The 56,090-nt window shown below is 70.9% G+C and carries 51 protein-coding genes and 1 pseudogene (2 of these 52 only partly in view); 37 read left to right on the forward strand and 15 right to left on the reverse strand.

The window, feature by feature from the left end:
* Positions 1–1,164: the 5' portion of a NupC/NupG family nucleoside CNT transporter gene (locus KB893_RS02715; RefSeq protein WP_211927697.1), read on the reverse strand. 165 nt of this gene lie to the left of the window's left edge; the window shows 1,164 of its 1,329 coding nt (coding positions 1–1,164); the start codon lies at positions 1,162–1,164; its stop codon lies beyond the left edge, outside the window.
* A 292-nt stretch (positions 1,165–1,456) separates the two neighbouring features.
* On the opposite strand from KB893_RS02715, the gene hemP reads away from it, so the two are divergent.
* The 11 genes from hemP to KB893_RS18670 all read left to right on the forward strand — a co-directional run bounded on the left by hemP (position 1,457) and on the right by KB893_RS18670 (position 9,197).
* A complete protein-coding gene (gene hemP, locus KB893_RS02720) occupies positions 1,457–1,654 on the forward strand; it encodes a hemin uptake protein HemP (RefSeq protein WP_211927698.1) in 198 nt (65 codons plus the stop codon).
* Positions 1,655–2,030: 376 nt separating this feature from the next.
* On the forward strand, positions 2,031–2,462 hold the full coding sequence (locus tag KB893_RS02725) for a DUF3617 domain-containing protein (RefSeq protein WP_211927699.1): 432 nt from the start codon (positions 2,031–2,033) through the stop codon (positions 2,460–2,462).
* A 183-nt stretch (positions 2,463–2,645) separates the two neighbouring features.
* On the forward strand, positions 2,646–3,629 hold the full coding sequence (locus KB893_RS02730) for an SPFH domain-containing protein (protein WP_211927700.1): 984 nt from the start codon (positions 2,646–2,648) through the stop codon (positions 3,627–3,629).
* Between the two features lie 3 nt (positions 3,630–3,632).
* The gene (locus KB893_RS02735; protein WP_377730896.1) at positions 3,633–4,067 is read left to right on the forward strand and encodes an NfeD family protein; all 435 of its coding nucleotides are present in this window, start codon (positions 3,633–3,635) and stop codon (positions 4,065–4,067) included.
* Positions 4,068–4,251: 184 nt separating this feature from the next.
* Positions 4,252–5,355 (forward strand): glycine cleavage system aminomethyltransferase GcvT, encoded by a 1,104-nt coding sequence (gcvT, locus tag KB893_RS02740; protein WP_211927701.1) that lies wholly within the window; start codon positions 4,252–4,254, stop codon positions 5,353–5,355.
* Entirely contained in the window at positions 5,352–5,981 is a 630-nt protein-coding gene (locus tag KB893_RS02745) for a 2-hydroxychromene-2-carboxylate isomerase (protein ID WP_213173410.1), read from the forward strand. Before gcvT ends, KB893_RS02745 begins: the two co-directional genes overlap by 4 nt.
* An 86-nt stretch (positions 5,982–6,067) precedes the next feature.
* On the forward strand, positions 6,068–6,463 hold the full coding sequence (gcvH, locus tag KB893_RS02750; RefSeq protein ID WP_213173411.1) for a glycine cleavage system protein GcvH: 396 nt from the start codon (positions 6,068–6,070) through the stop codon (positions 6,461–6,463).
* Between the two features lie 82 nt (positions 6,464–6,545).
* Entirely contained in the window at positions 6,546–7,898 is a 1,353-nt protein-coding gene (gene gcvPA / locus KB893_RS02755; protein WP_213173412.1) for an aminomethyl-transferring glycine dehydrogenase subunit GcvPA, read from the forward strand.
* 114 nt (positions 7,899–8,012) lie between these two features.
* The gene (locus KB893_RS02760; RefSeq protein ID WP_213173413.1) at positions 8,013–8,291 is read left to right on the forward strand and encodes a hypothetical protein; all 279 of its coding nucleotides are present in this window, start codon (positions 8,013–8,015) and stop codon (positions 8,289–8,291) included.
* 50 nt (positions 8,292–8,341) lie between these two features.
* On the forward strand, positions 8,342–8,671 hold the full coding sequence (locus tag KB893_RS02765) for a hypothetical protein (RefSeq protein ID WP_213173414.1): 330 nt from the start codon (positions 8,342–8,344) through the stop codon (positions 8,669–8,671).
* Positions 8,672–8,684: 13 nt separating this feature from the next.
* Positions 8,685–9,197 carry a hypothetical protein gene (locus KB893_RS18670; RefSeq protein ID WP_211927511.1) on the forward strand — a complete coding sequence of 171 codons (513 nt, stop codon included), beginning with the start codon at positions 8,685–8,687 and terminating at the stop codon, positions 9,195–9,197.
* 155 nt (positions 9,198–9,352) lie between these two features.
* On the opposite strand, the gene KB893_RS02775 is transcribed toward KB893_RS18670, so the two are convergent.
* Positions 9,353–10,585 (reverse strand): serine hydrolase domain-containing protein, encoded by a 1,233-nt coding sequence (locus KB893_RS02775; protein ID WP_211927510.1) that lies wholly within the window; start codon positions 10,583–10,585, stop codon positions 9,353–9,355.
* Between the two features lie 75 nt (positions 10,586–10,660).
* Between KB893_RS02775 and KB893_RS02780 the strand changes: the two genes are divergently transcribed.
* The 3 genes from KB893_RS02780 (at position 10,661) to KB893_RS02790 (ending at position 14,590) form a co-directional block, all read left to right on the forward strand.
* The gene (locus KB893_RS02780; protein WP_377730888.1) at positions 10,661–11,257 is read left to right on the forward strand and encodes a LemA family protein; all 597 of its coding nucleotides are present in this window, start codon (positions 10,661–10,663) and stop codon (positions 11,255–11,257) included.
* A 25-nt stretch (positions 11,258–11,282) separates the two neighbouring features.
* Positions 11,283–13,178: a M48 family metallopeptidase gene (locus tag KB893_RS02785; protein WP_211927509.1), complete on the forward strand. Its 1,896-nt coding sequence runs from the start codon at positions 11,283–11,285 to the stop codon at positions 13,176–13,178.
* 71 nt (positions 13,179–13,249) lie between these two features.
* Complete coding sequence (locus KB893_RS02790) at positions 13,250–14,590, forward strand: NTP/NDP exchange transporter (RefSeq protein WP_211927508.1); 1,341 nt, start codon at positions 13,250–13,252, stop codon at positions 14,588–14,590.
* Positions 14,591–14,776: 186 nt separating this feature from the next.
* On the opposite strand, the gene KB893_RS02795 is transcribed toward KB893_RS02790, so the two are convergent.
* Entirely contained in the window at positions 14,777–17,251 is a 2,475-nt protein-coding gene (locus tag KB893_RS02795; RefSeq protein WP_213173415.1) for an acyl-CoA dehydrogenase, read from the reverse strand.
* Complete coding sequence (locus KB893_RS02800; RefSeq protein ID WP_213173416.1) at positions 17,248–18,141, reverse strand: alpha/beta fold hydrolase; 894 nt, start codon at positions 18,139–18,141, stop codon at positions 17,248–17,250. Before KB893_RS02800 ends, KB893_RS02795 begins: the two co-directional genes overlap by 4 nt.
* Before the next feature lie 144 nt (positions 18,142–18,285).
* Here KB893_RS02800 and KB893_RS02805 point away from each other — a divergent pair, with 144 nt between their 5' ends.
* The 4 genes from KB893_RS02805 (at position 18,286) to KB893_RS02820 (ending at position 22,417) form a co-directional block, all read left to right on the forward strand.
* Entirely contained in the window at positions 18,286–18,894 is a 609-nt protein-coding gene (locus KB893_RS02805) for a TetR/AcrR family transcriptional regulator (RefSeq protein ID WP_211928018.1), read from the forward strand.
* Between the two features lie 97 nt (positions 18,895–18,991).
* Positions 18,992–20,128: a hypothetical protein gene (locus KB893_RS02810; RefSeq protein ID WP_211928017.1), complete on the forward strand. Its 1,137-nt coding sequence runs from the start codon at positions 18,992–18,994 to the stop codon at positions 20,126–20,128.
* Between the two features lie 127 nt (positions 20,129–20,255).
* On the forward strand, positions 20,256–20,816 hold the full coding sequence (locus KB893_RS02815; protein WP_211928016.1) for a 2OG-Fe(II) oxygenase: 561 nt from the start codon (positions 20,256–20,258) through the stop codon (positions 20,814–20,816).
* 41 nt (positions 20,817–20,857) lie between these two features.
* Complete coding sequence (locus KB893_RS02820) at positions 20,858–22,417, forward strand: tetratricopeptide repeat-containing sulfotransferase family protein (protein ID WP_213173417.1); 1,560 nt, start codon at positions 20,858–20,860, stop codon at positions 22,415–22,417.
* 16 nt (positions 22,418–22,433) lie between these two features.
* Here KB893_RS02820 and KB893_RS02825 read toward each other — a convergent pair whose 3' ends face one another.
* The 4 genes from KB893_RS02825 to hslO all read right to left on the reverse strand — a co-directional run bounded on the left by KB893_RS02825 (position 22,434) and on the right by hslO (position 28,263).
* Positions 22,434–23,093: a putative 2OG-Fe(II) oxygenase gene (locus KB893_RS02825; protein WP_211928257.1), complete on the reverse strand. Its 660-nt coding sequence runs from the start codon at positions 23,091–23,093 to the stop codon at positions 22,434–22,436.
* Positions 23,094–23,177: 84 nt separating this feature from the next.
* A complete protein-coding gene (locus tag KB893_RS02830; protein WP_213173418.1) occupies positions 23,178–26,087 on the reverse strand; it encodes a TonB-dependent receptor domain-containing protein in 2,910 nt (969 codons plus the stop codon).
* Positions 26,088–26,298: 211 nt separating this feature from the next.
* Positions 26,299–27,273, reverse strand: a complete 975-nt coding sequence (locus tag KB893_RS02835; RefSeq protein ID WP_211928280.1) for an XOO1806 family protein — start codon at positions 27,271–27,273, stop codon at positions 26,299–26,301.
* A gap of 87 nt (positions 27,274–27,360) precedes the next feature.
* Complete coding sequence (gene hslO / locus KB893_RS02840) at positions 27,361–28,263, reverse strand: Hsp33 family molecular chaperone HslO (RefSeq protein WP_213173419.1); 903 nt, start codon at positions 28,261–28,263, stop codon at positions 27,361–27,363.
* A 60-nt stretch (positions 28,264–28,323) separates the two neighbouring features.
* Between hslO and mtgA the strand changes: the two genes are divergently transcribed.
* The 3 genes from mtgA to KB893_RS02855 are packed head-to-tail and all read left to right on the forward strand — an operon-like array spanning position 28,324 to position 30,507.
* Positions 28,324–29,025, forward strand: coding sequence for a monofunctional biosynthetic peptidoglycan transglycosylase (gene mtgA, locus KB893_RS02845; RefSeq protein ID WP_211926749.1), 702 nt, complete (start codon positions 28,324–28,326; stop codon positions 29,023–29,025).
* A gap of 25 nt (positions 29,026–29,050) precedes the next feature.
* Positions 29,051–30,046, forward strand: coding sequence for a glycosyltransferase family 2 protein (locus KB893_RS02850; RefSeq protein WP_213173420.1), 996 nt, complete (start codon positions 29,051–29,053; stop codon positions 30,044–30,046).
* A 32-nt stretch (positions 30,047–30,078) separates the two neighbouring features.
* Positions 30,079–30,507, forward strand: coding sequence for a CBS domain-containing protein (locus KB893_RS02855; RefSeq protein ID WP_211926747.1), 429 nt, complete (start codon positions 30,079–30,081; stop codon positions 30,505–30,507).
* 7 nt (positions 30,508–30,514) lie between these two features.
* Here the strand turns inward: KB893_RS02855 and proC are convergent, their stop codons facing one another.
* Together proC and KB893_RS02865 are read right to left on the reverse strand one after the other, a co-directional pair.
* Entirely contained in the window at positions 30,515–31,354 is an 840-nt protein-coding gene (gene proC / locus KB893_RS02860) for a pyrroline-5-carboxylate reductase (protein WP_211926746.1), read from the reverse strand.
* Positions 31,351–32,076, reverse strand: a complete 726-nt coding sequence (locus KB893_RS02865; RefSeq protein ID WP_211926745.1) for a YggS family pyridoxal phosphate-dependent enzyme — start codon at positions 32,074–32,076, stop codon at positions 31,351–31,353. Before KB893_RS02865 ends, proC begins: the two co-directional genes overlap by 4 nt.
* A gap of 173 nt (positions 32,077–32,249) precedes the next feature.
* Between KB893_RS02865 and KB893_RS02870 the strand changes: the two genes are divergently transcribed.
* From KB893_RS02870 to KB893_RS02880, 3 genes are all read left to right on the forward strand, one after another.
* Positions 32,250–33,287 (forward strand): type IV pilus twitching motility protein PilT, encoded by a 1,038-nt coding sequence (locus KB893_RS02870; protein ID WP_213173421.1) that lies wholly within the window; start codon positions 32,250–32,252, stop codon positions 33,285–33,287.
* A gap of 110 nt (positions 33,288–33,397) precedes the next feature.
* Positions 33,398–34,528: a PilT/PilU family type 4a pilus ATPase gene (locus KB893_RS02875; protein ID WP_211926743.1), complete on the forward strand. Its 1,131-nt coding sequence runs from the start codon at positions 33,398–33,400 to the stop codon at positions 34,526–34,528.
* A 181-nt stretch (positions 34,529–34,709) separates the two neighbouring features.
* Complete coding sequence (locus tag KB893_RS02880) at positions 34,710–35,192, forward strand: FKBP-type peptidyl-prolyl cis-trans isomerase (protein WP_211926742.1); 483 nt, start codon at positions 34,710–34,712, stop codon at positions 35,190–35,192.
* Between the two features lie 52 nt (positions 35,193–35,244).
* On the opposite strand, the gene KB893_RS02885 is transcribed toward KB893_RS02880, so the two are convergent.
* Positions 35,245–35,802, reverse strand: a complete 558-nt coding sequence (locus KB893_RS02885; protein WP_211926741.1) for a DNA-3-methyladenine glycosylase I — start codon at positions 35,800–35,802, stop codon at positions 35,245–35,247.
* A gap of 58 nt (positions 35,803–35,860) precedes the next feature.
* Here KB893_RS02885 and KB893_RS02890 point away from each other — a divergent pair, with 58 nt between their 5' ends.
* The 3 genes from KB893_RS02890 to KB893_RS02900 all read left to right on the forward strand — a co-directional run bounded on the left by KB893_RS02890 (position 35,861) and on the right by KB893_RS02900 (position 37,943).
* Entirely contained in the window at positions 35,861–36,424 is a 564-nt protein-coding gene (locus KB893_RS02890) for a YqgE/AlgH family protein (protein ID WP_211926740.1), read from the forward strand.
* Complete coding sequence (ruvX, locus tag KB893_RS02895; RefSeq protein WP_338026837.1) at positions 36,417–36,884, forward strand: Holliday junction resolvase RuvX; 468 nt, start codon at positions 36,417–36,419, stop codon at positions 36,882–36,884. Before KB893_RS02890 ends, ruvX begins: the two co-directional genes overlap by 8 nt.
* 69 nt (positions 36,885–36,953) lie before the next feature.
* A complete protein-coding gene (locus tag KB893_RS02900) occupies positions 36,954–37,943 on the forward strand; it encodes an aspartate carbamoyltransferase catalytic subunit (RefSeq protein WP_211926738.1) in 990 nt (329 codons plus the stop codon).
* Positions 37,944–37,950: 7 nt separating this feature from the next.
* Here the strand turns inward: KB893_RS02900 and KB893_RS02905 are convergent, their stop codons facing one another.
* Together KB893_RS02905 and gshB are read right to left on the reverse strand one after the other, a co-directional pair.
* Positions 37,951–38,820: an energy transducer TonB gene (locus KB893_RS02905; protein ID WP_211926737.1), complete on the reverse strand. Its 870-nt coding sequence runs from the start codon at positions 38,818–38,820 to the stop codon at positions 37,951–37,953.
* Positions 38,817–39,767, reverse strand: coding sequence for a glutathione synthase (gene gshB, locus KB893_RS02910; protein WP_213173423.1), 951 nt, complete (start codon positions 39,765–39,767; stop codon positions 38,817–38,819). Before gshB ends, KB893_RS02905 begins: the two co-directional genes overlap by 4 nt.
* 188 nt (positions 39,768–39,955) lie before the next feature.
* On the opposite strand from gshB, the gene pilG reads away from it, so the two are divergent.
* The 8 genes and pseudogenes from pilG to KB893_RS02955 all read left to right on the forward strand — a co-directional run bounded on the left by pilG (position 39,956) and on the right by KB893_RS02955 (position 52,809).
* Positions 39,956–40,357, forward strand: a complete 402-nt coding sequence (gene pilG / locus KB893_RS02915) for a response regulator (RefSeq protein WP_211926735.1) — start codon at positions 39,956–39,958, stop codon at positions 40,355–40,357.
* Between the two features lie 31 nt (positions 40,358–40,388).
* Positions 40,389–40,757, forward strand: a complete 369-nt coding sequence (locus KB893_RS02920) for a response regulator transcription factor (RefSeq protein WP_211926734.1) — start codon at positions 40,389–40,391, stop codon at positions 40,755–40,757.
* A 4-nt stretch (positions 40,758–40,761) separates the two neighbouring features.
* On the forward strand, positions 40,762–41,298 hold the full coding sequence (locus KB893_RS02925) for a chemotaxis protein CheW (protein ID WP_211926733.1): 537 nt from the start codon (positions 40,762–40,764) through the stop codon (positions 41,296–41,298).
* 141 nt (positions 41,299–41,439) lie between these two features.
* Complete coding sequence (locus tag KB893_RS02930) at positions 41,440–43,455, forward strand: methyl-accepting chemotaxis protein (protein WP_213173424.1); 2,016 nt, start codon at positions 41,440–41,442, stop codon at positions 43,453–43,455.
* 76 nt (positions 43,456–43,531) lie between these two features.
* Positions 43,532–45,838, forward strand: a pseudogene (locus KB893_RS18775) (FimL-related protein); the annotation flags it as partial.
* 1,065 nt (positions 45,839–46,903) lie between these two features.
* Positions 46,904–50,551, forward strand: a complete 3,648-nt coding sequence (locus KB893_RS18780) for a response regulator (protein ID WP_425491111.1) — start codon at positions 46,904–46,906, stop codon at positions 50,549–50,551.
* Entirely contained in the window at positions 50,544–52,310 is a 1,767-nt protein-coding gene (locus KB893_RS02950) for a chemotaxis protein CheB (RefSeq protein ID WP_211927189.1), read from the forward strand. Before KB893_RS18780 ends, KB893_RS02950 begins: the two co-directional genes overlap by 8 nt.
* Before the next feature lie 28 nt (positions 52,311–52,338).
* Entirely contained in the window at positions 52,339–52,809 is a 471-nt protein-coding gene (locus tag KB893_RS02955) for a chemotaxis protein CheW (RefSeq protein ID WP_211927188.1), read from the forward strand.
* An 18-nt stretch (positions 52,810–52,827) separates the two neighbouring features.
* Here KB893_RS02955 and KB893_RS02960 read toward each other — a convergent pair whose 3' ends face one another.
* Both KB893_RS02960 and bioA read right to left on the reverse strand, forming a co-directional pair.
* Positions 52,828–53,559 carry a 16S rRNA (uracil(1498)-N(3))-methyltransferase gene (locus KB893_RS02960; RefSeq protein WP_211927187.1) on the reverse strand — a complete coding sequence of 244 codons (732 nt, stop codon included), beginning with the start codon at positions 53,557–53,559 and terminating at the stop codon, positions 52,828–52,830.
* Positions 53,550–54,938 carry an adenosylmethionine--8-amino-7-oxononanoate transaminase gene (gene bioA, locus KB893_RS02965; RefSeq protein ID WP_213173425.1) on the reverse strand — a complete coding sequence of 463 codons (1,389 nt, stop codon included), beginning with the start codon at positions 54,936–54,938 and terminating at the stop codon, positions 53,550–53,552. The genes KB893_RS02960 and bioA overlap by 10 nt, the downstream gene beginning before the upstream one ends.
* 107 nt (positions 54,939–55,045) lie before the next feature.
* On the opposite strand from bioA, the gene nudE reads away from it, so the two are divergent.
* Both nudE and cysQ read left to right on the forward strand, forming a co-directional pair.
* The gene (gene nudE / locus KB893_RS02970; protein ID WP_338026838.1) at positions 55,046–55,627 is read left to right on the forward strand and encodes an ADP compounds hydrolase NudE; all 582 of its coding nucleotides are present in this window, start codon (positions 55,046–55,048) and stop codon (positions 55,625–55,627) included.
* Positions 55,624–56,090 carry the 5' portion of a 3'(2'),5'-bisphosphate nucleotidase CysQ gene (gene cysQ, locus KB893_RS02975; protein ID WP_211926591.1) on the forward strand. The gene runs 322 nt beyond the window's last position, so only the first 467 of its 789 coding nucleotides appear in the window; it begins with the start codon at positions 55,624–55,626; its stop codon lies off the right edge, out of view. The genes nudE and cysQ overlap by 4 nt, the downstream gene beginning before the upstream one ends.

Here is a 56,090-nt window from a genome sequence, read left to right on the forward strand (position 1 = left end):
GAAGCCGCACAGCGCGTAGGTCGAGATCAGCGTGGCCTGCGGCGACAGCGTCGCCTGGATGCGCTGCAGGTCGGCGTAGGCGACGAATTCGTTCAGCACCACCTTGGTGCCGATCAGGCCGCCGACCGCGACCGAGTCGTCCAGCGGCACGCCGATCACCCATGCGATCGGCGCGAGCACGTAGCCCAGGATCACCGACAGGCTGAGCTCGCGGCCGATCAGGGTGTCGAGCTGGGTGACCTGGCCGAGCCAGCCGATCGGCGCGTCGACCAGGGCGATCAGGGCGACGAAGGCCAGTAGCATGGCGCCGACGTTGAGCGCCAGCCTGAGGCCGTCGGCCGCGCCGCCGGCGGCGGCGTCGATGACGTTGGTGGCGGTGCGCTCGATCGGCACGCGCACGTGGCCCTCGGTGAGCGGGCGCTCGGTCTCCGGCATCAGGATCTTGGCCACCACCAGCGTCGCCGGCGCGGCCATGATGCTGGCGGTGATGAGGTGGCGGGCGAAGAAGGCCTGCCGCTCCGGATCGCCGCCGCCGAGCATGGCCACGTAGGCGCCGAGCACGCCGCCGGCGATGGTCGCCATGCCGCCGACCATCAGCGTCAGCAGCTCGGAGCGGGTCATCGTCGCCACGAACGGGCGGATCACCAGCGGCGACTCGGTCTGGCCGATGAAGCAGTTGGCGCAGGTCGCCAGGGTCTCGGCGCCGGACACCCGCATCACCTTGCGGATCACCCAGGCCATGGCCTCGACGATCTTCTGCATCACGCCCACGTGGTAGAGCACGCTCATCAGCGAGGCGAAGAAGATGATCGTCGGCAGCACCTGGAAGGCGAAGATGAAGCCGTAGGCCTGCCAGGCGCCGGGCGCGGTCTCGCCCTGGCCGCTGGCGATCGCGGTGCCGACCAGCTCCGGCTGGGCGAACGGCCCGAAGATGAAGTTCGCGCCCTGCTGGGTAAAGCCGAGCAGGGCGATGAAGCCCTGCGAGAGCGCACCGAAGGCCTTCGCGCCGAACGGCGTCAGCAGCACCAGGCAGGCGAAGACGAGCTGCAGCACCACGCCGATGCCGACCAGCTTCCAGTCGACCGCGCGGCGGTTGGCGGAGAACGCCCAGGCGATGCCGAGCAGCACCGCGAGGCCGAACAGGCCGAAGAGGATCTGGAACATGCGCGCGTGGAACTCCCGAGTCGGAGACAGCACCGGGCAGCTCGGCGCCGGCAGCGAAAGACGTGCGCCGGTGAGCGCGACGCGGCAGGTTAAGACAGCCCCGGCGGCCGGGCAAGGCGTGGCGACGCGGTCTTCACGACGCCCGTGGTGCCCACCGCCCGGGCGGCACGCGGCACGGGTTCCACGTCCGCGTTCGTGCCGTTCGTCGCGTCGGCACGGGGCGGCGTTGACAGGCAAATGCGAATCGTTAGCATTCAATGTCCCTATCGCCGATGCAGCCGAGGATCCGTCCATGCCCCTCCACACCCTGCCGCCGCTCCCGCATCGTGATCTCTCCTCCCGTGCCGCACCGGTCGACCTCGACGCCATCGACCGCGAGCTGGACAGCGGGCTGCTGCTCAAGGGCAGCCGCGAAGTGCTGATCCGGCACGCCGGCCAGGTCTACCGCCTGCGCCACACGCGCAACGACAAGCTGATCCTGACCAAGTAGCCGGCAGCGCCGGGACGGACGGGGCACGGGAGCGCGCTCCGCGTCGTCCGCCCGCCGCATTCGCGACGCGCGCTTCTTCGACGCGCGTCGTCCGGACCCTGTCGGCGCATGCGCGATGCCCTGCCGGTGCCGCGCTCGAGCCGGTCCGGCATGGGCGCCCACCGCGCAGCATGAGGACTGGAGTCGACGCCCGCTGGCCCGCGCCACCTTCGCGCGGCGCCGCCGGTCTGGTCGGCTGCGGAGGATCCCGCGCCAGGCAGCCGGCGCCGCGCCTGTCCGCCCGTCGGCGCCGATGGTGTCGCCCCGCCCCCGCTGCTACGTTGCGCCTCCAGGCGGATCTGCCGGAGCGGTCATGCGCGTACCTGTCCTTTCCGTGATGCTCGTGCTGCTCTCCGGCGGTGGCTCCGAGGCGGCGGGGCAGCCGTCCGCCGGTGCAGCGCCCGATGCGATCCAGCCGGGTCGCTGGAAGGTCGAGAGCACGCTCGAGGATGGGCAGCGGCAGACCGCTTACATGTGCGTCCTCCCGGAACAGGCGGCCTCCGGCAGTTTCCTGCGTGGCGAGATCGCCGAGGGCTGCACGATCGAGCGGGACGAGGTCGCCGGAGGTCGCATCGACCTGGCACTGCGCTGCGCCAGCGAAGGGGGCGGGGCGATGACCAGTCGCATGACCGGCAGCTACACCGCGACCAGCTACCGGACCGAGAACGCCGTGGACCTGGGCGCCGGTGCCCCGATGAAAGCGAACGTGGCGGGCACCTATGCATCGGCGACCTGCCAGGACGACGACTTCCGGCTCACCGCCGACTGATCGCCCGTCCGGGCCGCCGCTGCGCCGCTGCTGCAGTCTGCGCACCGGACGACACCGCCGGGCGGCGTGGGCGAGGCGACTTCCGGTCCGGGCGGGCACCCGGGTTCTGCCGCGGCTCCGGTCGTTCCGCCGCGGCCTATACTCGGCGAGCTGACGGCAGGGGTGCCGGGGGAGATCGAGGGGATGGAGATGATGACCGTACTGGTCGGGGTGCTCGTGGTGTTCGCGGTGATCACCGCGTTCAAGGGCATCCGCATGGTGCCGCAGGGCTACGAATACACGGTCGAGAAGTTCGGCCGCTATACGCACACGATGAACCCGGGCCTGCACTTCCTGGTCCCGTACGTGCAGGCCGTGGGCCGCAAGATGAACATGATGGAGCAGGTGCTCGACGTCCCCAGCCAGGAGGTCATCACCAAGGACAACGCGGCGGTGAAGGTCGACGGGGTGGTGTTCTTCCAGGTGCTGGATGCGGCCAAGGCCGCCTACGAGGTGGCCAACCTCGAGATCGCGATGATCGCGCTGACCCAGACCAACATCCGCACCGTGATCGGCTCGATGGACCTGGACGAGTCGCTGTCCAACCGCGAGGTCATCAACGCGCAGCTGCTGAACGTGGTCGACCAGGCGACCAACCCCTGGGGGCTCAAGGTCAACCGCATCGAGATCCGCGACATCCAGCCGCCGCGCGACCTCATCGATTCGATGGCGCGGCAGATGAAGGCCGAGCGCGAGCGCCGCGCGGTGATCCTGGAGGCCGAGGGCCACCGGCAGTCGGAGATCCTGCGCGCCGAGGGCGAGAAGCAGGCGGCGATCCTCGAGGCGGAGGGCAAGAAGGACGCGGCCTTCCGCGAGGCCGAGGCGCGCGAGCGCCTGGCCGAGGCCGAGGCCAAGGCGACCGCCATGGTCTCCGACGCCATCGCCGCGGGCAGCGTCAACGCCATCAACTATTTCGTCGCGCAGAAGTACATCGAGGCCTTCAAGGCGCTGGCCGAAGCGCCGAACCAGAAGTTCGTGCTGATGCCGATGGAGGCCTCGGGCGTGGTCGGCTCGCTCGGCGGCATCGCCGAACTCGCGCGCACCGCGTTGGGCGAGGCCGGCGCCACGGCCAAGCCGGGCGACGTGCCTCCTGCCTCGGCGCGCGCGCGGTTCATGCCGGAGGGCTGAGGCGTGCGCGGGGAAAGCCTGTTCTGGATCATCCTGGCGATGGCGCTGTTCGGCGCCGAGGCGCTCGCGCCCGGCGCCTTCCTGCTGTGGTTCGGGATCGCCGCGGCGGCGATGTTCGCGATCACCCTGGTCGTGCCGGACATCTACTGGGTCTGGCAGGCGATCGTGTTCGTGGGCCTGGCCACCGCCTCGACCTGGGTCTATCGCACCTGGTTCATGCGCAACGAGCGGCCGAGCGACCGGCCGCTGCTCAACCGCCGCGCCGAGCAGCTCGTCGGCCGGGTGGTGCCGCTGGAGACCGCCATCGTCGACGGCCGCGGCCGCGTGCAGATCGGTGACGCGTTCTGGACCGTCGTCGGCGAGGACCTGCCCGCCGCGACGCGGGTGCGGGTGGTGGGCGTCGAAGACGGCGCGCTGCGGGTGGAGCCTGCCTCCTAGCGTTGCCCGGGGCCGGGGCCGAGGATCGGCCGCAGGACCCGGAACGCCGCGCGCCGGCCCCGAAGGCCGGCCCCGGGTCCGGAACCCCGCGGGGCGGCGGCCCGTACTCCGATCCACGGCCGGCTCCCGCTCGGCCCGGGCGAACCCGCATACTTGCCTGCTCCCCACGCCGCCGGAGCGCCCCATGCCCAAGCAGACCGTCCTCAACGCCACCCACCGCGCGCAGGGCGCGAAGATGGTGGACTTCGGCGGCTGGGACATGCCCATCCACTACGGCTCCCAGCTCGACGAACATCATGCGGTGCGGCGCGCAGCCGGCATGTTCGACGTCAGCCACATGACCGTGGTCGACCTGACGGGCGATCAGGTGCGACCGTTCCTGCGCCGCCTGGTCGCCAACTCGGTCGACAAGCTCAAGGTCGCCGGCAAGGCGCTCTACACCTGCATGCTCGACGAGCAGGGCGGGGTCATCGACGACCTGATCGTCTACTACCGCGACGAGCGCAGCTTCCGCCTCGTGGTCAATGCCGCCACCCGCGACAAGGACCTGGCCTGGATCCAGGCGCAGGCTGCGCCGTTCGGCATCGAGGTCCGCGAGCGGCCGGAGCTGGCGATGATCGCGGTGCAGGGCCCGAAGGCGCGTGCGGCCGTGATCGGCCTGCTGCCCGGGGACGCAGGCGCTGCGGTCGAGGCGCTGGGCAAGTTCGCCGCGGCCGAGGTCGGCAGCGACTTCGGTCCGTTGTTCGTCGCCCGCACCGGCTACACCGGCGAGGACGGGTTCGAGGTGGTGGTCGAGGAGGGCCATGCGGTGGCGCTGTGGAATGCGCTGCGCGAAGCCGGTGTCGCGCCCGCCGGCCTTGGCGCGCGCGACACGCTGCGCCTGGAGGCGGGCATGAACCTCTACGGCCAGGACATGGACGAGAGCGTGTCGCCGTGGGAGGCCGCGCTCGGCTGGACCGTCGCGCTCGACGGCGACCGCGACTTCAACGGCCGCGCCGCGCTCGAGGCGCAGAAGGCGGCCGGCGGCGCCCGTCGCATGGTGGGCCTGGTGATGGACGAGAAGGGCGTGCTGCGCCATGGCCAGCGCGTGCTCACCGACGCCGGCGAGGGCGAGATCCTGTCCGGCACCTTCTCGCCGACGCTGGGCAAGGCCATCGCCTTCGCCCGCGTGCCGTCCGGAGAACTCGGCGCGGTGCGTGTCGACATCCGCGGACGCGAGGTGCCGGTGCGGGTGGCGAAGTTCCCGTTCGTGCGCGACGGTCAGGCGCAGCCGGGCGTGCTGTCATGAACGCCCGGCCCGCGCTCGACTACTTCCTGACCTGCATGTCGCCGTACGCCTATCTCGGGCATCGCGCCTTCCTGGCGCTGGCCCAGCGGCAGGGCGTGGCCGTGCGCTACCGGCCGGTGCGGCTGCTGCGCCAGTTCGAGGAGACCGGCGGCCTGCCGCTGGGCAAGCGCGCGCCCGCGCGGCAGCGCTATCGCCTGCTGGAGCTGCAGCGCTGGCGCGCGTTCCGCGAGCTGCCGCTGAACCTGGCGCCGAAGTTCTATCCGGTCGACGCCGAGCACGCCGACCGCTGCATCCTCGCCCTCCTCGACGCCGGCCACGATCCGGGCGAGTTCGTCTTCGCGGTGCTGCGCGCACTGTGGGCGGACGAGCTCGACATCGCCGACCGCACCGTGCTCGAGGGCCTGCTCGCCCAGGCCGGCATCGCCGAGGTGGAATCGATCCTCGATGCCGCGCAGGACCCCCGACACGGCGCCGCGCTGGACGCCAACACCCGCGACGCGATCGCGCTGGACCTGCCGGGCGTGCCCGGCTACGTCCGCGATGGCGAAGCCTTCTGGGGCCAGGACCGGCTCGACCTCCTCGAGCACGCGATCGCCAGCGGACGCGCGCCGTACCGGCCCGGCTGACGGTCGCGTACGGATCGGCTCTCCGAATACAATCCGCGGCGCACGGCCCCGTGCCGCCCCACGACCCCTTTCCAGGAGCACCGCGCATGAGCGAGATCCCCGGCGACCTCAGGTTCCTCAAATCCCACGAATGGGCGCGCGTCGAGGACAGCGGCCACGTCACCGTCGGCATCTCCGACCACGCGCAGTCCCTGCTGGGCGATCTGGTCTACGTCGAGCTGCCGAACGTGGGCGACCGCGTCGAGGCCGGCAACGCCTGTGCCGTGGTCGAGTCGGTCAAGGCCGCCTCCGACGTCTACGCGCCGATCAGCGGCACCGTCACCGCGGTCAACAGCGCGCTGACCGACAAGCCCGAGACCATCAACGAGGACGCCTACGGCGAGGGCTGGATCTTCGTCGTCGAGACCGACGAGGCCGATGCCGTCAACGAGCTGCTGTCGCCCGACGATTACGCCGAGCTCCTGGAAGACGACGACCACTGACCTTCGGCGTCATCCCGCACTTTCCCGACGACGGCCGCCTGGCGGCCGTCGTCGTTTCCGCGACCAACGAGATTCCTGACCCATGCCCTTCATTCCCCATTCCGACGACGACGTCCGCCAGATGCTCGCGACGATCGGCGCGGACGACATCGAGGCGCTGTTCGACGAGATCCCCGCCTCGCTCAAGGTCCGCTCCCTGGAGAAGGTTCCGGAGGGCCTGTCGGAGATGGACGTGTCGCGGCTGATGCGCGAGCGTGCGCGCGCCGACGAGGTCGAGCTCAACTTCGCCGGCGCGGGTGCCTACGAGCACCACATCCCGGCGGCGGTGTGGCAGATCGTCGGTCGCGGCGAGTTCTATTCGGCCTACACGCCATACCAGGCCGAAGCGAGCCAGGGCACGCTGCAGCTGATCTACGAATACCAGACGATGCTGACGCGGCTGACCGCGACCGACGTCTCCAACGCCTCGATGTACGACGGCGCCACCGCGCTGGCCGAGGCGCTGCTGATGGCCGAGCGTAGCCAGCGCCGGGGCGGCGCGCGCCGCGTGCTGGTGCCCGAGTCGGTGCACCCGGCCTACCGGCAGACGGTGCGCGCGATCCTGGACCTGCAGCAGATCGAGGTGGTCGAGCTGCCGTGCCCGGGTGGCTGCCTGGATGCGGCGACGCTGGCCGCGGTCGAGGGCGACTACACCGCGCTGGTCGTGCCGCAGCCGAACTTCTTCGGCGTGCTGGAGGAGGCCGATGCGCTCGCCGACGCCGCGCACGCCGCCGGCGCGCTGGTGGTGGCGGTGGTCAACCCGATGTCGCTGGCGCTGCTGAAGCCGCCGGGCGAGTGGGGCGGGCGCGGTGCCGACATCGTCTGCGGCGACGGCCAGCCGCTGGGCGTGCCGCTGTCCTCGGGCGGGCCCTACTTCGGCTTCCTCGCGTGCAAGAAGGAGCTGGTGCGCAACATGCCGGGCCGCATCGTCGGCCGCACCGTCGACGTCGACGGCCGCGACGGCTACGCACTGACCCTGCAGGCGCGCGAGCAGCACATCCGCCGCGCCAAGGCGACCTCCAACATCTGCACCAACCAGGGTCTGCTGGTCACCGCGGCGACCATCTACCTCTCGCTGCTGGGACCGCAGGGCCTGGCGGCGGTCGCGCAGCGGTCGCTGGCCAACCTCGCGGCGCTGCGCGAGCGGCTCGTCGCGATCCCGGGCGTCGAGCCGCTGTTCGCCGGGCGCGAGCACTTCCACGAGACGGCCTTCCGCCTGCCGAAGCCCGCCGCCGAGGTCGTCGAACGGCTCGCCGCTCAGCGCGTGGTGGCAGGCGTCGCGCTCGGCGACTTCTACGCAGGGCGCGACGACGTGCTGCTGGTCTGCACCACCGAGACCAAGCGCGCCGAGGACCTCGACCGCTTCGCCACGCTGCTGGCCGACGCGTTGCGCTGAGCGCATCGCGGCATCGCCCATCGACGCCCGCGTCGCTCGCTGCGACGCGGGCGTTTCGTTTGCGCAGTCCGCGCATTCGTATCGTTCCGCGTGCGCATCGGGCGTGCGAAACGCGTGTTCGCGCTGCCGAGCAGCGATCGACGATGCGAGGTGCAGGCGAACGCGACGGATGCGTGCAAAGCATGCATCGCACCTTCGCGCGATGGCGGTGCGGCGTGCGGCGCATTGGCTGAAAGCCTTGTGCAGCAAGGCTTTCAGACCATCATGCGGATGCGCGGGACGATGCGCCGGGAGCGAGGCATCGCCCGCGCTGCTCTGCAGGCGCATCGGCATCGGCCCGCAAAGCCCGCAGTGGCGCGGCTTTGCGCGCTGAAACTTGTTGACAGTGTCTGACCCCCTGATTAGGTTTCGCCGCAACAACGCGATCGCGCAGACGAGTGAGCTTGAGCAAGACGTCGACGAGGGCATTCGAGTACGGGTCCATCCGGTATGCATCTTCGGTGGATCGCAGAGCAGCTTTCCCTCGCAAAAACGCATCGCACGCATCGATCGACCGACGCCCTCGCCAGTTCGGCGTGGGCGTTTTCGTGTCGGCCAGTCGGGGGGGCGTTCGCGACCATGGTCGCGGGCGGTGGTCGACGATCGATGCATCGATCCGGATCGCGGCGTTCGACGCCGCGGGCGGTGACCGCGACGTCGTCGCGGTGTCCAGCCGGCTCCTCCGCGCCGGTTGTTTCGCTTTACCAGTACTGGGCAATCCGAAAGCCAACTGACGAGGAGTTGACCATGGCTACCAAGAAAGCCGCGAAGAAGTCCGCCAAGAAAGCGGCGGCCAAGAAAGTGACGAAGAAGGTCGTCGCCAAGAAGGCCGTCAAGACCACCAAGAAGGTCGCAGCCAAGAAGCCGGCCGCCAAGAAGGTCGCGAAGAAGGTCGCGAAGAAGTCCGCAGCCAAGAAGCCGGCTGCCAAGAAGGTCGCCAAGAAGTCGGTGGCGAAGAAGGCCGCGGCCAAGAAGAGCGCCGCCAAGAAGCCGGCGGCGAAGAAGGTCGCCAAGAAGTCGGTGGCGAAGAAGGGCTCTGCCAAGAGCGCCGCCAAGAAGCCGGTCGCGAAGAAGGCGTCCGCCAAGACCGCCGCCCGGAAGCCGGTCGCGAAGAAGGCGTCCGCCAAGACCGCCGCCAAGAAGCCGGCCGCCAAGACGGCCGCCAAGACGGCCGCCAAGAAGCCGGCTGCCCGCAAGGCCACGAAGAAGGCCGCTCCCGCTCCGATGCTCCCGCCGACCCCGGTCGCGCCGGTGCTCTGAAGCGGACCCCGACTGCCGTAGTCCGACTCTCTCCCCGCAGCCCAGGCGGGGAGGGAGCTTTTCCGGTCATTCCCGCGCGCCGGCCCGCTGTCCCATGCAGTCCGCGAAGCCGCGTCCGCCTCCGCGCCGCCTGACCGTAGTCTCCCGACCCCGCTTCAGCGATTGCGCCGGCGCACGCGGTCGACCTGGACCCAGTCGCGCCCGGGCAGACCCAGCACGCTGTCGATGAAGGTCGGCATCAGCCCGGTCGGCACCGCGCTCTCGCTGTTCCACAGCACCACGATGCCGACGTCGCGGTCCGGCAGCAGCGCGATGAGCGTGCGGTAGCCCTGTACGGCCCCGCCGTGGAACACCAGCTTGTGGCCGGCGTAGTCGTAGATCCGCCAGCCGAGCCCGTAGTGCGCGTCGCGCAGGCGCTCGTGCCGCCACGGCGTGTGCCTGATCTCGCTGGGCGTCGACACCTGAGCGCGCTGCGTTTCCTCGAGCACGGCAGGCGGCAGCACCTCCGGTCGATGGCCGAGCTGCGCGATCGCCCACTGCGCCATGTCGCGCGGGCTGGCGTTGACGCCGGCCGCCGGCGGCACCCGGTAGTAGGACTCCTTCGGTCGCACCGGCACCCAGCCGCCGCGCCCACGCACGTGCGGGCGCGCCCAGCTCGGCGTGTTCTCCAGCGCCTGGCGGCCGTAGGTCGCGGTGTACATGCCCAGCGGGTGGAAGATCCGCTTCTCGACCTGGTGCGAGTAGAAGTCGCCGGTGGCGGCGAACACCAGGTCGCCGATCAGGCTGAAGGCGATGTTCTGGTAGGCGTAGCAGTCGCCGGGCTTGCACGCCAGCGGCGCCGTCGCCAGACGGTTGGCCAGCACCTGGTAGGGCTCGTCGGCCTCGAGGTCGCGGTCGTAGGTGTTGTGCGGGAGTCCCACGCGATGGCTGAGGATGTCGCGCGCGGTCAGCGCCTGCGCGCCCTCGAGGTCCTTGAGCTTGAACGCGGGCAGCTGGTCGACCAGGCGCGTGTCCCAGCTCAGCGCGCCTTCCTGCACCAGCTGGCCGGTGACGGCACCGGCGAAGGCCTTGGACAGCGAGGCGAGGCGGTAGGCGGTGTCGGGGCCGGCCGGCTGGCGGCTGACGGTGTCGGTCACGCCATACGCGTCCTGCACCAGCACCCGGTCGCCCTGGACCACGGCGATGCCGATGCTGGGAATGCGCGCGGCCTCGACCACGCGCTCGGCCAGCCGTGCGATGTCGCGGGCCTGGCTGCCGTAGTCGCGCTCGGCGGTCGCGGTGACCGAGCCGGAGGCGCCGCTGGCGGCGGCCGGCGCGCTGGCGAGGGCGAGGAGGGCGGCCCCGAGGAGGCCGGTGAGTGCGGATGCGGCTGTTTTCTTGGCTGACATCGCCTGCGTATGCTTGGGTTCGGACGGCGTCATCGTGCGCACGGTGCGCGCGACCCGTCCAGGGGGAGGATGAGGATGACGATCGTACTGGTCGTACTGCTGATGATCTTGGCCGGTGTCGCGTTCTGGGGCATCGGTATCTACAACGGGCTGGTGACCTCCCGCAACGGTTACCGCAACGCCTTCGCCCAGATCGACGTGCAGCTGACCCGGCGCCACGATCTCATCCCGAACCTGGTGGAGACGGCGAAGGGCTATCTCGCCCACGAACGCGAGACGCTCGAGGCGGTGATCGCCGCCCGCAACCGGGCGGTCGGCGGGCTCGACGCCGCCAAGTCCAGCCCCGGCGATCCGGCCGCGATGCAGCAGCTGGCCGGCGCGGAGAATGCCCTCACCCAGTCGCTGGGCCGGCTGTTCGCGCTGTCGGAGGCCTATCCCGACCTCAAGGCGAGCCAGACGATGATGCAGCTCAACGAGGAGCTGACCTCGACCGAGAACCGGGTCGCCTTCGCACGTCAGGCCTACAACGATTCGGTGATGGCCTACAACAACAAGCGCGAGGTGTTCCCCTCGAGCGTCGTGGCCAACGCCTTCAACTTCGCGCCGGCGGCGCCGCTGGAGATCGGCGCGGACGAGGCGCACAAGCGCGAGGCGCCGCAGGTCCGCTTCTGAGGGCGGCGCGCGGCACGGGCCCGGCATGAACTTCTTCGAGCGTCAGGACGTCGCGCGCCGCCAGTCGCGGCGGCTGGTGTGGATGTTCGCGCTGGCGGTGGTCGGCATCGTGGTCGCGGTCGAGGCGGCCGTCTTCCTGGTGCTGCACCGCCCCGGCGAATCGGCGGCCGCGCTCGCCGGGCCGCTGCTGATGGCGGCCGTGCTGACCCTGGCGGTGATCGGGCTGGCGTCGCTCTACCGGGTGGCGAGCCTGCGTCAGGGCGGCGCGCACGTGGCCCGGCAGCTCGGCGGCGTGGAGATCGGCGGGGACGGTGGCGATCCCGACTACCGCCGGCTGCGCAACGTGGTCGAGGAGATCGCGATCGCCTCGGGCGTGCCGGTGCCGGCGATCTTCGTGCTGGAGCACGAGCCCGGCATCAACGCCTTCGCCGCCGGCTACGCGCCCAGCGATGCCGCGGTGGCGGTGACCCGCGGCGCGCTCGACGCGCTCAACCGCGACGAGCTGCAGGGCGTCATCGCCCACGAGTTCAGCCACATCCTCAACGGCGACATGCGGCTCAACATCCGCATGATGGGTGTGCTGTTCGGCATCTTCGTCATCGCGCTGATCGGGCGGAAGGTGCTGATCTACGGCCGTGGCGGCCGCGATGCGCGCAGCGCTGCGGCCCTGCTGGTGGCCGCCCTGGTGGCGATGGTGGTGGGCTATCTCGGGCTGGTCCTCGGCCGCCTGATCAAGGCGGCGGTGAGCCGCCAGCGCGAGTTCCTGGCGGATGCCTCGGCGGTACAGTTCACGCGGCAGACCCGCGGCATCGCCGGGGCGCTGAAGAAGATCGGCGGTCTGCCGTCCGGTTCGCGGCTGGCCGACCGCGCCGACGGCGAGGAGGTGAGCCACATGCTGTTCGGCGAGGGGCTCGGCTTCTCGGGCCTGTTCGCCACGCACCCGCCGCTGGTCGAGCGCATCCGCGCGCTGGAGCCGGATTTCCGCGAGGAGGACCTGCAGGCGCTGGCGGCGCGATGGCGTGCCGCGCCGCCGCGGGGCTTGGACGAGGACGTGGCGCTGGGTCTCGCGCCGGCGGCAGGATCCGCTGCGTCGACGCGTGCCGACGCGCGAGAGCTTTCCGAGCGCGTGGCCGCGCCCGGCGAGCGCGACTACGAGCGCGCCGGCGCGCTCGGCGCGTCCGTCCCTGGGTTCCTGCACGCTGCGGCGCACGATTACGGCGGCGCGATGACCCTGGTGCTGGCCCTGCTGCTGGCGCGGGACGACGCCGCACGCCGACGCCAGCTCACGGTCGTCGAGGCGCGCTACGGCCGGGCCGCGGTCGCCGAGATCGGCCGGTTCCGCGCGGACGTCGAGCGGCTCGATCCGGCGCTGCGCCTGCCGCTGGCGGCGATGGCCTTCCCGCGCCTGCGGCGGCGGCCACGCCCGCAGCTCGAGCTGTTCGTCGAGACGGTGCGGACGCTGTCCGACGCCGACGGCCTGATCGACCTCTTCGAGTACTGCCTGGCGCAGATGCTGCGCGTGCAGGTCGTGGAAGCGCTGGATCCGGGCCGCCACTGGCGGCCGGGACGGCGCCGGCTGGACCAGGTGCGCGAGCCCGCGCTGTGCCTGCTCGCCGTGCTCGCGCATGCCGGCCATGCGGACGAGGCCGCTGCGCGGCGCGCGTTCAACGCGGGCGTCGCGGCGCTGTTCGCCGACGGCACCGCCGTCGCCTACGAGCCGCCCTGCGGTGGTCCGCAGGTGCTCGATGCGGCATGGCCGGCACTGGACGCGCTCGATCCGCTGGCGAAGGCGCGCCTGGTCGAGGCGCTGGCGCAGGCGGTCGGCCACGATGGACGGGTCGGCGTGGCCGAGGCCGAGCTGCTGCGTGCGACCTGCGCCGTGCTGCATTGCCCGCTGCCGGCGATCCTGGGCGACGACTGAGCCGCCTGCGATGGCGGGGCGTGCCCGCGCTGGGCTAAGGTGCGCCGCGACCGAGAGGAGTGTGTGCGCCGATGACCGAACGCCTGCAGCGAACGCGCGCCGCGCGCGGGCGTTGGCCATCGCGACGGCCGCTGGCCGATCTGCCGGGCGGCACCGCGATCCCGCTGGTGTGGTCGTTCCTGTACTTCTTCTTCCTGCTCACCGGTTACTACGTGCTGCGGCCGGTGCGCGACGCGATGGGCGCCTCCGCCGACGTGGCCGCGGTGTTCCCCGCATCGATGATCGACTGGTTCCAGGCGCGCGGGATCAGCCTCGGCGACTTCACCCTGCAGGTCCTGTTCACCGGCACCTTCGTTGCGATGCTGCTGCTGCAGCCGGTCTATGGCGCATTGGTGAGCCGTTTTCCGCGCCGGGTGTTCCTGCCGGTGGTGTACCTGGTGTTCATCGCCATCCTCGTCGGCTTCTACTTCGCCTTCGACAGTGGCACGAGCGGGCGCGGCGCGGCGTTCTTCATCTTCGTCGCCGTGTTCAACCTCTTCGCGGTGGCGGTGTTCTGGAGCTACATGGCGGACGTCTTCGCCAACGAGGACGCCAAGCGCGTGTACGGCTACATCGGCGCCGGCGGGACCCTCGGCGGGTTGCTCGGGCCGGAACTCACGACGTGGCTGGTCGAGCCGCTGGGGGTGGCCAACATGCTGCTGATCTCGGCCGCCTTCCTCGGGCTGTGCCTGCTGTGCATCGTGATGCTGATGCCGCACGCACGGCGGCGCGAGGGCGGGCAGCGGCGCGGCGAGATCGGCGGCGACATCCTGGCCGGCTTGCGCCTGGTCGCCCGCGAGCCGCTGCTGCGGGCGATCGCGCTGCTGATCTTCTTCGGCGTCGGCGTCGGCACCCTGCTGTACAACGAGCAGGCCGCGATCGTGCGCAGCCTCGCGGCGGACGACGCGCGGGTGGCGGTCGCTTTCTACTCGCGGCTCGACCGCTGGATCAACTGGCTGGTGCTGATCGTGCAGGTGCTGCTGACCCGGCGCCTGCTGGTCCACCTCGGCGTGGCCAAGGTGCTCATGATCCCGGCGCTGGCGATCCTCGCCGGCTACATGCTGCTCGCCGCGTCGCCGTTGCCGCTGCTCATCGCCATCGTCCAGGTCGGCACCCGCGCCGGCGAGTTCGCGATCGGCAAGCCCGCGCGCGAGACGATCTACACCCGCGTCGCGGCGGAGTGGCGCTACAAGGCCAAGGCGGCCATCGACACGGTCGTCTACCGCGGCGGCGACCTCACCTTCGTCTGGGTGCACAAGCTGTTGGCGGCCGGCGGCTCGCACGTGGTGTTCGGCGCCGGCATCCTCGTCGCCGCCGCGATGACCCTCGGTGCCTGGCGTGTCGGCCGCGAACAGGCGCGCTTGCCGGAGTAGACGCCGGCCGGGACGCTGCCAACGGCCCGCGGCTGCGCGCTCGTGATCCGCAAGCGGCGCCCGACTGCGCGCAGCGGGTGGGGCTCAGGAGGCGCGACGGGGCCGCATGGCCGGCGGGCGAAACGGGTGCCGGGGATCGCGCCGGACGCGTGGCCGGGCGGGATCTTCCCGCCCGGCGCGACGGGCTCAGGCGGCCTCGGCCGCGTCCGCGAGGCGCACGATCTGCCGTGCGCCGGCCGCCTCGAGCTCGGCGTGGTCGAAGTCGTCGACGGTGATGGCGTCGAGCGTCATTGCCCGCAGCTCCTCGAGCTGGGTCTTCTCGACGGCGCTGATCCAGCCGCGCTCGACGCCGGCGGCCAGCTGCGCGTCGTACGGCGCCGTCTCCATGTCGCTGCCCTTGAGCGCCTTCAGGAACTTGCGCTCCACCGGCTCGGCCAGGACCACCTTCGGCAGGTAGGAATTGATGCGCCCGGCCGGGTTGTTGTCGCAGGGCGTGACGAAGGTGCCGTGGGCGAGGCGGTCGCGGGCGTCGCCCGGCGTCATCAGCAAGGCGGCAGCGCGGCGGCCGAGGCGGTCGCTCGGCGCCTGCGCGCGGCGTCCCAGCGGGAACACCAGCATCCACAGCAGCCAGCCGATCGGCCGCACCGGGAAGTTGCGCAGGGCGCCCGACAGCGCCAGCTCCATCTTGTGCACGGCGTCGTGGAAGGCCCAGGCCAGGAGCGGCTGGTCGGACGTCGGCCGGCCGTTGTCTTCGTACCGCTTGAGCATCGCGCTGGCGATGTAGAGCTGGCTCAGCACGTCGCCGAGCCGGCCGGAGAGCTTCTCCTTGAACTTGAGCTTGCCGCCGAGGGTGAGCATGGAGGTGTCGGCGCACAGCGCCAGCGCCGCCGAGTAGCGGTTGAGCTTGCGGTAGAAGCGGCGGGTGTAGGCGTCGCCGGGCGCGCGGCCGAAGCGGGACGCGGTGAGGCCCATCCACAGCGCACGGACGGCGTTGGAGACGGCGAAGCCGATGTGCGCGAACAGCACCCTGTCGAACTCGCGCAGGCGCGTCTTGCGCTCCGGGATCATCGCCGCCTGCATCTCCTTCAGCACCCACGGATGGCAGCGGATCGCGCCCTGGCCGAAGATCATCAGGCTGCGGGTCATGATGTTGGCGCCCTCGACGGTGATGCCGATGGGCGTGCCCTGCCAGGCGCGGCCGAGGTAGTTGCGCGGCCCGAGGATGATGCCCTTGCCGCCGTGGATGTCCATGGCGTCGCGCACGACCTCGCGGCCCATCTCGGTGCAGTGGTACTTGGCGATGGTCGACGGCACGGCGGGGTTCTCGCCGCGGGTGACGGCCGCGGCGGTCGCCTCCGACAGCGCGCTGACCGCGTAGGCGTTGCCGGCCATGCGCGCCAGCACTTCCTCCACGCCCTCGAAGCGTCCGACCGACAGCCCGAACTGCTTGCGGATGCGCGCGTAGGCGCCAGTGGCCACGGTGAACAGCTTGGAGCTGCCGCTGGCGGTCGAGGGCAGCGTGATCGAGCGGCCGATCGACAGGCACTCCACCAGCATCGCCCAGCCCTTGCCGGCGTACTCCTCGCCGCCGATCAGCGCCGACAGCGGGACGAACACGTCCTTGCCGCGGATCGGGCCGTTGTGGAAGGGCACGTTGAGCGGGAAATGACGGCGGCCGATTTCCATGCCCGGCGTCTCGCGCGGGATCAGCGCCAGCGAGATGCCGAGGTCGGCCTTCTCGCCGAGCAGCTTGTCCGGATCGTAGAGGCGGAAGGCCAGGCCGATGATGGTCGCCACCGGCGCCAGGGTGATGTAGCGCTTCTCGAAGTTGAGGCGGATGCCCACGACCTCCGCTCCGTTCCACTGCCCGGTGCAGACCACGCCGGTGTCGGGGATCGAGGTCGCATCCGAGCCCGCGAACGGGCCGGTCAGGCCGAAGCAGGGAATCTCGCGGCCGTCGGCCAGGCGCGGCAGGTAGTGGTCCTTCTGCTCCTGGGTGCCGTAATGCATCAGCAGTTCGCCCGGGCCGAGCGAGTTCGGCACGCCGACGGTCGAGCTCAGCAGGCTCGACACCGACGCCAGCTTCTGGATCACCTTGTGGTGGGCCAGTGCGGAGAAGCCGAGGCCGCCGAACTCCTTCGGAATGATCATGCCGAAGAACTTGTGCGTCTTGCAGAACGCCCAGACCTCGGGCGACAGGTCGGCGCGCACGTGGGTCGCCTCCCAGTCGTTCATCATCCGGCACAGCTCCTCGCAGGGGCCGTCGAGGAAGGCCTGCTCCTCCGCGGTGAGCGTGGCCGCGGGCTGCGACAGCAGCTTGTCCCAGGCGGGGCGGCCGGAGAACAGCTCGCCCTCGAAGCCGACCGTGCCGGACTCGAGCATCTGCCGCTCGGTCGACGACAGTGGCGGCAGGATCTTCGTGTAGAACTCCAGCAGCGGCGCGGTGATGCGCTTGCGCCGGAAGTCCGGCAGCAGCAGCGGTACGGCGACGGCGGCAAGCAGCAGCGCGCACACGGCGACGGCGATGCCGTTGCCGCCGAGGGCCCAGGACACCAGAAGCAGGACCGCGCTCAGGCCGGCCCAGACCGGCAGCGACAGCCTGTGATAAGCGGCGATGCCGCCCGCCAGCAGCAGGGCGAGGATCGGAAGGAAGATGCTCATGACACGGCTCCGGATGCGCGACGCGATGAAGGAGAAGCGGAAGGGGGTGCGAGGCCGCCGAGGAACGGCAGGACCGCCTCGACGAAGGCCTGGTTGTCGTCGCCGGCGACCATGTGGGTCGCGGCGGGAAGCTGGACGTGGCGCGCGTGCGGCGCCAGCGCGAGAAACTCCTCGACCGTCGCGCGCGAGACCAGGTCGCTGCGGCCGCCGCTGACCAGCAGGGTCGGCACGCGCAACGCGCGGGCGGCCTCGGCTACCAGCGGCTGGAAACGGGCGGTGTCGTGGGCGAACTCGGTCAGCAGCCGTGGATCCCAGTGCCAGTGCCAGCGGCCGTCGCGCTCGCGCAGGATCTCGCGCAGCTGTGTCGCCGTCTTGCGTGCGCGGTGGGGCAGGTAGGCGGCGATCGCATCGGCGGCGGCCTCCAGGCTTGCGAAGCCCTCGGGATGGGCGCGCATGAAGCCGAGGATGCGTTCGACGCCGGCCTCTTCCCAGCGCGGCGTGATGTCGACCAGGACCAGGGCGCGGAATGATGCGGCGTGGTGCTGGGCGAGCAGGCCGAGCAGGCCGCCCATCGATGCGCCGACCAGGACCGGCGCCGGCGCCTGATCGGCCATGGCGATCAGGTCCGCGACGAACGTCTCGCCGGCATAGGGAACGTCGACGGGGTTCCGCCCGGAGTCGCCGTGGCCGCGGGCGTCAAAGCGGATCGAGGAGTGCCCCGCCGCAGCCAGGATCCGGGCGCTGCCGTCCCAGGCGCGTCGGGTCTGGCCGAAGCCGTGGGCGAACAGCACCGGCGCGCCGCTGCCCCCGCGGGTGCGGTCGAAGGCGAGGCGGGTGCCGTCCGACGTGGCCAGGACTTCGGCGGATGCGGTGGCTGGCGAGATGACCATACGCAATAGTATGGATCTCGCTTCGGGAGCGCGTCAACGCTGCTCCCGGGCCATCCACGTGCCTGATGTCCAACGGTTTATCCAGCGCCCGCGAGTGCTGCGCGCGCTAGGCGCCCCAGCGACGGGCCGGTACACTCGATCGTTATGCCTGCACAGAACGACGCTTCCGCAAGCTCCCGGCCGAAGGCCGACCGCCCCGGCCGCCTGAGCGCCGACGACTGGTCCCAGGCCGCGCTCGACCAGATCGCCGAGCAGGGCGTGGCCAGCGTGGCGGTCGAACCGCTCGCGCGCCGGCTCGGGGTCACCAAGGGCAGCTTCTACTGGCACTTCGCATCGCGCGACGCGCTGCTGGTCGCCGCGCTCGAGCGCTGGGAGGCGATCGAGCAGGAGACCGTGTTCGGACGGCTCGAGCAGATCCCGCAGCCACGCGAGCGCCTGCGCGCGCTGTTTCGGGTCGTTGCCCAGGAAGTGACGCCCCACGCGATCTACTCGGAACTGCTCAAGGCGATCGACCATCCCGCGGTGCAGCCGGTGATCGAGCGCGTCTCCGGGCGGCGTCTCGCCTACCTGACCCAGGCGTTCCAGCAGGTCGGCCTCTCCGGCGACGCCGCCCAGCACCGCGCGCGCCTGACCTATGCCGCCTACGTCGGCTTCCTGCAGCTCAACCGCCAGCTCCACCAGCCGCGCCTGCATCACGACGAGTTCGAGGCCTACGTGGCGCACATGATGGCGACGTTGATTCCCGAGGGCTGATCCCTGTCTGCCTGCGCCGCATCGCGCCGCGACGCGTAGCACATCCCTCGACAGGTGTCGCCCGGCGATCGGCACGGTCGCCGCACGGACGGCGACGGTGGGTTCAGTCGCCTGCTTCCACCATGCCGGCTCATATCACAGCCGAAGCTGGCTGGACGATTCCCGTCTTCCCGGCTCGGCGTCGTCGGTGGTCGACATGCAGTTCGCAAGCGCCTCTCATTTTCCGGTCGACCTGCACGTGCCGGGGCGTCGCTTCGGATTCCTGCGGATCAACGAGACGGTGCTGGAGCGATCGACGTTCCTCGACAACCGGATCGAGGCGCCTCTGCATCAGGCGGAGTGGCGCTCGCTGGAAGAGGTCGCTGCGTCCGTCCCGCAACCGGCAGCGCCGCCGATGTGGCTGCTGCATACCTCGTTCTGCTGCTCGACGCTGCTCGCCCGCGCCTTGCACCTGCCTCCTTCATCCGTCGCGCTGAAGGAACCGCTGATCCTGCGGCGGCTGGCGGATGCGCAACGTGCGGGATGGGCGATCGATCCGTTTCTTCCGCCCACTGTGGCCCTGCTCGCGCGCCCCTGGCATGCGGGAGGGCGGGTCGTGGTCAAGCCCACCCACGTGGCCCTCAATGTTGCCGCGGCCCTGGTCGAGGCGGCGCCCGGCTCGCGGGCGCTCGCCATCTCGACGGGTATCGAGGCATTCCTCATCTCGAACCTGAAAAAGCCGCCAGCGACGCAGCAGAAGATTCCGGAACTCGCGCAACGGGCGCTGGAGGCGAGCGGGCTTGCCGCCCGGCTGCCGCCGGCTGCTTTGGCCCCGCCCGACATGTGGGCGGTGGCGGCGCTGCAGTGGTGCGCGCAGCGCGAGACGCTGGCATCGATCCGCACACGGATCGGCGATCAGCGCTTCCGGATGATCGATGCCGATGTGCTGCTGGAGGATCTTCCGGGGCATGTCGCGGCCGTCGCCGACTGGTTCCAGCTGCAGCCGAGCGCGACCCGGCTGCGGTCGCGCGTCCAGGCCGTCTCGACGGTTCATGCCAAGAGCCCGGGCGAGATCTACGACTGGACTGACCGCGCGCGGGAGACGCGCTACCTGCTGCAGCAGTATGGGGACGATCTGCGGCGGACGTTGGCCTGGGCGGAACGGTGGGTCTACCCTGCGATGTCATCCGATGCCTTGGCGCTCGAGCGTACCGCGCCTCAGTACCTGGCTGGAGCAGCCGGCGCTTCGGCGTGAAAGGGCAGTCGCTCGACAGCGACGCGCTTCTCCGGTGACTGCCGGTGCGCAACAATGTGGCGCAGCTATCGTCGGTCAGCCCTGCTGATCGGCAGCCCACCAGCCACCAGCACAGGAGCCCGTCGCGATGAAGCTTGAATCCGCACGCAGCGCCATTGTCGACGGTCGGCCCGTGCAGGTGTTCGACGGTCTGCTGCCGGATCCCGGCAACTATGCCCAGGCGCTTGCGACGGCGCCGTTCCGGAGGTCCGAGCAGGCTCGTGCCGACACGCCGGAGTATCGACACTGGGCAAGCGAGACGCCGGTCGACGTTCTGGCGCGGCAGCCGATCGGGACGATCACCGCGCAGGCGGTGATGGCGGCGACCGGTGGAGCCCGGTACCGCCCCTTCCGGGCGTACACGAACAGCAACGCCTATGGCGACATGCTCTTCAGCCATGTCGACTGCGCGCCGGACGTCGGCGACGTCACCGCCCTCTGGTACCTCTGCGATCGCTGGGACTTCGAGTGGGGCGGCGAGACCGTGTTCTTCGACGCACGCCAGGAGATCGCGTTTTCGGTCCTGCCGAGGCCCGGCAGGCTCGTGGTCTTCGACGGCGCCATCCTGCATTGCGGGCGACCGCCAGCCAGGATCTGCTACGGTCCCCGCTTTACCTTTGCCATCAAGTACGAACGTGTTGCTGGTTGACCTTCGCGTCCTCTGGCGATAACTGCCGCGCGCATACATCAATGAGTCTTCGCATCGAGCGGCTGCGTACGCGTAGTCAGCACTACCTGACCCTGAAGCAGTGGGACGCCGCAGCCGCGAGCTATGAGTCGCTGCTGGCTGTTGAGCCCGACGATGTCGACGCGCTCCTCGGATATGCGAAGGCGCAGAGCAGCCGCGGCAGGGTGCGCGCTGCACATGCCGCCGCCTTGCGTGCGCATGCACTGGCACCGCGGGAGCCGCGACAGGTGCTGGAGCTGGCAGGGCGCCTGCGTCTGCTGAACGAGTCGGGTCTGTTGGTCGATCTGCTGCGGCAATCGGGCATCGAACGGCACGATGATCCGGATGCGCTCCTGGAGCAGGCGCTGAGCGCGAGCACCATCAATGCCCATGAGGAGTCCCTGGTGCTGGTGGACCGGGTGCTCGAGCTGGCGCCGGACCTTCCCGAAGCCCGCTATCTCCGCGGCAACGTCATGATGTTCTTCGGGCGCATGGACGAGGCGGAAGTCGAACTCGAACGTGCGATCACCCTCAAGCCGGGCTATGCACAGGCGCACTGGGTCTTGTCGCGGCTGCGGCGGCAGACGCTCGAGCGCAATCACGCACAGCGCATCCGGGCCCGGCTCGCCGAGGTTCGCCCGGGCGGCCACGGCGAGACCTACCTGTCCTTCGCTCTGCACAACGAGCTCCACGATCTCGGACAGTACGCGGATGCATGGCGTGCGCTGGAACGGGGATGCGCCGCAAAACGCGGTCTCGCTCCCCACGACCGAGCGGTGACCGCGCGTCTCTTCGATCGACTCAAGCAGCTGTGCACAGCAAACTTCGTGAACCCCGGCCCTGCACCTGAGGGATCATTCGTGCCGATTTTCGTCATCGGCATGCACCGCTCCGGAACGACCCTGCTCGAGCGCATCCTTGGCGGTCATTCGCAGGTGGCCGACGGTGGTGAAACGTATCTCTTCACGGGTCAGATGAAGATCGCGGCGGATACGCACGTCTCCGGCGTGCTCGATCAGCGCCTGCTGGACAGGGTTTCGGACGTCGACTATCAGGCGGTGGGTGCCGGTTTCCTGCGGGCATCCGCCTGGCGCGCGCGAGGCCACGCCTACCTCACCGAAAAGCTGCCCTCCAATTTCCTGCACGCCGGGTTCATTGCGAAGGCGCTGCCGCAGGCGCGCTTCCTGCACATGCGTCGCGATCCCCGCGAGACCTGCTTCTCGAACCTGCGCACGCTGTTCTCGGACATCGCGAGTTACTCGTACGACCAGCTCGACATGGCCGACTACTACCGCCGCTACCTCGACTTGATGGGTCACTGGCACGACGTGATGCCGGGCAGGATCCTCGACATCTCCTACGACGCGCTGGTCGAGGATGCCGAGGCGGTGGCCAGGGACGTATTCGCGTTCTGCGGGTTGTCCTTCGAACCCGGCACGCTCGACCTCAACCGAAACGGGGCGGTCTCCACCGCCAGCAGCGCACAGGTCCGCGGCTCCATCAGCAAGCGGAAGGTTCCCGATTGGCAGCACTACCGGCGGCACCTGCAGCCGATGCTGGAGGCGCTGGACGACCTGGTCTAGCTAAACGTTCGGATGCTCAGGCGCCGCGCATCTGGAACCAGCAGTTGAACGCCACGGTGATGCGTTCGTCGTTGCCGAAGAATGGCAACACTTCATGCTGTACCCATGACGGAAACAGCACGAGCTGCCCGCCCTTGAAGCGCAGGTTCCAGGTGCCGTGCTGGTAGGGCATGGCCAGCCGCGCATTCCCGGCATCAAGGAACATGTTGCTGTAGCCGTGCGGGTTGTGGAAGCGGAGCACCCCGGACTCAGGCTGATCCGGGACCTCCTCACCCGGCGAGACGCAATACACGCCGGACCACGACGCCATAGGGTGCGTGTGCGTGATGGTGAATCCGCCCCGTCTCGTCACGTGATACCAGGTGTGCGAGAAGATCTGCAGCCGTCGCATCTGACCATCGTCATAGCCGTTGAGATGTTGCACCGTCCGGCCGAGGACGCTCCAGCAGAACTCGCGCAGGCGCTGGATGGCCGGTTCCTGCCAGGCGAACAGCGTGAAATCGCTTTCGAACACGCCTCGCTGCTGGGGCAGCGAAGGGTTCGGGTTGCCGAACCCACCCTCGCTCTCCCGCTGGAGCAGAAGAGCCTTCAGCTGCGCGTTGAGAGCCGTGGCTTCTGGATGCATGGCATCGGCGAAGGGAACGGCAAAGGGTGGATAGATGTTGGGCTCAATCATCTGATGAGGTTCGCTATGAGGCTACGAGCATAAAAAATGCGGCCCCTTCCGGGGCCGCATTCGTGTCGCACATACCGACGTCGATCAGAAGCGCTGGGTGTAGCGGGCGTAGTAGAAGCGGCCCGGCACGTCATACTCAGGATCGAAGCTGTTGGCGAAGGTGGCCACCGAGCGCGGCGGCTCCTTCTCCAGGACGTTGTTCACGCCCAGGGTGATGCGACCGTTCCACGGCGTCTTCCAGTAGCCACTGACATCGTGGTAGGTGGTCGCGCCGATGTGGTTCTCGGCCGCAGCGATCGGCGTACCGTCTTCATCATCGACGATGCGATCCGGATCGGAGCAGAGGAACGAGTAGCCATAGTCGACGTAGGACTGGCAGTCTTCATCGAGTCCCGAGTAGAAGCGGACGTTCCAGGTCGCGCCGAAGTCGGCGTACTCCCAACGGGTCGCCAGCGTGGAGCGCAGGCGCCAGATGGGTCCGTACTCGCCCACCTGATTGCCGCCTTCGCTGACCTCACCACGAACGCCGTCGCCGTCCAGATCCTCTTCATACTTGGAGATATACGCGCTGTCGAGGGTGAACGAGAACGTGCCGTAGGCCGTTTCCGGGAGACGGTAGTTCAGGGTCAGATCGTAGCCTTCAACCTCGGTGCTGCCGATGTTGTTCTGGACCGAAAGCAGGTCTTCGATGCTGCCGTCGGGCTTACGCGTGATCAGCGAGCAGAAGTTTGTCAGGCCGTCGACGAAGCACGAGTTCAGGATGGCGTTGCCGGAGAACGTGGTGATGGTGTTCTCGAGCTCGATGTTCCACCAATCCAGCGAGATGTCGAAGCCCTGGATGTAGCTCGGGCTGTAGACGAAGCCCAGCGTCTTGCTGGTGGACAGCTCGGGCTGCACATTGGGGTTGCCGCCGACGGTGATGCGCTGCTGCTGGTTCGGAGCCACATAGCCGCCCTGCGGAACGCCGGATGCCACGCAACGGGCTTGGCCTTCCGCAGACAGGCTGCCGAACGAGGCGGTGCTGCACGGATCGTTGATGGTCGGGAACGAGTCCGACTGGCCCTGGAACAGCTCGGAGATGGAAGGCGCGCGGAAACCTTCCGTGTAGTTACCGCGGACCATCAGGTCGTTGATCGGCTTCCAGCGGAAGCCCGCCTTGCTGTTTTGCGTGTCGCCGAAGGTGCTGTAGTCGGAGTAGCGGGTCGCGATATTGAGGTCGAGCAGCTGTGCGCCCGGCAGGTCCGCGAGCAGCGGGATCTGCAGCTCGAGGTAGGCTTCGTCGACGTCGTAGCCGCCGTCGGTCGCGGTACGAGCATTACCGGTGGTGTCGCCGGCGTTGATCAGCGCGTCCGGATGATCGTAGCCAGACTCCTTGCGACGCTCCGCGCCCAGCGAGAACTGCAGCGGACCTGCTGGCAGCTCGAACACGTCGCCGGACAGCGAGGCGTACCAGTACTTGTTCTGGTAACCGTAGTTGTCATGCGCTTCGAAGCCGACGTAGTCCAGCATCTCCTGGGTCAGGGAGCCGTAGCCATAGAGGTCGAGCGGCACGCAGCCGCCACCCACTGGATTCGCCGCGGTGCCGCACTGCAGGTTGCCATCGGCGTCGACGAACGTCGGGCCGAGCGCGTTACCCAACGCGGTGAAGGTGAACAGGCCGTCGGTGGTGTCGCTCTGCTCGTTCTCGCCCCAGAAGTAGCCGGCATCCCATGCGAAGTAGCGATCACCGACTTCGAAGTCGCCCTCAAACCCCAGCGTGATCGCGGTGGTGTTCACATCCTGCATGAAGCGACGGCCGCCGCTTTCAGTGAAACGACGCTGGATGCGGGTGACGTCTTCGCCAAACGGATTGTAGGCGTTGTCCGCGGACCAGACGACGCCGGCGCCGTTCCCCGAACCGACCGTGCCGAGGGTGACGGGCATGGCGGCCAGCAGCTGCTCGGATTCGCGCTCGTTGTAGATGGCCGTGGCTTTGAAGCGCACATTGTCGGTGACATCCAGCGACGCGTTGCCGAAGATCGAGCGACGCTCCTGCGGAGTGAGCAGGTAATTCTCGGGAGCGAAGTTGTAGATGTCGGCGCCGCCGAAGGGACGCGCCGGGCTGCCGGGGCCGTCGGTGGTCAGCGTACCGGGGACGCAGCTTGCGCCGTCCGTTGCACCCGGGAACTGGTTGCCGGCAGCAACGTTGATCGGATTGCCGTCATCGTCAAAACGGCCGGTGAAACAGGCGCTGTCGCCGAAGCCGAAGCGGCCATCCGGAGTGGTCGAGCTGCCGAACGCGTTGCCGGTGCCGAAGGTTGGCTCGGCGGAGATCTCGCGATCGCCGGCCATGACCGGGTTTTCCTTGACGTAGCCGACGCCGAAGGTGGCAGTCCAGCGGTCGCCGACGCTGCCGATGGTGAAGTCGTAGGCTTCGCGGTTGCCGTCGCCCTTGTCGAACTGGCCGAAGTAGGCATTCGCCTCGGCGCCGTCGAAGTCGGTGCGAAGCACGATGTTGATCACGCCGGCGATGGCGTCGGAACCGTAGATGACCGAGGCGCCGTCCTTCAGGACGTCGATGCGCTCGACCGCGGCGGTCGGGATCGTGTTGAGGTCGACCGCGCCGCCGAGGCCGGTGCCGCCGATCCAGCGACGGCCGTTGACCAGCACCAGGGTGCGGTCGGAGCCGAGGTTGCGCAGCGAGACCCGGGTCTCGCCGTTGCCGCCGTTGTTGAACGTGCTGTTCAGCGCCGAGCCGCCGGTGCTCAGGTTCTGGATCACGTCGCCGATCGAGGTGAGGCCCTGCGACTGGACGTCCTCGCGGCTCAGCGAGAACACCGGCTGCGAGGTCTCGACGTCGACGCGCTGGATGCGCGAGCCGGTGACCTGGATGCGGTCGAGGGTGGTTGCTTCGGAGGACTGCGCGAGCACGGCCGGGGCCGTCATCGCCAGCCCCGTGCCCGCGAACATCGCGACCTTGATCGCATTGCTCAGCGGCTTGGTCTTAAACGTCATGACTCTCTCTCCAGAAAGGGCTTTCAAGTGCATCTGTAACCACCCCTGAACCGACGAGGAACCGGGGGTGCCTCCGGATCATAGCGGCTCTTCCAAGAGAATTAAAGTAGCGTTAACACACGCCGTCTTGACATCGATCTGGATGCAAAAAACCCCGGCGGGGCCGGGGCTTGCGGGTCGTTCCTGCTGCTTTTTCTATGTGATCGGCGCGTCAAAGATCCTGCTGGTAACGGACGTACGGCACCCGTCCGGCGTCTTCCGTCTCCTCGCCGGTCGTGCTGCTCCACGGGTTCTTGCCGCGGGTGACGATGTTGTCCGCGCCCACGCTCAGACGGCCCTGCCAGGGCGTGCGCCAGCTCAGGCCGAGGCCCAGGCTGCCGAAGCTGTCGTCCTGGCCCGGAAGTTCGGTGACGCGGCCGATGACCGAGCCGCTGAAGGCGCCGTAGCCGGCGCCGACGCCGACCGACGTGGTATCCCACTGGTCCGGCAGGAGCGCGGCCGCGGCATCGTTGGCCGGAACCAGGCGCGCGCGCGCGACGGTGCCGCCGATCTCGAGCCAGCCGTCGCTGCCGAGCTGCAGCACGCCACGCGCGCCGAGGTCGTCCTGCCTGACCTGCGCATCGACGGGAAGGGCCGACAGCGGATTGATCGACAGCCACTGGGGCAGCGACGAACCCGCCGTCGCCGCGCCTGCGAGCGGTGCGCCCTGGAGACGCGAGCGGGTGACGCCGGCTTCGATCGAGACGCTGGCGTCGCCCCGCTCCAACTGTGCCTCGAAGCCGAGGCGGCCCCCGCTCGCCGACTGATCGTCCATGCGTGCCAGCAGGCAATGCTCGGCGAGCCCGCCCAGCGTTGCCGCGAGGCCGCTCCTGCCGTTGCACAGCAGCGCCAGGTTGCCCATCGGCTCGGCCTCGAGCGAAGAACGCAGGCGGACGCCGTCACCCACCGTGCGGCTCGCCCCGAGACCGAGACCCGGGCGCGGCGCGAGCGGCGGCAGTGGCGCGTCGAACAGGCGCGACTCCTCTTCCGCCGGCTCGAGCAGAAGCAGCGCCTCCACCTTGCCGCTGTCGTGGTTCCAGACCGGCAGCACCGCGGTGTCCGTCGCCGTCGTCTGCGCAAGCGCCGGCGCTGTCGACCCGGCGAGGGCGAGGGCGGCGGCGAGCAGGCTGGTAGGCAGCGTCGTCATGGCGTGATGGACAGCGGAGGGCAGGGATGGTTCAGGGTCGATCGCGTCCTCAGCCTAGGCGATTTACGTGTTGTTAACAAGTGAACTTCACTGCAGCCCGGGCGGCGCCGGATGGGTGGCCGCCGGGCCGAACAGCGCCTCGATATCCCCACGGTCGAACCGGTAGGCCGTTCCGCAGAACTCGCAGCGGATCTCGGCCTCGCCGCTGGCCGCGGCGGCCAGCGCTTCCTCCTCCCCGATCCCTCGCAGGACTGCCTCGACGCGCTCGCGGGAGCAGGAGCAGCCGAAAGAGAGCGGGGTATAAGCCAGCAGCCGCGCGTCCTCCTCGTGGAACAGCCGCCACAGCAATTGCTCCGCCGGAAGCGCGCGTAGTTCGTCGTCGCGGAGCGTTTCCAGCAGCGCGCCTACGCGGGTCCAGCCGTCGCTGTCGCCGTGGTCTCCCGGCAGCCTCTGCAGCATCAGGCCGGCCGCGGTATCGCCCTCGGCCGTCAGTCTGAGCAGGGTCGGCAGCTGTTCGGAGTTCGCGAAATAGCCTTCGAAGGCGTCGCCGAGGGTGTCCGCATCCAGGTCGACCAACCCCTGGTAGCGCTGGGGCTCGGGGGCGCCGGCCGGCTGGTTCTCGATCGTGATCGCAAGCACCGCGCCCTCGCCCAGATCGCGCGGCGACAGGCACGCCGGTACCGCATCCTCGGCGTGGGCGAGGCCGCGCAGCGTGCCCTGGGCCGTGCATTCGGCGAACAGGGTCCGCAGCGGTCCGGTGCCCTTCATCTGCACGCTCAGGCGGCCCTCGACCTTGGCGTGGCCGGTGAACAGGGCCGCGGCGGCGGTGGCCTCGCCCAGCAGCCGCGCCACCGGCCCGGCGTAGTCCGAGGTGCTGCGGATGGTCTGCCAGGTGGCATCGAGCCGCACCAGCACGCCGCGTACGCCCGCACGTTCGAGGAGGAAGCGGTGCAGCGCGTCGGGAGTGGCAGTGGAGTCGTGATCGGTCATGCTTGTCCTGCCGGCGCATCGCGCCGGCGTCCTGTCGGTGGCTGGAGTCGAACGTCGGGTATGGGTGCGCGCAGCGGTCGGATCAAGCGGTTGCGGCCGTTGCGGTGGCTGGTCGGAATCGGCCTGGCTGCCGTTCTCGCCAGCGCGTGCCAGGTGCTGGCCCTGCGCTGGGTGGACCCGCCGCGGAGCATGGTGATGCTCGCGCACCGGCTGGACGGCGGTGCGGTGGACGTCCGCTGGCGAGACCTCGACGCGATCGCGCCGGTGCTTGCGATGTCGGTGATCGCCGCCGAGGACCAGCGCTTCGCCAGCCACTCCGGATTCGACTTCGCCGCGATCCGCTCCGCCGTGGCGGAGGCGGACGGTCGTCCCCGGGGTGCCAGCACGCTGAGCCAGCAGGTCGCCAAGAACGTGTTCCTCTGGAATGGGCGCAGCTGGCTGCGCAAGGGGCTGGAGGCCTGGTACACGGTGCTGGTCGAGCTGATCTGGCCGAAGCGGCGGATCCTCGAGGTCTACCTCAACGTCGCCGAGTTCGGCGAGGACATCTATGGTGCGGAAGCGGCGGCGCAGCGGCTGTTCGGCAAGCCCGCGTCCGCACTCACCGCGGCCGAGGCGGCGCGGCTCGCCGCGGTGCTGCCAAGTCCACGCCGATGGTCGGCGCGCAGTCCAGGACCCTACGTGCAGCGGCGGAGCGCCTGGATCCAGCGACAGGTGCGCCAGCTGGGCGGCGAGGCGTACCTGCGCGACTGCTGCGGGCGCTGACGCCGGCCCCGGCTACCATGCGCTGATGCCGAACCGCCAGCGCCTCGCCGTCGTCGTCGCCGCCTACAACGAACAGGCGGCGCTGCCCGTGCTGCACCGGCGGCTGATGGATGTGCTCGATCGCCTGGATCTGGACACGCAGCTGATCTACGTCGACGACGGCAGCCGCGACGACACCTGGGACACCCTGCTCGGCCTCGCGGCCGCGGACGCGCGCGTCGCTCTGCTGCGGCTGTCGCGGAACTTCGGCAAGGAGCTGGCGATGACCGCCGGGCTCGACCGGGTCGACGCGGACGCGGCGATTATCATCGACGCAGACGGCCAGGACCCGCCGGAGCTGATCCCGCAGTTCGTCGCGCGCTGGCGCGAGGGCTACGACGTGGTCTACGGCACCCGCACCGAGCGCGAGGGCGAGGGCTGGCTCAAGCGTGGTAGCGCACACCTCTTTTATAGGGTCATCGGCCGGCTCTCGCACACGCCGATTCCGCGCGACACCGGCGACTTCCGGCTGATGTCGCGCCGGGCGCTGGACGCGCTCGGGCAACTGCGCGAGCGCCAGCGCTTCATGAAGGGGTTGTTCAATTGGGTCGGCTACCGGCAGTGCGCCATCGCCTACGAGCGTGCGCCGCGGCTGGCGGGCGCGAGCAAGTTCAACTACTGGCGCCTGTGGAACTTCGCGCTCGACGGAATCACCAGCTTCTCGACCGCGCCGCTGCGGGCGGCGACCTACCTCGGTGTGGCGACGGCGATGCTGGCCTTCGTCTATGCCTGCTTCGTGGTGGTGAAGGCGCTGTTTCTCGGCGATCCCGTCCAGGGCTGGCCGACGATGATGGCGGTGATCCTGTTCCTGGGCGGGGTGCAGCTGATCGCGCTGGGCGTGATCGGCGAGTACCTGGGGCGGCTGTACGACGAGAGCAAGCAGCGCCCGTTGTACCTCGTCGATGCGTGGCAGCCCGGGGCGGCGACTCCCGCCCCGCCGCCTGCTGCGCCGCAGCGCGTGGCGGGCGGACCCTGGGAGTAGCATCCGCAGCACATCCGCGCACGGAGCTGGCGATGCATACGGTTCGGCAGATCCTCGACGACAAGGGAGGCGACATCGTCCATGTCGCACCGGATGCGCCGGTCCTGGATGCGATCCGGTGCATGGCGGAGCGCAGCGTCGGTGCGGTGCTGGTGATGCAGGGCGGCGAGCTGGTCGGCATCGCCTCGGAGCGCGACTACGCGCGCAAGGTGATCCTGCAGGGACGCGCCTCGCACGACACGCCCGTCAGCGACATCATGTCGGCGCCGGTGGTCACCGCCTTGCCCGACGACACGGTGGCCAGTTGCATGCGCACCATGACCGACCGCCGCCTGCGCCACCTGCCGGTGGTCGAGGGCGGGCGCGTCGTCGGGGTGATCTCGATCGGCGACCTGGTCAAGGCCGTCATCGAGGACCAGCAGCTGCAGATCGACGCGCTGCAGCGCTACATCGGCAGCTGAGGCGGCGTCAGTCGTCGTTCTCGGCGGCGAGGCTGCGCCCGCGGGCGGCGGCGGCGGCGACCGCGCGGCGGACGACGTCGCGAAGACCGCCGGATTCCAGCGCCTCGACCGCCGCCTGCGTGGTTCCGCCGGGCGAGGTCACGCGTCGACGCAGGGTGGCTGCGTCCTCGTCGGACTCGGCGAGCATGCGGCCGGCGCCGAAGGCGGTCTGCGCGGCGAGCAGGCGCGCGGTGTCGCGATCGAGCCCGGCCTCCTCGCCGGCCTCGGCCATGGCTTCGGCCAGCAGGAAGAAGTAGGCCGGGCCGCTGCCGCTGACCGCAGTGACCGCATCGACCTGCGCTTCGTCCCGCACCCAGGCGGTCCGCCCGACCGTTGCCAGCAACGTTTCGGCGGCCGCCCGGCCGGCCGTGTCCACCCGTGCGTTCGCGTACAGCCCGGTGGCCCCGGCGCCGAGCAGCGAGGGCGTGTTCGGCATCGCGCGGACGATGGCCTGGCCGCCACCCAGCCAGCGATCGATCTGGCTTGCGGTGACGCCGGCGGCGATCGAGATCACCAGGGGCGTGCGCTCCTGTGCCAGTGCGGTCAGCTCGCCGCAGACCGTGCGCAGCACCTGCGGCTTGACCGCCAGCACCCAGACCCCGGCGCCGTCGGCGGCGTCCAGGTTCGATGCATGGGCGGCGATGGCGGGATGGCGCGAAGCGAGGCGGGCGCGGTTCTCCTCCGCCGGGTCGGCGACGGCGATCGCCGGCGGTGCGCTGCCCGCGCAGAGGCCGCCGATCAGGCTGGCGGCCATGTTGCCGCCCCCGATGAAGGCGATGCGGGATGCGGGTAGGGCGGTGCTGGTCATGCGGACTCCGTGGTGGTGGCGGCCTGCTTCGGCTTCGGCGGACGCGGGCCGAACAGCGCCGTGCCGATGCGGACCAGGGTGGCACCCTCGGCGAGGGCGAGCTCGAAGTCGTCGCTCATGCCCATCGAGAGCGTATCGAGCCCCGGATGGGTGGCGGCGAGTCGGGTCTGCAGCGCCGCGAGACTGCGGAAGGCCGCGCGGCGGGTGGAGGGATCCGGCACCGGCGCCGGGATCGCCATGAGCCCGCGCAGGGCGAGCCGCGGCAGCGCGGCGACGTGGGTCGCGAGCGCGGGAACCTCGTGCGGTTCGCAGCCGCCCTTGCCGGGCTCGCCGTCGACGTTCACCTGGATCAGCACGTTGAGCGCCGGACGGGCCGGATCACGATGACGCGACAGCGCGTCGGCCAGCTTCGCACGGTCCACCGTCTGCACCCAGTCGAAGGCATGCGCGGCTTCGCGGGCCTTGTTCGACTGCAGGCGGCCGATCAGGTGCCACTCCAGTCCTGGAAGGCCCGGATCCGCGGCGCAGGCGGCGATCTTCGGCAGCGCCTCCTGCACGTAGTTCTCGCCGAACGCCAGTTGCCCGAGCGCGGCGAGCGCGGCGATCTCCTCGATGCCGCGGGTCTTGGACACCGCGAGCAGTCGCGACCGGCCGGCGGCCGGTGCGGTCGCGCCGGAGATCCGGCACTGCAGCTGATGGAGGCGGCTTGCGAGCTCGGGCATCGGGAGTGCTGGATGGGCGGACGCGCCGGCGTCCGACGGATCGGACCAGCGCGGGCGGCGCGGCGGCCGTCGGCAGGACGGTCGCGGACGGCCACGTGCGGTGCATGGGAATGGCTATACTGCCGCGGGGGAGGTCGGCTCGACCACCGAAAAGCGCACGGGGAGCGCGCACAATGGATATCGCTGAACTGCTGGCCTTTTCCGTCAAGAACAAGGCGTCCGACCTGCATCTGTCCGCGGGCCTGCCGCCGCTGATCCGCGTCGACGGCGACGTGCGCCGCATCAACATCGCGCCGCTCGACCACAAGCAGGTGCACGCGCTGGTCTACGACATCATGTCGGACAAGCAGCGCCGCGACTACGAGGAGTTCCTCGAGGTCGACTTCTCGTTCGAGATTCCCGGCATGGCGCGCTTCCGCGTCAACGCCTTCAACCAGAACCGCGGCGCCGGCGCGGTGTTCCGTACGATTCCGTCCGAGGTGCTGACGCTCGAGGATCTCGGCACGCCGCCGATCTTCCGCGAGCTCATCGACCAGCCGCAGGGCCTGATCCTGGTGACCGGGCCGACCGGCTCCGGCAAGTCGACCACCCTGGCGGCGATGATCGACTACATCAACAAGACCCAGTACGGGCACATCCTCACCGTCGAGGACCCGATCGAGTTCGTCCATACCTCGCAGAAGTGCCTGATCAACCAGCGCGAGATCCACCGCGACACGCACGGCTTCAACGAGGCCCTGCGCTCGGCGCTGCGCGAGGACCCGGACTACGTGCTGGTCGGCGAAATGCGCGACCTGGAGACCATCCGCCTGGCGCTGACCGCGGCAGAGACCGGCCACCTGGTGTTCGGCACCCTGCACACGAGCTCGGCGGCGAAGACGATCGACCGCATCATCGACGTGTTCCCCGCCGGCGAGAAGCCGATGGTGCGCTCGATGCTGTCGGAGTCCCTGCGCGCGGTGATCTCGCAGGCCCTGCTGAAGAAGGTCGGCGGCGGGCGCACCGCGGCGTGGGAGATCATGGTCGGCACCCCGGCGATCCGTAACCTGATCCGCGAGGACAAGGTCGCGCAGATGTACTCTGCGATCCAGACCGGCCAGCAGGCCGGCATGATGACGCTCGACCAGCACCTGCAGGACCTGGTCAAGCGCGGCCAGGTCACCCGCCAGCAGGCCAAGGAATACGCCAAGGACAAGCGCCTCTTCGAATGAGGCGGGACGTCACAGCACCCCGGCGGCGGCCTGCGCTATCGTCGCGCTCCGCCCGCCGGCGGACACTCCCGTAGAACCCAGCCAGCATCGACGGCCCGCGGAGGCCAGCCATGAGCACGATCGATTTCTCGTCGTTCCTGAAGCTGATGGCGCACAAGCGCGCCTCGGACCTGTTCATCACCGCCGGCGTGCCGCCGTCCATGAAGGTGCACGGGAAGATCTCGCCGATCACCCAGAGCCCGCTGACCCCGCAGCAGAGCCGAGACCTGGTGCTGGGCGTGATGAACCCGGCGCAGCGCGAGGAGTTCGAGAAGACCCGCGAGTGCCAGTTCGCCATCGGCGTGTCCGGCGTCGGCCGCTTCCGCGTGAGCTGCTTCTACCAGCGCAACCAGGTCGGCATGGTCCTGCGCCGCATCGAGACCAAGATCCCGACGGTGGAAGAGCTGAACCTGCCGCCGGTGGTCAAGACGCTGGCGATGACCAAGCGCGGGATCATCCTGTTCGTCGGCGCCACCGGCACCGGCAAGTCGACCTCGCTGGCGGCCCTGATCGGCTACCGCAACCAGAACTCGACCGGGCACATCATCACCATCGAGGACCCGATCGAGTTCGTGCACCGGCACGAGGGCTGCATCGTCACCCAGCGTGAGGTCGGCATCGACACCGACAGCTGGGAGGCGGCGCTGAAGAACACCCTGCGCCAGGCCCCTGACGTGATCATGATCGGCGAGGTCCGCACCCGCGAGGGCATGGACCACGCCATCGCCTTCGCCGAGACCGGCCACCTGGTGCTGTGCACCCTGCACGCCAACAACGCCAACCAGGCGATGGACCGCATCATCAACTTCTTCCCCGAGGACCGGCGCAACCAGCTGCTGATGGACCTGTCGCTGAACCTCCGCGGCGTGGTCGCCCAGCAGCTCGTGCCGACCCCGGACGGCAAGGGGCGACGCGTGGCGATGGAGATCCTGCTCGGCACGCCGCTGGTGCAGGACTACATCCGCGACGGCGAGATCCACAAGCTCAAGGACGTCATGAAGGAATCGACGAACCTGGGCATGAAGACCTTCGACCAGAGCCTGTTCGAGCTCTACCAGGCCGGCGAGATCTCCTACGAGGACGCGCTGCGCTACGCCGACTCGCAGAACGAGGTGCGCCTGAAGATCAAGCTGGCGCAGGGCGGCGACGCGCACACCCTGAGCCAGGGTCTGGACGGCGTCGAGCTGTCGGAAATCCGCTGAACGGTCGGCCGGCGCCGCAGGGCGCCGGCCTGGTCCGGCGAGAGCGCCGTGCGGCGGATGTCGGTGTGCGTGGTTGCAGGGCAGGGGCCGAGGGCCTAGCCTGAGCGTTCCCTTTCCGATGTCGTGCGTCCACCGGCATCGCGAGTCTCCTGCTCATTCCCCTTTCCAGACGAGGTTCTTCATGGAAATCGCGCAGAACAGCGTGGCGTCGTTCAACTACACCCTCACCGACGACGACGGCACCGTGGTCGATACGTCGAACGGCCGTGAGCCGCTGGCCTATCTGCACGGTGCCGGCAACATCGTGCCGGGCCTCGAGGCGGCCCTGGCCGGTCGCAAGGCGGGCGATCGCCTCACGGTGGACGTGCAGCCCGAGGAGGGCTACGGCGTGCGCCACGAGCAGCTGGTGCAGCAGGTGCCGCGCGAGGCCTTCCAGGGTGTCGACGACGTCAAGGTCGGCATGCAGTTCCAGGCGCAGACCCAGGGCGGCCCGCTGTCGGTGGTGGTGACCGAGGTCGGCGAGGGCACGGTGACCGTCGACGGCAACCATCCGCTCGCGGGCAAGGTGCTGCATTTCGATGTCGAGATCACCGAGGTTCGCGCCGCGTCGCCCGAGGAACTGCAGCACGGCCACGTGCATGGCGCCGGCGGCGTCGAGCACTGATCCTGCGCCTCCCGCGAGTCCGACGCCCGGCCCTGTGCCGGGCGTCGTCGTTTCAGGCGCCGGCGGTCGCGCGACGCCAGGCGGGCGAGGCGGCGAGGATGCGCGCGTGCACCGGGCAGTCCTCGCGATGCGCGCCCGGCAGGTAGCCGGTGCTCATCAGGAACTCGCCGACGATCTCGCCGCCCATGAACTTCAGGCGCCGCTTGAACGCCCGCGTCCACGCCGTCCGGTCGACGCCGTGCCGCGCCGCTTCGTCGTCGAGCCAGGCACGCAGGCTGCCGTACTCGCCGACCAGCGCCTCGAGCACGCCGGCGTTGTGGATCGCGGCGTCCACCTTCAGCCGGTTGCGGATGATGCCGGCGTCGGCCAGCAGCCGCGCACGGTCGGCGTCACCGTAGCGGGCGACGGTGGCGATGTCGAAGCCGTCGTAGGCGGCGCGGAAGGCGGCGCGCTTGTTCAGGATCGTCAGCCAGCTCAGGCCCGCCTGGTTGATCTCCAGGACCAGGCGCTCGAACAGCGCGGCGTCGTCGTCGATCGGGAACCCGTATTCGTGGTCGTGGTAGGGCGCATGGACGGGATGGCCGGGTGCGCTGTCGCAGTAGCCGCTCATGCCCGGGATTATGCGCCCGCACGCCGCCGCCACGCGGCGGGTGCTTAGAATGCGGGGCATGGACGCCGACCGATCCTTCGCCAATCAGCTCCTGGTCGCGATGCCGGCCATGGCCGATCCGCATTTCACCCGCGGCGTCACCCTCATCCTCCAGCACGACGAGGACGGAGCGATGGGCCTGATGGTGAACCGGCTGTCGGACTTCACCCTCGGCGAGGTGCTCCGGCAGATGCAGATCGAGACCCAGGATCCGGCGCTCGCCCTGGCGCCGGTGCTGCTGGGCGGCCCGGTGCAGCCCGAGCGCGGTTTCGTGCTCCACGACGACGCCCGCGAGTGGGGCTCGACCCTGCGCATCCACGACAGCCTGGCAGTCACCACCTCGCGCGATATCCTCGAGGCGATGGCGGTCGGGCGCGGCCCGAAGCGGGCGCTGATGGTGCTGGGCTATGCCGGCTGGGGCGCTGGGCAGCTCGAGCACGAGCTGGGCGACAACGCCTGGCTGACCGTGCCCGCCGATGCCGCGATCCTGTTCGAGACGCCGATGGAGACGCGCTGGCAGGCCGCGGCCGGCCGCATCGGCGTCGACGTCGGGCGCCTTACGGACTACGCCGGGCGTGCCTGACCCCGGCGGCGCGGCGACGGTGCTGGCGTTCGACGTCGGCTCGCGGCGGATCGGCGTGGCGATCGGCAACGTCCTGTCGGCGAGCGGGCGCGAACTCGCGGTGGTGGACGTGCGCGCCGGCGCGCCGGACTGGGCGCGCATCGAGACACTGCTGCGCGACTGGCGGCCCGACGCCCTGGTCGTCGGCGATCCGCGCCTCCTGGACGACGAATCCGGCGACCAGCCGGCGCGTCGGCGCGCGCGCGGCTTCGCGCGCGAGGCGGCGGCGCGCTCCGGGCTTCCGGTCTGGCTCGTCGACGAACGTTCGACCTCGATGGATGCCGCACGACGCTTCGCCGCCGGCCGCGCCGCTGGAGCGCGGCGGCGCAGCCAGGCACGGGACCTGGACGCGCTGGCCGCCGTCATCATCCTCGAGCGCTGGTTCGAGGCGCCGGAGGACGCGGAACCCGCGAGCGCGTGAGTCGCGCCTGCCTGGCGCCGGGCGCAGCAGGTAGCATTCGCGTCTTTCGTTCCCCACGTGACGCCTGCCATGCGCGATTTCCAGCTCCGTCCCGACGGCGGCCTTCGGCATCTGCTGACCCTGGAAGGGCTGCCGCGGCGTACGCTGGAGCAGCTCCTCGACCGCGCCCAGGCCCTGCGCGACGAGGCCTACAGCGGCGTGTCCCTGCGCGGACGGCTGGCTGGCCATACGGTCTGCAACCTGTTCTTCGAGCCCTCGACCCGCACGCGCAGCAGCTTCCAGCTCGCCGCGGCGCGGATGGGTGCCGACGTCCTCAACTTCGACGCCGCCAGCGCGTCGACCAAGAAGGGCGAGACCGACCTCGATACGCTGAAGACCCTGCGCGCGATGGGCGTGGATGCCTTCGTCATCCGCCATGCGCACGACGGCGCCGTCGCGGCGCTGGCGGAGAAGTCCGGCGGCGCCTCGCTCATCAACGCCGGCGACGGGCGCAGCGCGCATCCCACGCAGGGCCTGCTCGACATGCTCACCCTGCGCCAGCGCAAGGGCGACGACTTCGGCAGCCTGCGCGTGCTGATGGTCGGCGACATCCTGCACTCGCGCGTGGCCCGCTCCGACCTCCACGCCATGCGCACCCTGGGCGTCGGCGAGATCCGCGTGTGCGGGCCGGGCAACCTGCTGCCGGACGACGAGGTGCTGGCGGGCTGCGAGCGCGTCGCCTCGCTCGACGAGGCACTGGCCGGGGTCGATGCGGTGTTCATGCTGCGCCTGCAGCGCGAGCGGATGGTCGAGGGCCTGGTGGCTTCGCTGGACGACTACTTCCGCGACTACGGCCTGACCCCGGCGCGCCTGCGCCGCGCCGCGCACGGCGCGATCGTGCTGCATCCCGGGCCGATGAACCGCGGCGTGGAGATCGACGACGCGGTCGCCGACGGCGCGCAGGCGGTCATCCTGGACCAGGTCGCCAATGGCGTGGCGGTGCGGATGGCGGTGCTCGAGGCGGTGCTCGAGCCGGAGCCGCAGGCGACGACCGCCTTCGGGCCCTGGTGCCGCGCCTGAAGCGGCGCTACTCGTCGCGCAGGGTGCCGCCCGGCAGGAAGCGCCAGGTCCGGGTGATGTGCAGCACGTCCACGTCCTCCTCGTCCGGCAGGCGCTGGAACGGCTGCGACAGGCGCACGATGCGCAGGACCGCCTCGTCCAGCAGCGCGCTGCCGCTGGACTCGTTGATCACGATGCCTTCCACCGTGCCGTCGCGGCGTACCGCGACCGTGGCGCGGACCGCGCCGCTGAGCCGGCGTCGCCGCGCCTCGTCGGGATAGTTCAGGTTGCCGACGCGCTCCACGCGCTGGACCCAGGCGCGAAGGTAGCCGGCGTAGGCGTATTCGCGGGTGCTGGCGGAGACGAACTTGCGCCGCGGCTTCTTCGCGTAGAGCTCCTGCTGGCGATCGATCTCCGCCGCCAGGCGGGCCATCTCCAGGTCGGCCTCGACCACCTCCCGGCCGGTCGGCTGCGGCCGCGCCTGCGTGGTCCGCGACTCCTGCGGAGGAGGCACGCGCTGCGACGCCTGCGGCGCGGTGAGGACACGCTCGGCCGGCGTGGGCTCGGGCGGGGGCGCCTGCGCGGCGACCGGCACTGGCGCCACTCCCGGGCTCGGACTGGGTGTCGAGGACGGCTGCGGCTCGCGCGGGCGTCGGGCCTCGTCGCGGTCGCCGCCGCCCTGCTGGCTGGACTGGGCGAGGAAGTCCGCCTCGTCCGGTGCAGCGTCGCTGCGGGTCTGGACCAGGATCACGTCCAGCGTCGGCGTGATCGGCGCCGCCGCGTCGAGGCCGAAGCCGACTCCCAGCAGCAGGACGCCGTGCAGGATCAGCGAGAAGGCGATGGTCGCGGCGAGGCGGTCGCCGCTGCCGACGGGCGGGCGCGCGACGGCGGCGGTCATCGCGCCAGGCGCGCCTCGATCGCGTCGAACAGGCCGGCGCAGATGTCGAGCCCGAACTGGGCATCCAGCTCGCGCACGCAGGTCGGGCTGGTGACGTTGACCTCGGTGAGGTAGTCGCCGATGACGTCGAGACCGACGAAGATCATCCCCCGGCGCTTGAGTTCGGGAGCCACCTGCGCTGCGATCCAGCGGTCGCGCTCGGACAGCGGCTGGCCGACGCCGCGCCCGCCGACGGCGAGGTTGCCGCGGAATTCGGCGCCCTGCGGGATGCGCGCCAGCGCGTAGTCGACCGGCTCGCCGTCGACCAGCAGGATGCGCTTGTCGCCGGCGGTGATCTCGGGGATGTAGCGCTGCGCCATCGCGAGCCGTCGGCCGCCGTCGGCCAGCGTCTCGAGGATCACGTTGAGGTTCGGGTCCTCCGGAGAGGTCATGAAGATCGAGCGGCCGCCCATGCCGTCCAGCGGCTTCAGGATGCAGCGCCCGTGCTCGGCCACGAACGCCCGCAGCACCTGCGCGTCGCGCGAGACCGCGGTCGGCGGGCAGCACTGCGGGAACAGCAGCGCGGCCAGCTTCTCGTTGAGGTCGCGCAGGCCCTGCGGGTCGTTGACCACGAGCACGCCGGCGGCCTGCGCCAGGCTCAGCACCTGCGTGTCGTAGACGAACTCCGGGTCGACCGGCGGGTCCTTGCGCATCAGCACCGCCGCCATCTCGTCCAGCGGGCGCAGCGCCGCCTCGCCGAGTTCGAACCAGCCGGCCGCGTCGTCGCGGACCCGCAGCGGCGCCAGCCGCGCGACGGCGCGGCCGCCCACGACGCCGAGTGCGCCCGGCGTCACATAATGCAGCGCGTGCCCCCGTCGCTGCCCCTCGAGCAGCATCGCGAACGTGGTGTCCTTGGCGATCTTGATGGACCCGATCGGGTCCATGACGACGGCGATGGCGTGGGGCATGAAAGGCTTCCGTGACGCGCTCCGCAGATATCGTAGCAGCGCGCCCGGCGAGGCCCCTGCGGGGCACATCACAGATGGTGTGAAATCCTTGACAGTCTTGCGCGCGGCTGCGGTATAAATGTTCCTTCGTTGTTAAGTCGTAGCGGGATACGGCCGCCGGCCGAGCCGCATCAGGGGATCGAGTTGTGATGGACGACGCCAATCGCTCCGGCACCCTTGCCGGGCTCCGAGTCATGGTCATCGACGACTCGAAGACGATCCGTCGCACGGCCGAGACCCTGCTCAAGAAGGAAGGCTGCGACGTCGTTACCGCGACCGACGGGTTCGAGGCACTCGCCAAGATCGCCGACCAGCATCCGCAGATCATCTTCGTCGACATCATGATGCCGCGGCTCGACGGCTATCAGACCTGCGCACTGATCAAGAACAACCAGATGTTCCGGTCCACGCCGGTGATCATGCTGTCGTCCAAGGACGGGCTCTTCGACAAGGCGCGGGGGCGCATCGTCGGTTCCGAGCAGTACCTGACCAAGCCGTTCACCCGCGAGGAACTGCTTTCGGCGATCCGCACCCACGTCGGCGCGCACTGAGCGCCGGTCGAGCCATCTGAAAGGGGATCACATGGCGCGCATCCTGCTCATTGAGGACTCACCGACCGACACCGCGGTCTTCACCGGCATGCTCGAACGCAACGGGCACCAGGTGCTGACCGCCGGCGCGGCGGAGGACGGCATCCGCATGGCCCGCGACGAGCGGCCGGATCTCGTCCTCATGGACGTCATCCTGCCGGGGATGAACGGGTTCCAGGCCACGCGCGCGCTGTCGCGCGACCCGGCGACGCAGGCGATCCCGGTCGTCATCGTCAGCACCAAGAGCATGGAGACCGACCGCAGCTGGGGGCTGCGGCAGGGCGCCCGCGACTACCTGGTCAAGCCGCCGGAGGAGCGCGAGTTCATCGCGCGGATCCAGGCGATCCTGGGTGGAGGCTGAGTCCGTGACGGTCTCCGGAGCACGTCCCTACGCCGTCCTCCTCGACTACGAGGCGCGCAGCCTGGCCCACGAGGCCGGGCTGCCGGAGGCCGCCGAGGCGCCCGGCCACTGGCGTGGCGTCGGTTACCGGATCGGGCCGCGGCGCCTGGTGTCCGCGTTCGAGGAGGTCGTCGAGATCCTGCCGATGCCGCAGGTGACGCCGGTGCCGGGCGCGCAGCCGTGGATGCTCGGCATCGCCAACCTGCGCGGCACGCTGCTGCCGGTCGTCGACCTGCGCCTGTTCCTCGAGGGCGAGCGCACGGTGCTGCACGAGGGCCAGCGCGTGCTGGTCATGCGCCAGCACGGCGGCAACGTCGCGGTCCTGATCGACGAGTTGTTCGGGCAGCGCGGCTTCCACGAGGAGGATGCCGTCGCGCCGGAGGCCGAAGGCCGGTACGCGCAGCTGGTCAAGCGCGCCTACCGCTACGACGGACACGTCTGGGGCGTGTTCGACATCGCGCTGCTGGCGCGGACGCCGGAGTTCAGACAGGCCGCGGCCTGAGTGGTGAGCAGGGTTCCAGTCGTCACGCCGTGGGCGCCTTCGGCCCGTGGCGTGCACCGCGCCAGGGGCGGCGGAGTCGGCTCCGCCGGCGCGGAGCAAGTCCTTCGGGCACGTGCAGTCTTCACATCCAGGGGTTGAACCATGAGCAGTGCAGCACAGGGAGCAGGTGGACGGGTCGGCGGCATCGGCGCCCCGGTCTGGATCGGCCTGCTGGCGATCTTTCTCGTCCTCTTCGGCGTCAATACGGCCTACACGCTGTATCTCGGTGCCGGAGAGTCCACGGCGGCCGCCCGCGTCGCCGACATCCAGGTGCAGTCGCAGCAGCTCGCGAAGTTCGCGGGCGAGGCGGTCAACGGCAACGCCGAGGCCTTCGGTGAGTTCAGCGAGACCTACGGCGCGATCAACAACCACCTGCAGGCGCTGAACGCGGCCTACGGCGGCGAAGGCGGCCGCGTGCAGACCGCGCTCGACAAGCTGATGGCGACCTGGAATCCCATGTCCAGCCACGCCCAGCGCATCATCGACGGCGAGCAGAAGGTGCTGGCGCTCGCCGACACGGCCAATGCCTTCACCGCGCGCGTGCCGCGGCTGCAGGCCGACCTGGACGAGGTCGTCCGCGCGATGGCCAACAGCGGCGCGAGCTCCGACCAGGTGCTGATCGCCGCGCGCCAGCTGGTGCTGATCGACCGCATGTCGCGTCGCGTGACCGAGATCCGCGCCGGCGGCGCCGGCGCCATCGTCGCCCGCGACGCGCTGCAGAACGACGCAGCGATGTTCGGCTCGGTGCTCGGCGGCCTGCAGAACGGCAATCCAGAACTCAACTACGTGCGCCTCACCAGCGAGTCGGCGCAGGCCGCGCTGGAGCCGGTCACCACCGCCTACAGCGAACTGCAGGCCGACATCGCCAGCGTCGTCGACGCCTCGGTCGAGCTGTACGAGGTGCAGCAGTCGGCGGCGGCGATCTCCGAGGAATCCAACGTCCTGCTCGACGACGCGCGCTCGCTGTACGAGGCGATCTCGGCGCTGCCGACCACGCGCCTGTTCCCGGGCAACTGGTTCGGCGCCGCCTTCGGCCTGCTGGCGATCCTGTCCCTGGTCGGCCTGCTGGTGACCCTGTCGCGCGACCAGCGTCGCCGCACCCAGGACGCCGAACTGCAGAACATGCGCAACCAGAAGGCGATCCAGCAGCTTCTGGACGAAATCATCCCGATCGCGGAAGGCGACCTGACCATCAATCCGACGGTCAGCGAGGAATACACCGGCGCCATCGCGGACTCGATCAGCTACACCGTCGACGAGCTGCGCACCCTGGTCGGCACGATCAACGAGACCTCGGTGCAGGTGTCGGCCGCGGCGCAGGAAACCCAGGCCACGGCGATGCACCTGGCCGAGGCCGCCGAGCACCAGGCGCAGCAGATCAGCTCCTCGTCGGCAAAGATCAGCGAGATCGCGCTGTCCATCGACGAGGTCTCGAAGAACTCCGCCGAGTCCGCCGACGTGGCGCAGCGCTCGGTGCAGATCGCGGCCAAGGGCGCCGACGTGGTCCGCCAGACCATCCACGGCATGGACAACATCCGCGACCAGATCCAGGAGACCTCCAAGCGCATCAAGCGCCTGGGCGAGAGCTCGCAGGAGATCGGCTCGATCGTCGAACTGATCAACGACATCGCCGAGCAGACCAACATCCTGGCGCTGAACGCGGCGATCCAGGCGGCCTCCGCCGGCGAGGCCGGTCGCGGCTTCGCGGTGGTCGCCGACGAAGTGCAGCGCCTCGCGGAACGCTCCTCCAACGCGACCCGCCGCATCGAGACCCTGGTCCAGACCATCCAGTCCGACACCAACGAGGCGGTCAGCTCGATGGAGCAGACCACCTCCGAGGTGGTCGCGGGTGCGCGCCTGGCCGAGGACGCGGGACTGGCGCTGGGCGAGATCGAGAAGGTGTCCACCGACCTCTCCGACCTCATCCAGAACATCTCGTCGGCGGCGCGCCAGCAGTCGGCGGCGGCGACCAACATCACCGCGACGATGAACTCCATCCAGGAGATCACCTCGCAGACCTCGCACGGCGCGAACCAGACGGCCGAATCGATCGGCAACCTCGCGCAGCTCGCCGCCGACATGCGCCGGTCGGTCGCGAAATTCAAGCTGCCCGGTTGAACGGCAGCGCCTGGACATTGACATGGCTGTGCGCGGCCTCGTGCCCGCACGCGCCGAGTAGGGACGGAAGGCGCCGATGAGGCTCCAGGACAACATCGATTTCACCACGCTGGCCTGGGTCAAGCCCGAGCTGGACGAGACCCTGCTGCAGGCGCGCCGCGCGCTCGAGGAGCATGTCGAGGGCGAGGAGGCCGGGCGTCCGGACGGCAGCCGGCTGCGCCTGGTGGCGGGCCACCTGCACCAGGTGCAGGGCACCCTGCGCATGGTGGAGCTCTACGGCGCGGCCATGGTCGCCGAGGAGATGGAGCAGCTGGTCGGCGCGCTGCTGGGCGGCTCCGCCGGCCAGGCCGACGCGGCCTATACCGCGCTGCTGCGCGGGATCATGCAGCTGCCCGACTACCTCGAGCGGCTGCAGAGCGGCCACCGCGACATCCCGATGGTGCTGCTGCCGCTGCTCAACGAGCTGCGCGATGCGCGCGGGGTGCAGCGCCTGTCGGAATCGGTCCTGTTCTCGCCGGACCTGACCCGCGACCTGCCCTCGAGCGCGCGCGGTCCCGCCGCGGCCCTGCCCGACGCCCCGCTGCGGGTGCAGGTCGAGGCCCTGCGCGGCCGCTTCCAGTCCGCCCTGCTGCAGTGGCTGCGCGAGGAGGACAACGCCGACAACATCACCGCGCTCACCGAGGTCTGCGAGCAGCTGGTGCGGATCACCCAGTCCGAGGACGCGCGCCGCCTGTTCTGGGTCGCGGCCGGCACGCTTGAGGCGCTGCGCGCCGGTGCGTTCGAGGCCTCGCGTCCGCTGAAGCAGGCGCTCGGCCGGGTCGAGCGCGAGATCAAGCGCCTGGCCGAGTCCGGCGATGCCGGCTTCCGCGATGCGCCGCCGCTGGAACTCACCCGCCAGCTGCTGTACTTCGTCGCGCACGCGCCGACCGAGCACGACCGCATCGACGAGATCCGCGGCGTGTTCGGCCTGCAGCGCTACATGCCGAGCGAGGCCGAGCTGGCTCACGCCCAGGGCAGCCTTGCCGGTCACAACCGCGCGCTGCTCGACACCGTCGCCAGCGCATTGAAGGACGACCTCCTGCGGGTCAAGGACGCGCTCGACCTGCACCTGCGCGCCGGCGATCTCGCGCCGGCTGAACTCGGCCCGCAGGTCGAGGTGCTGGACCGCGTCGGCGACACGCTCGGCATGCTCGGCCTGGGCGTGCCGCGTCGCGTCGTCCAGGAGCAGCGCCAGGCGCTGGCCGACCTGCTCGCGGGCGTCCGTGCGGCCGACGAGGGCGCGCTCCTCGACGTCGCCGGCGCGCTGCTCTACGTCGAGGCCACCCTCGACGACCAGGTCGCGCGTCTGGGTCAGGTGGACGAGGCCGACACGCCGTCGAGCATCGAGGCGCGCCGCGTGCTCGAGTCGCTGGTCAAGGAGGCGATCGCCAACTTCGCGCAGGCGCGGCACAGCTTCGTCGCCTTCGTCGAGACCAACTGGGAGCACGACCAGCTGCAGGACGTGCCGCGGTTGCTGGACGAGGTCGCGGGTGCCCTGCGCATCGCCGAGGTCGAGCTGGCGCCGGACTATCTCGTCGCGGTGCGCCGCTTCACCGAGATCGAGCTGCTGCAGCGCCGGCGCGTGCCCAACGGGCGGCAGATGGACACGCTGGCCGATGCGCTGGCCGGCCTCGAGTACTTCCTGGAGGCGCTGCGCGACCAGCGCCCCGGTCGCGACCGTATTCTCGAGGTCGCACGCCACGCGCTGGAGTCGCTCGGCTACTGGCCGCTGCCGACGCACGCCGGACTGCCGCCGCGGCCGTCCCAGGACACGGTCCCGCCGGCGGCGACGGCCGCACCCGAGGCGGCGCCGGCTCCGGTCGAGACGGTGGACGCCGCGGCCGAGGCGGAGGAGGTCGCGAGCAGCGCGTTCGCGGAGTTCGCCGACGCCATTCCGGCCGCGCCGCTGGCCGGCGACGAGGCCCTCGCGGAGCAGGCGCTGCCCGCGCCGGAGGCCGCGACGGCTGCTCCGGCGCCCGAGCCGCAGGCGCAGGTCGCGCCCGTCGCGGACGAGCCGGAGTATGGCTTCGACCGCGGCAACGAGGATATCGACGACGAGATCCGCGAGGTCTTCCTCGAGGAGTTCGAGGAGGAGATCGACAACCTCGACCGCCTGCTGCCGGCATGGCGCGCCGCGCCGGCCAACCTCGAGCTGCTGCGGCCGATCCGGCGCGTCTTCCATACGCTCAAGGGCTCGGGTCGACTGGTGGGCGCGGCGGCCCTGGGCGAGTTCGCCTGGAAGGTCGAGAACATGCTCAACCGCGTGCTCGACGAGTCGCGCCCGGCCAACGAGCCGGTGCAGGCGCTCGTGGATCACGCCTTCCATTGCCTCCCGCAGCTGCTGGCTGCGCTGCGGGGCGAGCGGGTCGTGCTGCCCCAGCTGCAGGCCATCGGCGACACCGCCGATCGCCTGGCCGGCGGCGAGGACGCCTGGGTCGAGGCCGCGGCTCCGTCCGCGGCGGTGGCGGCGGAAGCGCCCGTTCCGGCGGTCGCGGCGCCCTCCGGGGAGCCGGTCCCCGCACAGGCCGAGCCGGCCGCGCCGGATGCAGGCGCGCCTGCGGACGCCGCCGCGCCGGACCACGCCGAAGCGGCGTCGGCCGCGCCGCCGCCGGAGCCCGTCGAACCCGATGCGCCGGCGACCGCCGCCGTGCCCGCTTCGGTCGACGCGGTGCTGTTCGAGATCCTCAAGGCCGAGGTCGCGGGCCATCTCGCGACCGTCGACGCCTGGCTGGGCGAGGCGGATGCGCCGCGCCCGGCCACCGACGCCCTGCTGCGTGCCGTGCACACGATGAACGGCGCCTTCGCGATGACCGAAGTGCCGCTGATCACCGACGTGCTCGGTCCCGCGGAAGGCTTCATCAAGCGGCTCATGGCCAATGAGCGCGAGGCGGACGCCACCGGCGTCGCACTGCTGCGGGAGGCGGCCGCCGCCGTACGCGGCACGGTCGCCGGCCTCGACAGCGAGCGGCCGCACGTGCCGCTCCTGGGCGACCTCGCGCAGCGCCTCACCGAGGCGCGCGATGCGCTGCCGGCGCCGGCTGGCCCTCCGCTGGCGATCGCGCTCGCCGGCGACGACGATCTCGCGGCCGACGACACCGCCGATCCGGGTGTTCCGCAGGCGGTCGAACTCGACGCGCCGGACGTGACCGAGCTGCCGCGATTCGATGCCGATGCGGAGGAGCCGGCACAGGTGCAGTCCGCGCCCGATGCAGGGCAGGCGGAGGCCGAGCCCCGGTCGCAGGAGGCCGACGCCGCCCCGCAGGCGCTCGACGCGGCGCAGGCGGACGAGGTCGAGACGGGCGCTGACGATGCAGCGACGGGCAGCCCGGACGCGGCCGACGGGGCCAACGGGGCGACGGCACCGGAGCAGGCGTTCGATGCGGAGGTCGCGGCGCTCATGGCCGCGATCATGGAAGAGGAACTCGTGCGTGCCGCCGCACTGGGCGCAGGCGAGCCGGAGGCGGTACCGGCGGACGAAGCCGCCTCCGCAGCCGGATCGTTCGAGACGGCCGCTGTGCCGGAGGCGTTCGAGGCGGTCGACCCGCCGGCGGGCGACATCGCCGTGCGGCCGGACACGGAAGAACGCGTGCTCGAAGCCGACTTCGACGTGCGGGGCGTGCTGGACGAGGCCGATGCCGACGCTGTCCGCAGCGACTCCGCGTCGGAACCGGCCGCCGGGGAGACAACGGACGATGCGGGTGCCGCCGACGCCTGGGCGCCGCCGGCGCTGGAGATCCGGGACGCTGGGCCCGGGGCGGCAGCGGCTGGCGAGGACGGAGACGCGGGCGCGGACACGGGCCACGAAGCCGTCGCGCCGGAGATCGAACTCGCCGAGACCGATGCCGGCATCGACGCGCAGGCTGCGGAACGGCAGCCGGAGCAGGAGCCTGCGGCCGAGGTCGCGGCGGACCCGCTCGAGGACGCGCTGCATGCGGCTGCGACCGGGGACGAGGCGCTCGACACGGACGCGGCGCGACACGCCGATACCGACCTGACAGGTGCGGAAGCGGCCGCGGACTGGAGGCCGGAGCAGGCGTCGACCGAAGAGACCGTCGCCGAGGTGGCCCCGCAGGACACGCTTGCGGACCTGCCCGCCGATGCGGTCGATGCCGCCGCGACCGACGTCGATGGTGGCGCTGGCGCCGCGACGGTGACGGACGACGACGCCACGGCGGAAGAGGACGCGGCTGCGCACGTCGCAGCCGCGGAGGACGCCGTGCAGGAACAGGCCGGCGGCGACGCCGCTGCGGCCGACCATGCCGCCGAGCCCGAGCCCGAGCCCGAGCCCGAGCGCGAGCGCGAGCGCGAGCGCGAAGCCGAAGCCGAAGCCGAAGCCGAAGCCGAAGCCGAAGCCGAAGCCGCAGCCGAAGCCGAAGCCGCAGCCGCGCCTGCACCGGTGGCGGCCGAGCGCGATCCCGACCTGCCGCTCGACCTCGGCGACGTCGACGTCGAACTCCTGGACATCTTCCTCGAGGAGGCGCGCGACATCCTCGACCAGTGCGACGCCCCGCTGTCGGCGCTGCGCGCGCAGCCGGGCGACCGCGAGAGCGTCGTCGCGCTGCAGCGCGAGCTGCACACGCTCAAGGGCGGCGCACGCATGGCCGGCCTGTTCGCGATCGGCGAACTCGGCCACACCATGGAGACCCTGCTCGAGGCGGTCGCCGAGGGACGGGTCGAGCTGGCGGAGCCGGGCATGCGCCTGCTGGAGCGCAGCTTCGACCGCCTGCAGACCATGGTCGATCGCGTCGGCGCCCGCCGCGCCGTGGCCTTCCCGCAGCATCTGATCGACGCGCTCGAGACGACCGCCGCCGGCGGCACGCCGGAGCTGGCGCCTGCGCCCGTCGCCGAACTGCCTGCCGCCGAAGCGGCCGCATCCGGCGAACCCCGCTCCGACGGGGCCGCCGCCCATGCGCCGCAGGCCGAGGCGCCGACTCCCGAACCGGCGGCGACCGACGTGTCCGGGCGCGTGGAAGCCGAAGCCGCCGACGCCGCGCCGCCGGTCGAGGCCGTGGAAGGCCATGCGCCGGCTGCTCCCGCGCCGCAGGACGCTGCGATCGACGCGACACGGCCGGCATCCGAGGGCGTGGCGTTCGCACCGGCGCAGCCGGAGCCGGAGGCGGCCGACGCGGCCGCGCAGGCGGTTGCCGCCACGGCGTCGCCGCGGCCGGTGCTCGGGCCGCTGTCGCCGCCGATCGAGGACCTGGTCGGTGAGGACGAGGTCGCGCATGCGCCGCAGGAGCAGGTGCGCATCCGCGCCGACCTGCTCGACCGCCTGGTGAACTACGCCGGCGAGGTCGCGATCTACCGCGCCCGCCTGGAACAGCAGCTCGGCGCCTTCCGCGGCAATCTCGCCGAACTCGACCAGACCATCGGCCGCATGCGCGAGCAGCTGCGCCGCCTCGAGATCGAGACCGAGGCGCAGATCGCCTCGCGCAATCAGCGCGAACAGGAGACGGCCGACCCGTCGTTCGATCCGCTCGAGCTCGACCGCTTCTCGACCCAGCAGCAGCTCACCCGCGCGCTGGCCGAGACCGCGGCCGACCTGGTCAGCCTGCAGGGCGGCCTCGACGAGCACACGCGCCAGTACGAGACGTTGCTGATCCAGCAGTCGCGCGTGAGTTCGGACCTGCAGGAAGGCCTCATGCGCACGCGCATGGTGCCGTTCGAATCGCTGGTGCCGCGCCTGCGTCGCGTGTTGCGCCAGGCGGCCGGCGACACCGGCAAGCAGGTCCAGCTCAAGGTCGAGGGCGCCCAGGGCGAGATGGACCGCAACGTGCTGGAGCAGATGACCGCGCCGCTGGAGCACATGCTCCGCAATGCGGTCGCGCACGGCATCGAGTCGCCGGCTGCGCGTGTCGCCGCCGGCAAGCCCGCGGAAGGCACGGTGCGGGTGGCGGTGTCGCGCGAGGGTTCGGAAGTCGTGCTCACCGTCGGCGACGACGGCCGCGGCATGGACGCCTCCGCCATCCGCCGCAAGGCGATCGAGCGCGGGCTGCTGGCCGAGGACGCCGAAGTCGGCGACGCCGACCTCTACGCCTTCACCCTCGAGAGCGGGTTCTCGACCGCGGGCGAGGTCAGCCGTCTCGCCGGCCGCGGCGTCGGCATGGACGTGGTGTACAGCCAGATCCGCCAGCTCGGCGGCTCGCTGGGCATCGCTTCCGAGCAGGGCCGGGGCGCCGAGTTCAACGTGCGCCTGCCGTTCACCCTGGCGGTGACGCAGGCGGTGTTCGTGCGCATCGGCGACACCTCGTTCGCGGTGCCGATCGCCTCCGTGCGCGGCGTCGGCCGCGTCTCCCGCGAGGTGCTCGAGGCGCAGACGGCGGAAGGCCGCGCCACCTACAGCTACGCCGGCGAGGAGTACCTGGTCCACGATCTCGGCGACCTGCTCGGCATGGGCCAGGCGCGTGCCCAGGAAAGCCTGCAGATGCCGCTGCTGCTGCTGCGCTCGGGCGACATGCGTGCGGCGATCTGCGTCGACCAGGTGCAGGGCAGCCGCGAGATCGTGGTCAAGCCGGTCGGGCCGCAGGTCAGCTCGATCCCGGGCTTCTTCGGCGCCACGATCATGGGCGACGGGCGCGTCGTGGTGATCCTCGACGTGGCCCCGCTGGTGCGCCGCCATGCCGCGGCGCTGGCCGCGGGCCCGGTCCAGGTCGCACCGGCACCGGCACCGCGGCGGGTGCCGCTGGTGATGGTGGTCGACGATTCGATCACCATGCGCAAGGTCAGCGGTCGCGTGCTCGAACGCCACAACCTCGAGGTGCAGACCGCGAAGGACGGCGTGGACGCGATCGAGAAGCTCGCCGAGCGCGTGCCCGACCTGATGCTGCTCGATATCGAAATGCCGCGGATGGACGGCTACGAACTGGCGACGCACATGAAGAACGACCCGCGCCTGCGCCAGGTACCGATCGTGATGATCACCTCGCGCACCGGCGAGAAGCACCGCCAGCGCGCGTTCGAGATCGGCGTCGACCGCTATCTCGGCAAGCCGTACCAGGAAACCGATCTGATGCACCACGTGTTCTCGCTGCTGCAGATGGAGCCTGCGCATGGCTGACGGCGGACTGCGGGTCGCCCTGCTCGCGCGCGCCGGCGCCGCGCGGGAACAGCTCCGCCAGGCGCTCGTCGAGCATGGCGCCGTGCTCGTGGCGGAGGGCGATCCGGCGGAGCTGGATCCGGGCCACGTCGCCGCGCAGGCACCGCAGGTGCTGCTGGTGGGCCTTGAGCCCGCCGTCGAGGACGCGCTGGAGCGCTTCGATGCGCTGGTCGACGACGCCGCGATCGAGGTCGTCTACGACGACGTCGAGGTCACCGGCGGGCTCTCGGGCTGGGAGCGCGCGCGCTGGGTCCGGCACCTGGTCGCCAAGCTGCGCCGCGACGACGAGGTCCTGCCGCCGCCGCCAGAGGGCGCCGAGCCCCTGCCCGGCGGCGACAGCTACGTCGACCTCATCCCCACCGGCACCCTGGTCGGCGCCGAGGCGTCCGCCACGCCGGACGAGGTCGACGCGCAGCCCGCATCGGAGGCGGATGCACGGCCGCAGTCTTTCGCAGCGACCACCGCCATGGACGCCATCCCCGTCGCCGCGGACGACGCCGGGAACCCCGCGCAGGCGCCGTCGTGGCAGATGGAGGATGCAGGGGCCGCGGAGTCCGATGGCCTGGCCGAAGACGCCGGCGCCATGCGGATCGACATCGGCTTCGTTACCGAGGACGACACCGCCGGGGACGGCGCCCAGGGTCTGGGCGAGCTGAGCGAGGAGGACCGCGCGCTGCTGGCGAGCTTCGATGCCGCTGCGGACGAGGATGCTCCGGCCGACGATGAGGCCGACGCGATCGAGTTCGAGTTCGCCGGGCTCGGCGAGGACGAGGGCGATGCCGGCGACGGCGCGACGCCATACCACGACCTCGACGTCGCGGACCCGCAGGACGAGCCGCGGTACCAGCCCCTGCGCGAGCAGACGCCGCCCGCGCCCGGACCTGAGCCGGAAACCGCGGCCACGACCACCGCCGCGAGCGCGACCCCGACCGACCTCGCTTCCGACCGCGCCGGCTTCGGCAGCCTCAGCCTCGCGCCACTCGACGACGACGCGGCACCGCCGGTGACCGCGCCTGCGGCCCCGCGCGCGGCGGCGACGCCCGGCCGCGACTGGCGCGAGATCGACATCTCCGGGCTCAGCCTGGTCGAGGACGAGCCTGCCGATGCCGAGGCCCCTGCCGCCGGCGGGGAGGCGCAGGACGTGGCCGCGCCGACCGCGGCCGACCGCGCGGCCGAGGACGAGGCTGCCGGCAACGGTTCGCCGGCGCGCGCGATCCTGCTGCTCGCCGGGCTCGGCGGGCCCGACGCGGTGCGCCAGTTCCTGGGCGCGCTGCCGGATCGCCTGCGCGTGCCGGTCCTGCTGTGGCAGAAGCTGGACGGTGCGCGTCACGACCGTCTGGTCGCCCAGCTCGGCCGCGCCAGCGTGCTGCCGGTGTATCTCGCGCAGGAGGGGCAGACCGCCCGCGCCGGTCAGGTCGCCGTGCTGCCGGAGACGGTCACCGCGGTGGACGAGGGCGACGGTGTCGTGCGCTTCGTCGCCGGTGCTCCCGACATGCAGGCCCTGGTCCGCGTCGCGGGCGGCGTCAGCGTCCTGCTCAGCGGTGCCGACCTGGCCGCGGTCGAGCCGGCGGTGCTCAGCGTCGCCATCGGCGGACTGGCCCTGGCGCAGGACCCGGGCACCTGCTTCGACGCCGCCGCCGCGACCGCGCTGGCGGCGCGGGGCGGGACCGCTGGCGCGCCGGCGGCACTCGCCGCGCTGGCCGTCGCCCACTTCGCCTGATCCGCATCCATCATTCCGGGCATCGAGCATGAGCATCCACCAGCGCGACATCCGAGGCGTCCTGATCGCCGTGACCGGCGGGCGCCTGCTGCTGCCGAACGCCTCGGTCGCCGAGGTCATCACCTATTCGGTACCCGAATCGGTTCCCGGCGCGCCGGACTGGCTCCTGGGCCGCACGCCATGGCGCGGCTGGCGGCTGCCGCTGGTGTCGTTCACGACGCTCGCAGACTGGGGCCGGGAGCGCGGCGAGCAGGGCGCCAAGGTCGCGATCATCAAGCTGCTCGCGCGCAATCCGCGGCTTCCCTATGTCGCCGTGGTCTCGCACGGATTCCCGCGCCTGGTCACGGTGTCGGCGGATGCGCTCGTGCCGGTCGAAGGCGGCGACGCACCGGGCGGCGCCGTGCATTCGCGGGTGCTGCTGAACGAGGAGGCGGCGGCGATTCCCGACCTCGACATGATCGAGCGCCTGCTCGAGCAGACGCTGTACGCCGCGGCCTGAGTCCGCGGCGAAGGCGGTTCAGCCGAGATCGCCGAAGCGCGCCAGCAGCGCTGCGAGGACCGCGAGACCGGCGGTCTCGGTGCGCAGGATCCGCGGCCCGAACCGCAGTCCCCGGAAATCCGCCGCGGCCAGCGTCGCCAGGTCGCGCTCCGACAGCCCGCCCTCCGGACCGATCACCACCGTCACGCGGTCGGGCGCGGCAGGCAGGTCGCCGAGGCCGGTGCCGGCCTGCGGGTCCAGGATCAGCCGCAGCCCGGCGGGGCGGGTGGCGGCGAAATCGGCGAGCGCGGTCGGTTCGTACAGCTCCGGCAGGCGTGAGCGTCCGCACTGCTCGCAGGCACTGGCGATGACCGCCTGCCAGTGCGCCATGCGCCGGTCCGCCCGCTCGCCGCCCAGGCGCACCTCGGTGCGCTCGGTAACCAGCGGCACGATCGCGGCCACGCCGAGTTCGGTGGCCTTCTGCAGGATCAGGTCCATCTTGTCGCCCCGCGCCAGTGCCTGCGCGAGCACGATGCGCAGCGGCGCTTCGGTGGCGACCGGCGTGGCGCCCTCGATCTCGACCTCGGCCGCCTTCTTCTGCGCGCCGGTGATCCGCGCCGCGTAGTCGTGGCCATCGCCGTTGAAGAGCACACAGGCGTCGCCCACCTGCAGGCGCAGCACCCGCAGCAGATGCACGCTCGCGTCCTCGGGCAGGGTCAGGCGCGCGCCCACGGCGAGCGGCGCCGCGATGTGGCTGCGGGTCAGGCGCACGCGACGGCCTCGTCGATGGCGGCGCGCGTGGTCTCCGCCAGGAGCGCCAGCTCCTCCTCGCCGACGCAGTAGGGCGGCATCCAGTAGAGGATGTCGCCCAGCGGGCGCAGCACGACGCCGCGGGCGAGCGCGGCGCGATAGGCGTGCAGGCCGATGCGCCGCTGCGCCGGGAAGGGCTTGCGCCCGCCGCGCGCGGCCACGAGCTCCATCGCCACGACCATGCCGACCTGCCGGACCTCGGCCACGTGCGGATGCGCGCGCAGCGGCGCCGCGAGCTCGGCCATGCGCGCGGCGGTGCCGCGGTTGCGGGCGACGACGTCGTCCTGTTCGAAGATGCCGAGCGTCGCCAGCGCCGCGGCGCAGGCGATCGGGTTGCCGGAATAGCTGTGCGAGTGCAGGAAGGCGCGTTCGCGGCTGTCGTCGAGGAAGGCGTCGTAGGTCGCCTGCGTGGCGAGCACCGCCGACAGCGGCATGAAGCCGCCGGTCAGCCCCTTGGACAGGCACAGGAAATCCGGCTGGATCCTCGCCTGCTCGCAGGCGAACAGCGTCCCGGTGCGGCCGAAGCCGGTGGCGATCTCGTCGGCGATCAGGTGCACGCCGTGGGCGTCGCACAGCGCGCGCGCGCGGGCGAGGTAGGCCGGGTGGTGCATGCGCATCCCGCCGGCGCACTGCAGCAGCGGCTCGAGGATCAATGCGCTGACGGTGTCGCCGTGCTCCTCGAGCAGCGCGGCGAGGGCATCGGCCGCGCGGTGCGCGCAGGCCTCGGCGTCCTCGCCGGGATGCGCGTCCCACGCGTCCGGCGAGGGCGCGAACAGGGGCTGCAGCAGCAGCGGCGCGTAGACGCGGCGGTACAGCGGAACGTCGCCCACGGCCAGGGCGCCGAGCGTCTCGCCGTGGTAGCCACCGGTCAGCGCGACGAAGCGCGTGCGGCGCTCGTCGCCGCGGTTGCGATGGCTGTGGAAGCTCATCTTCAGCGCGACTTCCACCGCCGCCGAACCGTTGTCGGCGTAGAACACCTTGGTCAGCGGCGCGCGTCCGGCTTCGCGCGGCGCAACCGCCAGCAGGCGCTCGGCCAGCTCGACCGCGGGCGCGTGCGAGAAGCCGGCCAGGATCACGTGCTCCAGCGACGTCGCCTGGCGCGCGATGGCCGCGGCGATGCGCGGCTCCGCGTGGCCGAACAGGTTGGTCCACCAGGAACTGACCGCATCGAGGTAGCGGCGGCCGTCGACGCCCACCAGCCAGGCGCCCTCGCCGCGCTCGATCGGGACCAGGGGCAGCGTGTCGGGATGCTCGCGCATCTGTGTGCACGGGTGCCAGAGCACGTCGAGGTCGCGTCTGCGCCAGCCCTCGGCGCTCTCGGGGGAATGCGGGGAAGACATGGCGCGGCATGGTACATCCCCATGCCGGGGATGCCCGGAGCGCGCTGCTAGACTTCGGCGGATGCCGGCCGGGCCGCCGTGGTCCGGCCCCGAACCGTGGAGCGCGCGTGGCCCACAGCGACAGTCCCGACCGTCCCCTGATCCCGCCGGTGATCCACCGCGTGCGTGCGCGCGAGGAGGCCGACCGCATCGTCGAGACGGTCGACCTGGAGTTCAGCAACGGCGAGCGGCGGCTCTACAGCCGCATCCGCGCGCGCGGCCAGGGTGCGGTGATCATCGCGGCGATGCCGGACCCGGAGACGGTGCTGCTGGTGCGCGAGTACGCCTGCGGCGTCGAGCGCTACGAACTCGGCCTGCCCAAGGGCCGCATCGACGGCGACGAGGGCGTGCTCGCCGCGGCCGACCGCGAGCTCAAGGAGGAGGTCGGCTTCGGCGCGCGCACCCTGACACAGCTGCGCAGCCTCAGCCTCGCTCCGAACTACATGACCCACCAGGCCTACGTGGTGCTGGCCGAGGACCTCTACCCCGAGCGCCTGCCGGGCGACGAGCCCGAGGAGCTCGAGGTTGTGCCGTGGAAGCTGGACGCGCTCGACGAACTGGTCCTGCGCGAGGACTGCTCGGACGGGCGTTCGCTGGCGGCCCTGTTCGTGGTGCGCGAGGTCGTGCGCGCCCGCGGGGCGTGCGCATGAGCGGCCTGCGCGAAGCCTGCATCGCGATCGCGCGCGACGCCGCGGGGGCCATCCTCGAGGTCTATACGCGCGACTTCGAGGTGATCGCCAAGGCCGACGAGTCGCCGGTCACCGCCGCCGACATCGCCGCCCACCGCATCATCCAGGACGGGCTGAAGGCGCTGGAGCCGGACACGCCGCTGCTGTCGGAGGAAGGCCGCCATGCACCGTGGGAGGTGCGCAAGGCCTGGCGTCGCTACTGGCTGATCGACCCGCTCGACGGCACCCGCGAGTTCGTCAAGCGCAACGGCGAGTTCACGGTCAACATCGCCCTGGTCGAGGACGGCGAGCCGGTGCTCGGCATCGTGCTGGCGCCGGTCGGCGGCGACTGCTTCCACGCCGAGCGCGGCCGCGGCGCCTTCCTGCGCACAGCGGGGGGCGATGCGGCGCTCGCCAGCCGCCGCCCCGCGGGCGATCCGCTGCA

This window comes from Coralloluteibacterium stylophorae (genome assembly GCF_018122625.2).
GTDB classification, from domain to species: Bacteria; Pseudomonadota; Gammaproteobacteria; order Xanthomonadales; family Xanthomonadaceae; genus Coralloluteibacterium; species Coralloluteibacterium stylophorae.

What these genes read in the sequence shown, in the direction of transcription:
- hemP (WP_211927698.1), top strand. Translation starts at nt 1,457, where the DNA reads ATGCCCCTCCACACCCTGCCGCCGCTCCCGCATCGTGATCTCTCCTCC.
- KB893_RS02725 (WP_211927699.1), top strand. Translation starts at nt 2,031, where the DNA reads ATGCTCGTGCTGCTCTCCGGCGGTGGCTCCGAGGCGGCGGGGCAGCCG.
- KB893_RS02730 (WP_211927700.1), top strand. Translation starts at nt 2,646, where the DNA reads ATGGAGATGATGACCGTACTGGTCGGGGTGCTCGTGGTGTTCGCGGTG.
- gcvT (WP_211927701.1), top strand. Translation starts at nt 4,252, where the DNA reads ATGCCCAAGCAGACCGTCCTCAACGCCACCCACCGCGCGCAGGGCGCG.
- KB893_RS02745 (WP_213173410.1), top strand. Translation starts at nt 5,352, where the DNA reads ATGAACGCCCGGCCCGCGCTCGACTACTTCCTGACCTGCATGTCGCCG.
- gcvH (WP_213173411.1), top strand. Translation starts at nt 6,068, where the DNA reads ATGAGCGAGATCCCCGGCGACCTCAGGTTCCTCAAATCCCACGAATGG.
- gcvPA (WP_213173412.1), top strand. Translation starts at nt 6,546, where the DNA reads ATGCCCTTCATTCCCCATTCCGACGACGACGTCCGCCAGATGCTCGCG.
- KB893_RS18670 (WP_211927511.1), top strand. Translation starts at nt 8,685, where the DNA reads ATGGCTACCAAGAAAGCCGCGAAGAAGTCCGCCAAGAAAGCGGCGGCC.
- KB893_RS02775 (WP_211927510.1), bottom strand. Translation starts at nt 10,585, where the DNA reads ATGTCAGCCAAGAAAACAGCCGCATCCGCACTCACCGGCCTCCTCGGG.
- KB893_RS02780 (WP_377730888.1), top strand. Translation starts at nt 10,661, where the DNA reads ATGACGATCGTACTGGTCGTACTGCTGATGATCTTGGCCGGTGTCGCG.
- KB893_RS02785 (WP_211927509.1), top strand. Translation starts at nt 11,283, where the DNA reads ATGAACTTCTTCGAGCGTCAGGACGTCGCGCGCCGCCAGTCGCGGCGG.
- KB893_RS02790 (WP_211927508.1), top strand. Translation starts at nt 13,250, where the DNA reads ATGACCGAACGCCTGCAGCGAACGCGCGCCGCGCGCGGGCGTTGGCCA.
- KB893_RS02795 (WP_213173415.1), bottom strand. Translation starts at nt 17,251, where the DNA reads ATGAGCATCTTCCTTCCGATCCTCGCCCTGCTGCTGGCGGGCGGCATC.
- KB893_RS02800 (WP_213173416.1), bottom strand. Translation starts at nt 18,141, where the DNA reads ATGGTCATCTCGCCAGCCACCGCATCCGCCGAAGTCCTGGCCACGTCG.
- KB893_RS02805 (WP_211928018.1), top strand. Translation starts at nt 18,286, where the DNA reads ATGCCTGCACAGAACGACGCTTCCGCAAGCTCCCGGCCGAAGGCCGAC.
- KB893_RS02815 (WP_211928016.1), top strand. Translation starts at nt 20,256, where the DNA reads ATGAAGCTTGAATCCGCACGCAGCGCCATTGTCGACGGTCGGCCCGTG.
- KB893_RS02820 (WP_213173417.1), top strand. Translation starts at nt 20,858, where the DNA reads ATGAGTCTTCGCATCGAGCGGCTGCGTACGCGTAGTCAGCACTACCTG.
- KB893_RS02825 (WP_211928257.1), bottom strand. Translation starts at nt 23,093, where the DNA reads ATGATTGAGCCCAACATCTATCCACCCTTTGCCGTTCCCTTCGCCGAT.
- KB893_RS02830 (WP_213173418.1), bottom strand. Translation starts at nt 26,087, where the DNA reads ATGACGTTTAAGACCAAGCCGCTGAGCAATGCGATCAAGGTCGCGATG.
- KB893_RS02835 (WP_211928280.1), bottom strand. Translation starts at nt 27,273, where the DNA reads ATGACGACGCTGCCTACCAGCCTGCTCGCCGCCGCCCTCGCCCTCGCC.
- hslO (WP_213173419.1), bottom strand. Translation starts at nt 28,263, where the DNA reads ATGACCGATCACGACTCCACTGCCACTCCCGACGCGCTGCACCGCTTC.
- mtgA (WP_211926749.1), top strand. Translation starts at nt 28,324, where the DNA reads ATGGGTGCGCGCAGCGGTCGGATCAAGCGGTTGCGGCCGTTGCGGTGG.
- KB893_RS02850 (WP_213173420.1), top strand. Translation starts at nt 29,051, where the DNA reads ATGCCGAACCGCCAGCGCCTCGCCGTCGTCGTCGCCGCCTACAACGAA.
- KB893_RS02855 (WP_211926747.1), top strand. Translation starts at nt 30,079, where the DNA reads ATGCATACGGTTCGGCAGATCCTCGACGACAAGGGAGGCGACATCGTC.
- proC (WP_211926746.1), bottom strand. Translation starts at nt 31,354, where the DNA reads ATGACCAGCACCGCCCTACCCGCATCCCGCATCGCCTTCATCGGGGGC.
- KB893_RS02865 (WP_211926745.1), bottom strand. Translation starts at nt 32,076, where the DNA reads ATGCCCGAGCTCGCAAGCCGCCTCCATCAGCTGCAGTGCCGGATCTCC.
- KB893_RS02870 (WP_213173421.1), top strand. Translation starts at nt 32,250, where the DNA reads ATGGATATCGCTGAACTGCTGGCCTTTTCCGTCAAGAACAAGGCGTCC.
- KB893_RS02875 (WP_211926743.1), top strand. Translation starts at nt 33,398, where the DNA reads ATGAGCACGATCGATTTCTCGTCGTTCCTGAAGCTGATGGCGCACAAG.
- KB893_RS02880 (WP_211926742.1), top strand. Translation starts at nt 34,710, where the DNA reads ATGGAAATCGCGCAGAACAGCGTGGCGTCGTTCAACTACACCCTCACC.
- KB893_RS02885 (WP_211926741.1), bottom strand. Translation starts at nt 35,802, where the DNA reads ATGAGCGGCTACTGCGACAGCGCACCCGGCCATCCCGTCCATGCGCCC.
- KB893_RS02890 (WP_211926740.1), top strand. Translation starts at nt 35,861, where the DNA reads ATGGACGCCGACCGATCCTTCGCCAATCAGCTCCTGGTCGCGATGCCG.
- KB893_RS02900 (WP_211926738.1), top strand. Translation starts at nt 36,954, where the DNA reads ATGCGCGATTTCCAGCTCCGTCCCGACGGCGGCCTTCGGCATCTGCTG.
- KB893_RS02905 (WP_211926737.1), bottom strand. Translation starts at nt 38,820, where the DNA reads ATGACCGCCGCCGTCGCGCGCCCGCCCGTCGGCAGCGGCGACCGCCTC.
- gshB (WP_213173423.1), bottom strand. Translation starts at nt 39,767, where the DNA reads ATGCCCCACGCCATCGCCGTCGTCATGGACCCGATCGGGTCCATCAAG.
- pilG (WP_211926735.1), top strand. Translation starts at nt 39,956, where the DNA reads ATGGACGACGCCAATCGCTCCGGCACCCTTGCCGGGCTCCGAGTCATG.
- KB893_RS02920 (WP_211926734.1), top strand. Translation starts at nt 40,389, where the DNA reads ATGGCGCGCATCCTGCTCATTGAGGACTCACCGACCGACACCGCGGTC.
- KB893_RS02930 (WP_213173424.1), top strand. Translation starts at nt 41,440, where the DNA reads ATGAGCAGTGCAGCACAGGGAGCAGGTGGACGGGTCGGCGGCATCGGC.
- KB893_RS18780 (WP_425491111.1), top strand. Translation starts at nt 46,904, where the DNA reads ATGGAAGAGGAACTCGTGCGTGCCGCCGCACTGGGCGCAGGCGAGCCG.
- KB893_RS02950 (WP_211927189.1), top strand. Translation starts at nt 50,544, where the DNA reads ATGGCTGACGGCGGACTGCGGGTCGCCCTGCTCGCGCGCGCCGGCGCC.
- KB893_RS02955 (WP_211927188.1), top strand. Translation starts at nt 52,339, where the DNA reads ATGAGCATCCACCAGCGCGACATCCGAGGCGTCCTGATCGCCGTGACC.
- bioA (WP_213173425.1), bottom strand. Translation starts at nt 54,938, where the DNA reads ATGTCTTCCCCGCATTCCCCCGAGAGCGCCGAGGGCTGGCGCAGACGC.